This window comes from Ralstonia soli (assembly GCF_023955655.1).
Classification (GTDB): Bacteria; Pseudomonadota; Gammaproteobacteria; order Burkholderiales; family Burkholderiaceae; genus Ralstonia; species Ralstonia soli.
The window spans coordinates 54702-110033 of the sequence record NZ_JAMXHT010000011.1 but is presented as its reverse complement, the minus strand read 5'-3'; the positions used below and the strand labels follow the sequence as shown (position 1 = coordinate 110033).

Sequence of the window (55332 nt, the reverse complement as noted above, 5' to 3'; positions counted from 1 at the left end):
GCCGGTGGACTTCAAGCGGCTGGAAACGCTGCTGACCAGCTACCAGGCCGCGCGCGATGAGCGGACCTCCGGCGTGAGCGCCGGCTGAGCGCGCCAGAATGCCGCAGGGGCACGGTCAGGGGCACAGTCAGGGACACTCGGCCTAGCGGCGCAGCAGGCCCCAGGCGGCGGGCAGCAGCATGGCGCCCACCACTGCGGCCGTCCACGCCATGATCTGGCCGTCGGCATACAGGTGGAGGAACTGACCGCCGTAGTAGCCGATCAACGCCCCGATGGCGCCCGACAGCAGCGCTGCCAGCCAGCCCAGGCGCCCGCCCGCCGGATGCAGCCAACGCGCCGCCACACCCACCGCCAGCCCGATCCACAGCGGCCCGATCCACCCCATTGCCTGTTCTCCGTTGCCCGCGTTGCCGTGGGCGATGCCGATTCCGATTCAATTGGACGCGTACCTTAGCGCAGGACGGCGCGGAAGGCCACGCCCGGGACGCCGAGCCCCGACCGCCAGGTAGAAAGCGCCGGATGTCGAGCTCTGAACTCCGCCTTCCGAGCAGAAAGCACCGTGTGTCGAGCTCCGAGCTCGGCTTGCCGAGCAAAAAGCACCGTGTGTCGAGCTCCGAGCTCGGCCTGCCGAGCAAAAAGCGCCGTGTGTCGAGCTCCGAGCTCGGCTTGCCGAGCAAAAGGCTCCGTGTGTCGAGCTCCGAGCTCGGCTTGCCGAGCAAAAGGCTCCGTGTGTCGAGCTCCGAGCTCGGCCTGCCGAGCAAAAAGCGCCGTGTGTCGAGCTCCGAGCTCGGCCTGCCAAGCAAAAGGCTCCGCGTGTCGAGCTCCGAGCTCGGCCTGCCGAGCAAAAGGCTCCGCGTGTCGGGCTCCGAGCTCGGCCTGCCGAGCCAAAAGGTCCGCGTGCCGCGCTCCGAACTCGGGACGCGACCGTTTGGCGCTCGCGCATGGGCTCAAAAAGACGGCACAGCCGCCTGTTTTGCGTGACGCATACCGTACATTTGCGGGGCAAGCCGCGCAGGGGTTGCGCTGTGTCCTGCTGGCGTGGAGGCCGGGCGTTATAATTCGGGTTGATCAAAATTCGTGCCGATCCATCCCTAACCGGCCGCCCCACATGCAGTTGCTGACTCTCGGAATCAACCACCACACGGCGCCGCTTTCCCTGCGCGAGAAGGTGGCGTTTCCGCTCGAGCAAGTGGGGCCCGCGCTGGGCACGCTGCGCCAGCATCTGCCGCATCTCAAGAGCACGGCCGAAGCGGCCATTCTGTCCACCTGCAACCGCACCGAGATCTACTGCGCCACCGACGGCAACCTGCCCGAAGAGACCGCGCACGAGCACGCGATCCGCTGGCTGGCCCACCACCACAACATCGACCCGAGCGAACTCGCGCCCCATGTGTATTCGCTGGGCCAGTCGCTGGCCGTACGCCATGCGTTTCGCGTGGCCAGCGGGCTCGATTCGATGGTGCTGGGCGAAACGCAGATCCTCGGCCAGATGAAAGACGCCGTGCGCACCGCCACCGAAGCGGGCGCCCTGGGCACGTACCTGAATCAGCTGTTCCAGCGCACCTTTGCGGTCGCCAAGGAAGTGCGGGGCACGACTGAGATCGGCGCGCATTCCGTATCGATGGCCGCCGCCGCCGTGCGATTGGCGCAGCGCATCTTCGAATCGATCGCGCAGCAGCGAGTGCTGTTCATCGGCGCCGGCGAGATGATCGAGCTATGCGCCACGCACTTCGCCGCGCAAATGCCGCGTGAGGTCGTCATCGCCAACCGCACGCTCGAGCGCGGCGAGAAGCTCGCCGAGGCGCTGTCGAACCAGGGCCTGAACGCCCGCGCCGTGCGCTTGGCCGAACTGCCGACCAAGCTGGCCGAGTTCGACATCGTCGTCTCGTGCACGGCCAGCACGCTGCCCATCATCGGACTGGGTGCCGTGGAGCGCGCCATCAAGCAGCGCCGCCACCGCCCGATGTTCATGGTCGACCTGGCCGTGCCGCGTGATATCGAACCGGAAGTCGCACGCCTGTCCGACGTGTTCCTCTACACCGTGGACGACCTGGGCGCCATCGTGCGCGAGGGCAATGCACTGCGGCAGGCGGCCGTCGCGCAGGCCGAGGCCATCATCGAGACGCGCGTGCAGAACTTCATGCACTGGCTCGATGCGCGCAGCGTGGTTCCGGTGATCCGTGATCTGCACGCGCAGGCTGAAACGCTGCGCCAGGGCGAGCTGGAACGCGCCCAGCGCATGCTCGCGCGCGGCGATGATCCGGCACTGGTGCTCGAAGCACTGTCACAGGCGCTCACCAAGAAATTCCTCCACGGCCCGACGCACGCGCTGAACCATGCGCAGGGCGAAGGCCGCGAGCAGCTCATCGACCTGTTGCCGGCGCTGTTCCGCCAGTCCAGCCACTCCGAGCGCTAGCGGCGCTTCATCGCTTGCGCCCCTGCGCGGCGCATGTTCCGGCGCACCGTCTGCGCGCCGCTCTCGCTTTCAGCGTTTCCCTCTGCGGTCCCCCGAATGAAGCCCAGCATGCTGTCCAAGCTCGACCAACTGGCCGAGCGCCTCGTCGAAATCAACGCGCTGCTCGCACGCGAAGACGCCACCGCCAACCTCGACCAATACCGCAAGCTCACACGCGAACATGCCGAGCTGGAGCCCGTGGTCGCGCAATTTGCCGCGTGGAAGCAGGCGGAGGAAGACATCGCCACCGCGCAGGAACTGGCGGCCGATCCGGACATGAAGGCATTTGCCGAAGACGAACTCCGCGCCGCGCGCGAGCGCATGGAAGCGCTCGAAGGCGACCTGCAGCGCCTGCTGCTGCCGAAGGACCCCAACGACCATCGCAACATCTTCGTGGAAATCCGGGCCGGCACGGGCGGCGATGAATCGGCGCTCTTCGCGGGCGACCTGCTGCGCATGTACACGCGCTTTGCCGAGCGCCAGCGCTGGCAGGTGGAGATCGTGAGCGAGTCGCCGTCGGACCTGGGCGGCTATAAGGAAGTGATCGCGCGGCTGGTGGGCGAAGGTGCGTATTCGCGGCTGAAATTCGAATCGGGCGGCCACCGCGTGCAGCGCGTGCCGGCCACCGAGGCGCAGGGGCGCATCCATACGTCCGCCTGCACGGTGGCGATCATGCCCGAGGCCGATGCGCTGGCCGACATCCAGATCAACCCGGCGGATTTGCGCATCGATACGTTCCGGGCATCCGGCGCGGGCGGCCAGCACATCAACAAGACGGATTCGGCCGTGCGCATTACCCACCTGCCGACCGGCCTGGTGGTGGAATGCCAGGACGACCGCAGCCAGCACCGCAACAAGGACCGCGCCATGCAGGTCCTGGCCGCGCGCCTGAAAGACCGCCAGGAACGCGAAGCGCAGGCCAAGGAAGCCAGCGCGCGCAAGAGCCTGATCGGCTCGGGCGACCGCTCCGACCGCATCCGCACATACAACTTCCCGCAGGGCCGGGTGACCGATCACCGCATCAACCTGACGCTGTACAAGATCGACGCGATCATGGACGGCGATCTGGACGAGCTCGTGGGCGCGTTGGCTGCTGAGCATCAGGCGGAACAGCTCGCCGCGTTGGGCGACGACGTCTGATTGCGCCTGACGCCGCCCGATTGTTAAAAAGGGCCGGCCTCGTAACATCCGCTTGCGTTTGATACAGCTTTGCGCGGTGGCGCGTCGGCCTCCCGTTCCTATAATCGATTTCGATCGCGCCAAGTGCGCCGCTGGTCGCATCCGGTGGCACCCTATTCCAGACAGGCGCGGCAACCACCACGACGATTAGGAGAATCGCAATGCGTACCCAACTGCTGGCCATCACTGTCGCTACCACCCTCGCTCTTGGCCTGGCCGCCTGCGGCAAAAAGGACGAAGCCACCGACCAGGCCGCGAAGAGCGCGATGGAGCAATCGAAGGACGCCGCCAAGCAGGCTGTCGACAACGCCGGCACCGCCGTGAGCAAGGCCGCCGACGCCGCCAAGGTCGAACTCTCGCAGGCTGCATCGGATGCGCAGGTTTCCGCGTCGGGCGCACTCTCGCAGGCGAAGGATGCCGCCAAGCAAGCCGCCGACAAGACGGCCGATGCCGCCAAGGCCACCGCCGACAAGGTCAAGGACGCCGCCAACAAGCAATAAGCGCCCCCTGCTCCGACCCGCTCGCGGGCCCGTGCCACATCGGCCGGGCCCGTGTTATTTTGTGCGCCCGATCCTTGCCGCTGGTCTGTTGCCGTGTCGTCTGCCCCCGTCATTTCGCCCGAAACCCTGGCTCGCGTGGCCGACGCACTGGCGGCGCTCGCGCGCGCCGGCCTGCCCGCGCTCGAAGCACGCATGCTGGTCTCGCACGTGACTGGCCTGTCGCGCGTGCAACTCATCACGCAAGACACCTACGGCATCGACGAAGCCGCACGCGCGCAGATCAGCGACCTTGCCACGCGCCGCTTGGCTGGGGAACCGATGGCCTATCTGCTGGGCGAGCGCGAATTTTTCGGCCGCACGTTCAAGGTGACGCCGGCTGTGCTGATCCCGCGCCCGGACACCGAATTGCTGGTCGAACAGGTGCTGGATCGCCTCGAAGAGCGCGACGCGCCTACCGTGCTGGACATGGGCACCGGCAGCGGCATCATCGCCATCACCATCGCGCTGGCGCGCCCCGACGCACGCGTATGGGCCACCGATGCCTCCGCCGATGCGCTGGCGGTGGCCATGGAGAATGCCCAGACGCTGGGCGCCGCCAACCTGCATGCCGCGCTGGGCGACTGGTACGGCGCACTCGCGGAAGCCGATGTGCCGCCCGTCTTCGACCTGATCGCCAGCAACCCGCCGTACATCGCTGCGGCGGATGCGCATCTCGGCCAGGGCGATTTGCGGTTTGAGCCCGCCAGCGCCCTCACGGATCACGACGACGGCCTGCGCCATCTGCGCAGCATCGTTGCGGGTGCGTCCGCACGGCTGGCAGCGGGCGGTTGGCTGCTGCTCGAACATGGCTACGATCAGGGCGAAGCCGTACGCGCCCTGCTGGCGAATGCCGGTTTCGCCGACGTCTTCACCGCGCAGGATCTGGCCGGCAACGACCGCTGCAGCGGCGGGCAATGGCTGGTTCAAAACGCCGGCGAGCGTTCCTCGCTAAAATAGACAGGTTTTCCAATGTGGATGTCAGCTCGGGAACCCAGCTGCAGCCCTTCACCAAATCGAGTCTCCCCATGAGCACCACGCACGAAAAGATCGACCAGATCGTCAAAGGCCACCCCGTCGTCCTCTTCATGAAGGGTACGGCGCAATTCCCGATGTGCGGCTTTTCGGGCCGTGCCATCCAGATCCTGAAGGCCTGCGGTGTGGACAAGCCGCACACCGTCAACGTGCTGGAAGACGAGGAAATCCGCCAGGGCATCAAGGAATACGCCAACTGGCCGACCATTCCGCAGCTCTACGTCAAGGGCGAGTTCATCGGCGGCTCGGACATCATGATGGAGATGTACCAGAGCGGCGAACTGCAGCCGCTGCTGGCTGCCTGATTGCTGCGCGCCAAACGCGTTCTCATTTCAGCGTGACCTCCCCTTCGACCACCATGCCCGAATCGCAGCGTGTACGCCGCATCATTGTGGCGATCACGGGAGCATCGGGGGCGATCTATGGCGTGCGGCTGCTGCAGGTTCTGCAGGAGCTGCGTGAATCGGCGGGGGTGGAATCGCACCTGCTGATGTCGCCGGCAGGGCTGATGAACGTGCAGCACGAGCTGCACATGGCACGCGAAGAGGTGGAAGCGCTGGCGCACGTGGTGCACAACGTGCGCGACATCGGCGCGACCATTGCCAGCGGTTCATTTGCGGCCGAAGCCATGGTGGTGGCGCCGTGTTCGATGAAGACGCTGGCGGCCGTGGCGCACGGTCTGTCGGACAACCTCATCGCGCGCGCCGCCGACGTCACGCTCAAGGAGCGCCGCCGGCTCGTCCTGATGGTGCGTGAAACACCGCTGAATCTGGCGCACCTGCGCAACATGACGGCCGTTACGGAAATGGGCGGCATCGTCTTCCCGCCCGTGCCGGGCTTCTATCAGCGCCCCAAGACCATCGACGACCTGGTCGATCACACGGTCGGGCGCGTGCTCGACCTGCTGGGCCTGCCGCAGACGCTGGCGCCGGGCTGGCCAGGCCTACGTTCAGCGGATTAACGTCGGCAAGGGGCTGATCAGCGGCGTCCGCCGTGGTAGTTGAAGTACACCGACGGTCCCCAGTAGCCGTAACCACCGTAGTAAGCCGGATAGGCCGGTGCCGCATAAACCGGCGCAGGCGCGACCGCCACCGGTGCCGGATACACAGCACAACCCCCAAGCGTCGCGGCCGACAGTGCAAGAAGCGAGGCCAGAGCCACGATTTTCATGATTAGCGTCCTTCGGCCCCTCCAGTGAGGCCATGCGAACGTTATATGCCCCGGCGGGCGACGCCGGGGTCATGCGGGTGTAAGGGTTGTAACGGAAGGCTACGAACGGGTGTACGTAACCTCACTGGCGTGTCGTCGGCTTCGCTTGCGCAGCGCTCGCTGCCGCGGCAGGCGCAGAAGCCGCCACACCGGACGCCGGCTTGGGCGCATCCGGATCCACTTCCGCGCGCATCTCAGACATCACGGCACCGGCGCGCGGCGCCCAGAGAAATTCGACCGTGCCGTTCTGCGGCTCTTCGGGAATGGCGTACATCGTCACAATGGTCTGGTGGCCTGCCCAGCGCGCACGCAGCGAATCCACCGTCTTGCCGGACTTGAGCTTGAGCGGCGCCTTGCCCTCTTGCGCCGGCTTGCCGTAGCGGTCAGACAGCGCCTGGAAAATGCGCTGCTCCGTGTCGACGCCGCGCGTGGGCACAAAGAAGCCGGCGACATTGCCCTGGTCGATCAGCAGCACCGCCTGCGGGCCGTCCATCAATTGAGGCCGCTTGGCCGACGGCACCCCCAACGAGCGGGTGCGGCCGTGCGATTCGAGCGGGTCGGAGCAGTATTCAGAGACATCCTTGCCGCCGGCCGTGCGCACGTCTTCACACGAGGGCAGCTTGGGCAGCGGCTTGCCGAGCGGGAAGGCATCGAGCAGCACCGCCACATCCCCCGGGTCGCGCACGGTTTTCTCGGCAGCCGCCTTGGGCGCCTCCTTCTTGGCAGCAGGTGCGGCAAACGCCACCGGCGCCAGCAACGAGGTCGAAGAGGCAAAGGCAAGCATAGCGATCGTGGTAGCGCGTCGCGTCCAGCAGGTCATGCGAACTCCATGGAGGAAAGAGCCGAGAGTGTGCCATGCCCGAATGCCGGCACCCCGAAAGCGGTTCTGACCGGCCCGCAGCCGCGTGCGTTCCCCTCAACCGAACAGCTGAGGGGGCCAAAAATGACAACGTTACACGCCATTTGACGCAGTTATTTGCGCAAGGCGGCAGGAAACGTTATCAAAATGTTGCCGGTTTTGATCTCGCAAAGGTCGGGCGGGTAAAATCCCCGGCGGCACAGACGAATGACCGGCAGGCCCCTAAGCGTCACGTTCCTCGGGCCCGCCGCTAGACGCGATCTCATTTTGAACATTCCCTCCGCTGTTTCCCCCCGCTTTCCGGCAACCGCGCGTGCTGCACGCACCCGCTCGGTCGCCGGCTATGCACGGCTGGCCGTGGGCTTGCTGGCGCTGGCGTCGGCGCATGCTGCGCTGGCCTTCGGCTTCAACGACGTGGCCGCCCGCGCCAAGCAACTGGCCGCCAAGCCGTACCAGGCGCCCGCCAATACCCTGCCGCGCGAACTGCGCGAGTTGCGCTACGACCAGTACCGCGAAATCCGCTTCAAGTCTGATCAGGCTTACTGGCGTAAAGACAAGCTGCCGTTCGAGCTCGGCTTCTTCCACGAAGGCTCGTACTACGACCAGCCCGTGAAGATCAGCGAGGTGTCGCCCGCCGGCGTGCGCGAAATCCGCTTCGATCCGCGCCTGTTCGACTACGGCCCCGTCAAACTCGACCCGAAGCAGTTGCAGAAGCTCGGCTTTGCCGGCTTCCGCGTGCATTACCCAATGAACACGCCCAAGTACAAGGACGAGGTCATCGTCTTCCTGGGCGCGTCGTACTTCCGCGGCATCGGCAAGGGGCAGGTCTACGGCCTCTCCGCGCGCGGCTTGGCCATCGACACCGCGCTCAACTCGGGCGAGGAATTCCCCCGCTTCACCGATTTCTGGATCGAGCGCCCCGCCGCCAACGCGAAGGAGCTGACGATCTACGCGCTGCTCAACTCGCGCCGTGCCACGGGCGCCTATCGCTTCATCGTCAAGCCGGGCTCCGATACAGCGGTCGACGTGAAGGCGCAGCTCTACATGCGCGAGAACGTGAGCAAGCTGGCGTTCGCCCCGCTCACCAGCATGTTCTTCTTCGGCGAAAACCAGCCGGCGTCCGCGCTGGACTTCCGCCCCGAAGTGCATGACTCCGACGGCCTGTCGGTGCTTTCGGGCACGGGTGAATGGATCTGGCGTCCGCTGACGAACCCGAAACGCCTGCTGGTCAGCTCGTTTGCCACCACCAACCCGGGCGGCTTCGGCCTGATGCAGCGCGACCGCGCCTTCTCGAGCTACCAGGAGATCGGCGACCGCTACGAACAGCGCCCGAGCGCCTGGGTCGAGCCTGTCGGCAGATGGGGCGCGGGCCGCGTGGAGCTGGTACAGATCCCAACGCCCGACGAGACCAACGACAACGTGGTCGCCTACTGGGTGCCCGAGAACCCGCCCAAGCCGCAGCAGCCGTTCAACCTCGAATACCACCTGCTCTGGCAGAAGGACGGCGACAAGAAGCCGGCGCTGGCGTGGGTCACGCAGACGCGCCGCTCGCATGGCTGGACGACCAAGCGCCCCGACGAGCGCAAGCCTGACGACACGATCGCCTTCGTGGTCGACTTTGAAGGCCCGGCGCTGTCCAAGCTGCCGCCCAATGCACCGGTCGAGCCGGTGTTCTCGGCGGACGCCAACGGCAAGATCGAATCGATCTTCGGCCAACCCAACACCGCGACCGGCGGCTGGCGCGTGACCGTGCGCCTCAAGCGGGTCGACGACGACAAACCCGTCGAACTGCGCGGCTACCTGCGCAGCCGCGGCACCGGACTTTCTGAGACGTGGAGCTACCTGCTACCTCCGGGCTGAACGTGACGACGGCCCAGACCGGCGGCGCCGCAGGCGCTGCCATGGCGACGGCGCAGTCCGTCGCCGATCGTTATCTTGAAGCGCTGCCGCTGGCGGCCAACGCACGTGCCGCGCTGCTACGCGATGCGGGCATTGCGGCCGGCGACGACGATGCTGCGGCACTCGCGAAGCTGCATCGCGCGCTGGCCAAGCTCGACCCGGCACAGACGACTTCGCTCCAAGCCAACGCACCGGCCTACGCATCGGTCGGGTCGCGCCTGGATGCCGCCTACGGCACCACGCGCGCCGATGCCGCATCGACCGAGCCCGCCACCGAGCCGGCACCGCCGCTCGAACACGACAGCGAAGGCCGCATCCATCTGGATACCGGCCCCACGCCGGCACGTCGCTCGATGGTGCCGTGGCCGTGGGTGCTCGGGCCGATCTGGCGCGCGCGCAAGGCCATCGATCGCTGGATGCATGGCGGCAAGGCGCCGGTGCCATACGAAGCGCCCGACTCGCCCGATCCCAAAGGCATCTGGCGCTTTGTCGGCGCGCGCCGTCGCCTGACGCTGCTCGCGCTGATGATCGCCCAGACCGTCGCCGCCACCTGGGCGATGAGCACGGTGCTGCCGTACCACGGCGCCGACTGGCTCGAAGCCATCATCATCGTGCTGTTTGCGGTGCTGTTCTGCTGGGTGTCGGCGGGTTTCTGGACGGCCATCACCGGCTTCCTGCTGCTGGCCTTCCACGGGGACCGCTTCGTCATCTCGCGCCGCGCCGCGCCCGATGCGGTGATCCCCGACGATGCGCGCACCGCCATCGTCATGCCGATCTGCAATGAAGATGTGCAGCGCGTGTTCGCCGGGCTGCGCGCAACGTACGAGTCGCTGCAGCGCACGGGGCATCTGGAGCACTTCGATTTCTTCGTGCTTTCGGACTCCGGCGACCCCGACATCCGCACCGCAGAAGCCGATGCGTGGCTGCACATCTGCCGCGCGCTCGACGGGTTCGGCCGCATCTTCTACCGCTGGCGCCGTCACCGTGTGAAGCGCAAGAGCGGCAACATCGACGATTTCTGCCGGCGCTGGGGCGGCAAATACCGCTACATGATCGTGCTCGACGCCGACAGCGTGATGAGCGGCGATTGCCTGACGCGCCTGGTGCAGCTGATGGAGGGGGCACCTTCTGCCGGCATCATCCAGACCGCGCCGCGCGCCGCTGGCCGCGACACGCTGTATGCGCGCATCCAGCAGTTCGCCACGCGCGTGTATGGCCCGCTGTTCACCGCCGGCCTGCACTACTGGCAGCTGGGCGAATCGCACTATTGGGGCCACAACGCGATCATCCGGCTGGACCCGTTCATCAAGCACTGCGCGTTGGCGCCGATTCCGGGCAAGGGCTCGCTGTCGGGCGAAATCATGTCGCACGACTTTGTCGAAGCCGCGCTGATGCGCCGCGCCGGCTGGGCCGTGTGGATCGCCTACGACCTCGACGGCAGCTACGAAGAGATGCCGCCCAACCTGCTCGACGAGCTGGGCCGCGACCGCCGGTGGTGCCACGGCAACCTGATGAACTTCCGCCTGTTTGGCGCGCCGGGTTTCCATCGCGTGCACCGCGCGGTGTTCATCACGGGCGTAATGGCCTATCTGTCGGCGCCGCTGTGGTTCCTGTTCCTGTTGCTGTCGACGGCGCTGCTGGCCAAGCACACGCTGATCGCGCCCGAATACTTCACACAGCCGCACCAGATCTTCCCAATCTGGCCGGAGTGGCATCCGGAGAAGGCTGCCGCGCTGTTCTCGGCCACCGCCACCGTGCTGTTCCTGCCGAAGATCCTGAGCGTGCTCGTGCTGTGGGCGCAAGGGCCGAAGCGCTTTGGCGGGGCCATCCATCTGGCGCTGTCGATGGCGATCGAGGCGGCGTTCTCGGTGTTGGCCGCGCCGGTGCGCATGCTGTTCCACACGCGCTTCGTGACGGCCGCGTTCCTTGGCTGGAAGGTGCACTGGAAGTCGCCGCCGCGTGAAGATGCGCAGACGCATTGGGGCGATGCCGTGCGCCGTCATGGCCTGCATACCGTGATCGGCATCGTCTGGGCCGCGATCGTGTATTGGCTGAACCCGAGCTTCCTGTGGTGGCTCTCGCCGGTGGTGGGCGCGCTGATCGTGTCGATTCCACTGTCGGTGCTCTCTAGCCGCGTGAGTCTGGGCCGACGCACGCGTCGCCTGCGGCTGTTCATGATCCCCGAGGAAGTGCGCCCGCCGCGCGAGTTGCGTGCCACGCGCAAGCATCTGCGTAATGCGCCGCCGATGCCGGACTTCCGGCAGGCCGTGGTAGACCCCGTCACCAACGCGTTGATGTGCGCGATCGGCACAGCGCGCTTTCCGCACGACAAGCGTCTGCTGGCCGTGCGGGAGGCGCATGTACGTCACGCGCTCGAAGTCGGGCCCGACAAACTCACAGGCAAGCAAAAGCTGGTGCTGCTGTCGGATCCGTTCTCGTTGTCGGCGCTGCATCTGGCGGTGTGGTCGTCACCCGAGCAGCGTGCGGCCTGGGAGCCTGCGCAAGGCTGAGCAACGAGCTCACGCCGAATACCACGCCCCACCAGCATCTTGCCCGGTGGGGCGTTTTACTTTCCGTTACACCCGTAGGATTTGCGTATCACCTGACGCGCCCCATCGTTCATAGAATGGCTTCACGAACTTGATACACGAAGTCGACGGCATCCCGCCCCGGCCTCGCAACCGAAGGAGAAGCATCATGAAACGCACACTGCTCGCATTCGTTCTGGGTGGCGCCGCGCTGTGCGCCTCGACGGCGGCGCTGGCGCATGTGGATGTCGGCGTGTCGCTCGGCGTGCCTGCACCGGTGTACGTGGCCCCGGCGCCCGTTTATGCACCGCCCCCGGTGGTCTATCGCCCTGCACCGGTCTACGCCCCGGCGCCGGTGGTCTATGGTGGCTACTACCGTGACCGCGACGACTGGCGGGAGCGCGAATGGCGCCGTCACGAGTGGCGCGAACGTGAATGGCGCCACGACCGCGGCTGGCACCGCGGTTGGGATCGCTGATAGCAGCATCCGGCAAATCGCCTAGCCCACGCGGGCCGCTCACACGAGCGGCCCGTTGCTTTTGTACGCAACACCGTGCATGCGCCGCAAACCGACCTATCCTGACGTAGCGGCCATCGCAACTTCGCCGCCGGCCGCCAACCAACCGGGAGGACGCCATGTCGATTTCCAGCACCCTCGACGGCTGCCTGCGCAGCAAAGGCTGCCTGTACGAGGTGATCCGCCATCCGCATACCCACACCAGCACCGAAACCGCGCAATCCGCGCATGTCCCCGGCGACCGTCTGGCCAAGACGCTGTTGCTTGAAGACAAGTTCGGCTATGTCGCGGCCGTGCTGCCCTCGACGTATCACCTGCACCTATCCGAGCTGCAAAAGGAATCGGGCCGCATGGATCTCACGCTCGCCGACGAGTCGGAATTGCGCGAGGTCTTCAGGGACTGCGATGCAGGGGCCGTACCGCCCGTAGGCATGGCTTACGGCATGCCCACGTACATCGACAGCAGCCTCATGACCCACGGCGACGTCTACTTCGAAGCCGGCGACCACGAAAACGTGGTGCACATGGACATGGATCAGTTCATGGCCTTGATGCGCGACGCCAAGCCAGCCCACTTCGCCTATCGGATGCAGGGCATCCTGTTCTGAGCGGCGGCACGAAGGAGGCCACCATGGCCGACGACGTCATCATCACGGCCCGCAATAACGGGCCGTATCACATCAAGGGGAATTTCCGCATCGTCACCCAGAACGGGCGTGAGCTGCCTGTGGAGGAAGGCCAGGCATGGCTGTGCCGCTGCGGGCACTCGTTGAACAAGCCGTTCTGTGACGGCTCGCACAAGCGCGCCGAGTTCGACAGCAACCTCGACGCGCCACCGCCGGTGGAGGCGGACCGTTCGCCTTAAACGACAACACGGCGAAAAACGCGGGCCGAAAGACCCGCGTCTTGTCGCTTAACGCGTGACGGGCTTGTAGCGGATGCGCTTGGGCTTGGCGCCTTCTTCGCCCAGACGCTTCTTCTTGTCGGCTTCGTATTCCTGGTAGTTGCCCGGGAAGAATTCGACGTGCGAGTCGCCTTCGAAGGCGATGATGTGCGTGGCGATCCGGTCGAGGAACCAGCGATCGTGCGAGATCACCATCACGCAGCCGGCAAACTCCAGCAGCGCGTCTTCCAGCGCACGCAGCGTTTCCACGTCGAGGTCGTTCGACGGTTCGTCCAGCAGCAGCACGTTGCCGCCCGAGATGAGCGTCTTGGCCAGATGCAGGCGCCCGCGCTCACCGCCCGAGAGCGTGCCGACGTGCTTCTGCTGATCGCCGCCCTTGAAGTTGAAGCGGCCGATGTACGCACGCGACGGCGTTTCGTAACGGCCCACGGTCAGGATGTCGGAGCCGTTCGAGATTTCTTCAAAGACGGTCTTGTTACCATCCAGCGCATCGCGGCTCTGGTCCACGTAGGCCAGTTTGACGGTCGGGCCGATCTTGATGGTGCCCGAGTCCGGCTGCTCCTTGCCCGTGATCATGCGGAACAGCGTGGACTTACCCGCGCCGTTCGGGCCGATGATGCCGACAATCGCGCCGGGCGGAATCGTGAAGCTGAGATTGTCGATCAGCAGGCGATCGCCATAGCTCTTGCTCACGTTCTGGAATTCGATCACCTCGTTGCCCAGACGCTCGCCGGCCGGGATGAAGATTTCCTGCGTTTCGTTGCGCTTTTGATATTCCTGGCTGTTCAGCTCGTCAAAGCGGGCCAGACGCGCCTTCGACTTGGCCTGACGGCCCTTCGGGTTCTGGCGCACCCACTCCAGTTCCTTCTTCAGCGCCTTCTGGCGGGCCGATTCGCTCGACTCTTCCTGCTTCAGGCGCGTCTCTTTCTGATCGAGCCACGAGCTGTAGTTGCCCTTCCAGGGGATGCCGTGGCCGCGGTCGAGTTCGAGAATCCACTCGGCGGCGTTGTCGAGGAAGTAGCGATCGTGGGTGACGGCCACCACGGTGCCCGGGAAGCGCGTGAGGAACTGTTCGAGCCAGTCCACCGATTCGGCATCCAAGTGGTTGGTCGGCTCGTCGAGCAGCAGCATGTCGGGGCGCGAGAGCAGCAGCTTGCACAGCGCCACGCGGCGCTTTTCGCCGCCCGAGAGGTGTTCGATCTTGGCGTCCCACGGCGGCAGGCGCAGCGCGTCGGCGGCGATTTCCAGTTGCAGTTCGACGTTGTCACCCGACCCGGCGGCGATGATGGCTTCCAGGCGCGCCTGCTCTTCGGCCAGCTTGTCGAAGTCGGCATCGGGTTCGGCGTAGGCCGCATAGATGGTTTCGAGCTGCTTCTGTGCGTCCATCACCTCACCCAGGCCGCTTTCGACTTCCTCGCGCACGGTCTTGGCGGGGTCGAGCTGTGGCTCCTGCGGCAGGTAGCCGATGTTCAGGTTGGGCATCGGCGTGGCTTCGCCTTCGATGTCCTTGTCGAGGCCGGCCATGATCTTGAGCACGGTCGACTTGCCCGAGCCGTTCAGGCCCAGCACGCCGATCTTGGCGCCCGGGAAGAACGACAGCGAGATGTCCTTGAGGATCTGGCGCTTGGGCGGAACGATCTTGCCCACGCGGTTCATGGTGAAAACGTACTGTGACATAGGTAAAAGGCGGGCTTGGAAGCGGGGGAAAACGCAGAAAGAGGGAATCCGCGGAGTGTAGCAAAGCCAGGGGGCCAGGCCGCGCGGGTAAAAGAAAAGGCGCCCACCAGGGGCGCCCTTCCGAGGCAACGGAGGCCAAGCCTCGTTACATCGTCATCATGTTGGCGTTCATGTTGTGCATGACCCACAGCGAGCCAACAACGACGATCGCCAGAATCAGCAGCGTGAACAGGAAGGCCATCACGTTCCAGCGCTGGGCGGACGAGCCGTCCAAGTGCAGGAAATAAATCAGGTGCACGACGATCTGCACGACCGCCAGGGCCATCACCGTCACCAGCACGGTGCCGTGCGAGTAGCCGCCGTCCATCACCATCTTGAACGGGATGGCCGTCAGGATCACCGCCAGCACGAAGCCGATCAGGTAGCCCTTGATGGTGGCGTGGCCGGCGCCGCCAGCGGCGTGGCCGTGAGCGTCACCGTGGGCACCGCCCATCGAAACGTTGGTCTGTTCCATTTACATCGCTCCCAGCAGATACACGACGGTGAACACACCGATCCACACCACGTCCAAGAAGTGCCAGAACAGGCTCAGGCACGACAGGCGCGTCGTTTGGGTCGGGGTCAGGCCCTTGGCGGCGATCTGCCACATCATGACGATGATCCACAGCATGCCGCTTGCCACGTGCAGGCCGTGCGTGCCGACCAGCAGGAAGAACGACGACAGGAACGCGCTGCGGTTCGGGCCGGCGCCTTCAGCGATCAGGTGATGGAATTCGTTGATTTCCATGCCGACAAACGCGGCGCCCAGCAGCAAGGTAATGCCCAACCACAGCATCACGTGATCCTTGCGCCCATTCTGCACGCTGATCATCACCATGCCGTACGTGATGGACGACACCAGCAGGATGCCGGTTTCGATGGCCACGTACGACAGATCGAAGAGCTCCTTGCCCGTCGGGCCGCCCGCTGTCGCGCCGCGCAGCACGCAGAACGTAGCGAACAGCGACGCGAAGATGATCAAGTCGCTCATCAGGTACACCCAGAAGCCGAAGACCTTGGTGTCTGCGACGTCGTGGTGGTGCGCATGGTCATGCGCGTGGTCGTGGCCGTGCGCGTGAGCGTGCGCGGCGTGACCGTCTAGAACATTGGAAGCCATGGTTTAAGCCTGCGAACCGATACGTTGGAAGTAGGCCGACTCGGTCTCGTGAACCTCGTGAGCGGGCACGTAGTAATCGACGTCGTCGTCGTTGCTGCGGAGGATGAAGCTGCCGATCATGCCGACCAGACCCAGCACGGCCATCCACCAGATGTGCCAGATCAGCGCGAAGCCCATCACGATCGAGAACATGCCGATGAAGAAGCCGGCGCCGGTGTTCTTCGGCATGTGGATCTTCTCGTAGCTGGCGGCCACTTGCGTCGGCACTTCACCGCGCGCCTTCATGTCAGCGAAGGCGTCGATGTCGCGCACCACCGGCAGGACCGGGAAGTTGTAGTGCGCCGGCGGCGACGACGTCGCCCACTCCAGCGTACGGCCACCCCACGGATCACCCGTCAGGTCAGCCAGCGCATGACGGTTGCGGATGCTCACGAAGATCTGGATCAACTGCGAAGCGATACCGCAGGCGATGATTGCAGCGCCGATCACGGCAACGATCAGCCACGGCTGCCATGCCGGATTGTCGGTATGGTTCAGACGACGCGTCATGCCCATGAAGCCCAGCACGTACAGCGGCATGAACGCGGTGTAGAAGCCCACGAACCAGCACCAGAAAGCGCGCTTGCCCCACTTCTCGTCCAGCTTGAAGCCGAAGGCCTTCGGGAACCAGTACGTGATACCGGCCAGGTAACCGAACACCACGCCACCGATGATGGTGTTGTGGAAGTGAGCAATCAGGAACAGGCTGTTGTGCAGCAGGAAGTCCGCACCCGGCACGGCCAGCAGCACGCCGGTCATGCCGCCGATCACGAAGGTGATCATGAAGCCGATCGTCCACAGCATCATCGAGTTCAGCTCGACGCGGCCGCGGTACATCGTGAACAGCCAGTTGAAGATCTTCACGCCGGTCGGGATCGAGATGATCATCGTCGCGATACCGAAGAACGCGTTGACGTTCGCACCCGAACCCATGGTGAAGAAGTGGTGCAACCACACCAGGAACGACAGCACGGTGATGCCGGCGGTTGCCCACACCATCGACGTGTAGCCGAACAGCTTCTTGCGAGAGAACGTCGAGACGATTTCCGAGAACATGCCGAACGCCGGCAGGATCAGGATGTACACCTCGGGGTGGCCCCAGATCCAGATCAGGTTCACGTACAGCATGGCGTTACCGCCCAGCTCGTTCGTGAAGAAGTGCATGTCCAGGTAGCGGTCAGCACCCAGCAGTGCCAGCGCCACAGTCAGCACCGGGAAGGCGGCGACGACCAGGATCATCGAGCACAGCGACGTCCACGTGAAGATCGGCATGCGCATCAGCGTCATGCCCGGCGCGCGCATCTTGAAGATGGTCGCGACAAAGTTCACGCCGGTCAGCAAGGTCCCCAGGCCGGATATCTGCAGGGCCCAGATGTAGTAGTCGACCCCCACGCCCGGGCTGTAGGCCAGCTCCGACAGCGGCGGGTACGCCAGCCAGCCGGTGCGAGCAAACTCACCCACGCCCAGCGACACGTTGATCAGCACCACACCTGCAGCGGCCAGCCAGAACGACAGCGTGTTCAGGAACGGGAACGCCACGTCGCGCGCACCAATCTGCAGCGGCACGATCAGGTTGATCAGGCCCGTCATCAGCGGCATGGCCATGAAGAAGATCATGATCACGCCGTGCGCGGTAAAGATCTGGTCGTAGTGCTCAGGCGGCAGATAGCCGGCACCGCCGCCCGAGGCGACCGCCAGTTGCGAGCGCATCATGATGGCGTCGGCAAAGCCGCGCAGCAGCATCACGATGGCCAGAATGCAGTACATCACGCCGATCTTCTTGTGATCGACCGAGGTGATCCACTCATTCCAGAGGTAGGTCCACTTCTTGAAGTAGGTGATCAGGCCAAACAGGCCTGCGCCACCCAGCAGAATGGCCGACACCGTCACGACCACGATGGGCTCGTGCAGCGGGATGGCCTCCAGACTCAACTTGCCAAACATCGTCAACTCCTAGGAATTCTTGGGCGTGGCCGCAGTTGCTGCCTTCGGCGCCGGCAGGGCGGATTGCACCGGCAACTCGCGCGTGGCCGCTTCGGCCGTCGCGGTGGTGCAGTTGGCGCCTTGGAGCGCCTCGTCGAGCGTCAGGACCTTGTCCGAGTCACCCATGTATTTGTGCAGGATGCTGTGATACAGCGTCGGGTCCACCGAGGCGTACGCTGCCGGCGGCACCTTCTCGCTCGGCTTGGCCAGCTCCGCGTAGCCTTCCTTGGTCAGGTTCTGCGACGAGGCACGGACCTGCTTGACCCAGGCGTCGAACTCTTCGTTCGTCATGGCGGTGGCCTTGAACTTCATGCCCGTGAAGCCCTGGCCGCTGTAGTTCGACGACATGCCGTCAAACACGCCCGTCTCGTTGGCGATCAGGTGCAGCTTGGTCTGCATCCCCGCCATGGCGTACACCTGGCTGCCGAGCTGCGGGATGAAGAACGCGTTCATCACCGTGTCGGACGTAATCTTGAAGTTGACCGGCGTGTTGGCCGGGAACGCGAGCTGGTTGACCGTCGCGATCTTCAGTTCCGGATAGATGAACAGCCATTTCCAGTCGAGCGAGACGGCCTCGACGGTGATCGGCTTCACGTCCGACTCGATCGGCTTGTACGGATCCAGCGCGTGCGTGGACTTGTAGGTGATCACGCCCAGCACGATGATGATCAGGCACGGGATCAGCCACACCACCGCCTCGATGGCGTTGGAGTGCGACCAGTCCGGCTCGTAGCGAGCCTTGGTGTTGGTGGAGCGGTACTTCCACGCAAACACCAGCGTCAGCACGATCACCGGAATGACCACCAGCAGCATCAGGCCGGTCGCCACCAGGATCAGCGTCTTCTCTTCAGCCGCAATCATCCCCTTCGGGTCCAGGACCGTCAGGTTGCAGCCCGCCAGCAGGAGCGGGAGGCTTGCGGCCAGGAGCCGCTTCAGTTGTGGAACGAGTGTGTTCTTCATGTCTTGCACTTTGTGCCGGCGATGCTTTCCGGACATCACGGGTGCCAAACAGCCCAAACAGCAGGCCACAGGCGGAAAAACGCGGGAAATGAGAAGACCGAGCTACCGGCACCTTGGAAACGCCTGGTGCGACAGCGGGTCTTCGATCACATCGGGCGCCGATCAGGGAGAAGCTGAACCCAGCGCACCCCGCCGGTGAGGCGGACTTCGGCCATGACTGGCATGGACGAGGCTGAGCGCCGCCGCACTGCACAACACAGCGGACGACACATCGGGGGCGGAAGGATTCGATGCAGGCACTACGTCAGGCGCCCGTTGGGAGCGCGGTTGGGAGTGGAATGCGGGCGCGATCTTACCGCCAGACGGCGCTTGGGATCGCATCGCCTGCTCAGGCAATTAGATATCGCCGTCGATTGACAAGTGGCCCCCTCGCCGTGCGGCTAGGGTTTACGCGGCTTTGCGGGTAAGCAAATCGAAAGTGCGTGTTGTTGCACTGCGACAATCAGCCACAGTGGTGCGCACCCGACGCAGCCCCCAGATGTGCGCCCCGATACCGCAGCGCAAGCGCGAATCCATCTTGTTTCGGCGCCAAGACAAGGCCACCGAAGTGGCTTCTTGATCTCATTGCGTCAGCAATCCGGCAATCCGAACCAGCACCAGCCCCGCTGCCACCACGAGGTAGCCGCGCAGGACGAACATCCACGTGCGCTTGAGCGGCGTCCACCGTGCCGGCGTGAGCTGCTCCAGCGGCGGCATGGTCCAGCGGTCGCGGTCGAGCACGCTGACGCGCAGCGGGTGATGCGGCCGCTGCGTGCGTCGCGCAATGCGCCACAGCACCAGCGACATGACGATGGCGATGACCGAGCCGCCGATCAGGATCGCGCCGATCTCGAATTCGCCGATGCCAGGAAACAGCACCGCCGCCGTCAGGATGACGGAGAGCATCACCAGCACCGCCACCACGCCGCCGGTGAAGATGTTCATCGTGCGGCCGTTTGTCCACGGGCCCAGCACAGCCTTGTCGTTGCACAGCAGCAGCAGGAACACCGTCGCGCTCGGCAGCAGCACGCCAGCCAGCGACTGCACCGCGTTGGTCAGCAGCCCCAGCGGCACGCCCGGTGTCAGCACCAAACCCGCCGCCAACAGCGTCAGCCCGGCATACACGGCATAGAAGCCCTTGGCCTCCGTTGGCTTGCGATGCAGCGAATGCCGCACGGCAAACACATCGCCAATCGCATACGCCGTGGAGAGCGACACCGCGCACGCGCCGATGATGCTGGCGTCCAGCAGCGCGATCGCAAACAGCACGCCGGCCCAGCGGCCCGAATGGGCTTCCAACCCTTTCGCGGTGCCCAGCGCATCGGTGTAGTTGCCGAATTCAGGCGTGCCATGAAAGGCCTGCGCGCTGAAGGCAATCATCGCCACGGCACCGGCAATCACCAGCACGATGCCCAGCCACAAATCCGCACGCTCATAGCGAATGAAGCGTGCGGTGATGCGTTTGTCGATCACATAGCTCTGCTGGAAGAACAATTGCCACGGCGCGACCGTCGTCCCCACGATGGCGATGATCAGCAACATCACCTCCGCCAGCGGTGCGCCGGCCGGGAGTGCTGGCACGAAGAAGTCACGCGCCACCTGCCCCATCGGCGGATGCACCATCACGAACACGGGAATGAGCGTGAGGCTGCCGGCCACCAGCAGCAACGCAAAGCGCTCGAAGCGGCGGAAGTCTCCGGTGGACGAGGCCAGCATCACCAGCGCCGCCGCCGCGCACACGCCCCAATAGCGCGGGATGCCAAGGTACTCCAGCGCCAAGCTGATGCCGATGAACTCCGTCACCAGCGTCAGCGCGTTCACCAGAAACAGATCGATCACGGAGAAGCTGCCCCAGAACTTGCCGAAGCGCGCAAAGATCAGCCGCGCATGGCCGACACGCGTGACGGCGCCTAAGCGCAGCACCATCTCCTGGTTCACGTACAGCACGGGGATGAGCAGCAGCAACGTCCACAGCAGCGTGGTGCCGTAGTTCTGCCCGGCCTGCGTGTACGTGCCGAACGCGCCGGCATCGTTGTCGCCGACCATCACGATCAGGCCGGGCCCGAGGATGGCGAGCAGCGTGCGCAGACGCGCGCGCCAGCCGTCACGCGCGCCGGTATCGTGATGCGCGATGGTGCCGAGCGCACCGCGGATGTCGCCCACGTGGGCGTCGTCGAGCGCGGCATGACGTGGTGGTGCGTCGATGCCCGAAGCAAATTGGGTCATATCGACCTCCGATGGTTTTGATGTTGTTGGATGCCCCGCCGGTTACCAATAGGTGCGCGACAGCCGGATGGCCGCTGCGGCGTAGCCGTGGTTGGAGAGCGACTGACCGCTATCTCCGGCGCGCTGGTTGGTCGCGACAGACGTCGCACCGGCACGCTCTGGTGCACCGGTCCGGGCCTGTACAAAGGGCGAGCTGAACGGCAGCGCGATCACCGGGAAACGACGTGCGGGAATATTGAATTTGCGCATGGCACACTCCTCGCCGCGTGCGCACGACTCACGCGCGGCACGCAGCAATCGCCGCGCACGCGTGGATGCGGCGGCGGAATCAAACGATCAAGGAGCGATGCGAGACACCGCTGCCTTGCCAGGGCGGCAAGTCAGCAGCAGGGAACAACCGTGCGGCGGACTCGCCTAGTGGGAAAGAGAGATCGGATAAGGTCGACTCGGACTGTCCATATGGGTCCTCCGTGCGTCTTAGAACGCCGCGTGGGCGCGAACACCAAAGAACTTGGCGGGCCCGCGGTCCCGGTTGTAGCCGGGGTTCTGGATCAACTGAAAATCGGGGCTCAGGGTGATGCCCTTGACCGGTTGAAAGCTGTAGAACACTTCGAGTATGCGCTCCTGGCCGTAGTTCAATGCGCCGTCGCCCAGGAACGCGCCGCTGCCCCCTGCCGCCAGATAGGCGCGGTGATCGGGACCCAGCATGTTGAGCGAGAAGGCCGCACCCAGCACATCATTGGGCCGGCCCCACGACGTGCCATTGAGCAGGCCGCCGAACGACACATTGCGACCGGCCTCCGTAAAAGCATAGGTCTCCGTCCTGTCATCCGACCAGTTCAAACGGGTGAACAGGCCCAGGTTTTCACCCACCTTTTGCTCAAAGGACAAACCCACTCCCACCTTGGCATGCTCGCGGCGCACCAGGCTCAGATCAGGCGCGCTGCCCGTGGACTGGCCAAGCGCCATCGCATCGTCAAAGCGGCCCATGCGCGCAAAGTTGCGCCAGCCGAGCAGGCGCACCTTGCCCTCCTGGCCGAACAGCGTGTAGCTCTTTTCCAGCTCGAGCATGTCGCCGTAGTGTTTGAGAAAACGCGTGTCGAGCGGCAAACCATTGGACTCCACCGGTTGCAGGAAACGGCCGGCGCGGACAGCCCAGCCGAGTTCGCTGTCGATGTATTCGAGCGCCACGCCCCAGCTGTAGCCACGCGCATCGGCGGGATAGTCGAACGACGGATGCGTCATGAACGACCAGTTCAGAAACTGTGTGCGTGGGTCATGCGCATATTCCACGGCATCGAACACGTCGAGCACTGACAGGTTGCCCACGGTCAGTACCACGCGGCGCTTGTCCACCACGTCGGCAAACTGGTTGAAATCGGCGTCGATCTTTTCGGCATCACCGCCCAGGCCCCAGGTCTGGCGCAGGAAAACGCGGGCGCGATACAACGTCGGATCGACGCCTGTGACTTTGGCCAGCTCCCCGTTGGTTGGGCCGCCCAAACCATGCAGATCCGAGAAGGCCTTGCCCATCGCGACTTCCGGGTTGAAATGGAACTCTGCCCCCTTCCACAGCCGCATGCCCAAATCGAGCGTGGTGCTGAAGGAATAACTGGTGGCACGATCCGGCGTCAGGCTGTTGTCGCCGCTGTACGGCGCATTGAATGCGGGCTTGGCCTGCCAGATCCAGGTGGATTGGCCGTGAAAGCCGAAGCGGTCATCCAGCTCACCGCTGGCGATGGGCAGGGCATCGGCCGCCGGAGCGGAAGCGGGCGCGTCGTCTGCGCGTGCAAGTTGAGTGGAAGCAGACAGCAGAGCCATCAAGGTCAGCAGAGCCGGGCGGCGAAGCACAGCGGCGCGCACCAGAACCAGCGGACGCACGGAAACCCAAACGTATTGCAGCATCGAGAGAAACAGCATGAGACCTCCCCCATTCGTTTCTATGACGAACGTAGGCATGAGCCGACCACGGTGCTCCCAGGAAACCACGCGCGCAAACACGCACGCAGCCACATGGCCGTGTCGGTAAAACAATCGAATTGTGGGAAGGGACTTGTTGCGGAGAACCCGCACAAGCGCCACTACCCGCCGTGAAATACGGCTAGGCAGTGGTCAGGCGCGAAAACGATGCGCCGAGACTGTCTAGCCGTTCAATGTGCGATCGAAGATCGACTAGAACAACTGTCCATGGAGATGCACTCCGTAGCGATGACGGGGCGCAGAGTAACAAAGTGTTCTCGGACTCGGCAAGCCTTTTTGGGAGGGGGTGGAAGGCTCTTTGCACACCGGCAACATGAACGTGCCCGGCCGAACCCAAGGCCGGCGTGCAATTGGCTTGGTGGCGCCATGTACAGGCGTTTGGACCACACGGAAAATACTCCCCCAGGTACACGCACAATCACACAAACCACATGCCTACTCTTGATGCGCAGACCACAGGTCGTGGGCATTCGCTCCCCGCTGTTGCATCCGCTTAGCCAACCGGTTGGATACACTGCCTCCACGAATCGAATGCACCGCGCCGCGTGCACACAGCACTCGAACGCACATCACATCCAACACAAACGAGAGGTTGTATGACACGCCTAGCAACGATGCTCACGATGGCCGCAATCGCAGGCATGGCCGGATGCTCGATGGCCGGCACCGGGCCCACCAAGAATGGAGGCGAAACCCCCATGGCAAATCATGCTCAACCTGACGGCACGTGCCAGGCGGCGGCCGCCTCGGATGACGCGCTGATCGGCAAGACGGAACACGAAGCGACCGCGCTGCTGAACGGTTGCCTGTGGCGCATCAGCGAACGCGACGGCAAGGTGCTGCCCGGCACGATGGATTACCGGCAGGAACGGCGCAACCTCGGCCTCCAGAACGGCAAGGTGATCTGGGTGCGGCGCGGTTGAGCTGCTCACGCCAGGAGCGGAAAAGAAAACGGCCTCCGCAAGGGAGGCCGTTTTTGTGAAGCTGGTGCCGGCTGCAGGACTCGAACCCGCCACCTGATGATTACAAATCAACTGCTCTACCAGATGAGCTAAGCCGGCAAAGAAACGCGATTCTAACCTAACACGGCTTACTTGACGACTTTCAGCGCAGGTTTGCCACCAATGCGCGGCACATTAGGCGGCGTCGGCTCATCGTCGCCCCCCCCGTCCACTTCGGCGGTAACAGGTGCGGGGGCCGATTCGGAATCCACCGCGGCCAGCTTGGGCGGCGGGTTGCTCTCGCGCTCGGTGGCCGCCTGCGTGGTCGGCGTGCTGCGCTCGACCGGGAAGGCCATACCTTGCCCATTCTCGCGTGCATACACCGCAAGCACGTTCTCGACCGGGACTTCGATCTTGCGCGACACGCCCGAAAAACGCGCGTGGAACGTGATCCACTCGTTGCCCATGTCGAGCTGGCTGGTCGCGTCAAAGCTCACGTTCAGCACGATCTCGTCGTTCTTGACGAACTCGCGCGGCACGTTGGTGCTGTTGTCGACGAAGACAGCGATGTACGGCGTGAAGCCGTTGTCCGTGCACCATTCGTAGATGGCACGGATCAGGTAGGGCTTGGTGGAAGTTTCCGGCATGATGAAATCGGTGACCGTGGGTGCGGCCGCGCATGGATTCGACTCGAACGCGCGGTCCGCAACCCGGCGGCAATCAGCGGCGCATGACCTTTTCCGACGGCGTCAGCGCTTCAATATACGCCGGACGGCTGAAGATACGCTCCGCGTATTTCATCAGCGGGGCAGCGTTCTTCGAGACTTCAATGCCGTAGTGGTCCAGACGCCACAGCAGCGGCGCGATCGCCACGTCGAGCATCGAGAACTCTTCGCCCAGCATGTACTTGTTCTTCAGGAAGATCGGAGCGAGCTGCGTGAGACGGTCACGAATGGCAGCCCGCGCCTTCTCGTGATTCTTCTCGGCGGCCTTGCCCTTTTCGTTCTCGAGCACGGACACGTGCGTGAACAGTTCCTTTTCGAAGTTGAACAGGAACAGGCGGGCGCGGGCACGCTGCACCGGGTCGGCCGGCATCAGCTGCGGGTGCGGGAAGCGCTCGTCGATGTACTCGTTGATGATGTTCGACTCGTACAGGATCAGGTCGCGCTCGACCAGGATGGGCACCTGGCCGTACGGGTTCATCACCGCGATGTCTTCCGGCTTGTTGAAGAGATCGACGTCGCGGATCTCGAAATCCATGCCCTTTTCGAACAGGACGAGGCGGCAACGCTGCGAGAACGGGCAAGTGGTGCCCGAGTACAAGACCATCATGGTTGTAGTTCCTTGGCGCACGGGCCGGGGGCGGCCCGATGACGGTACAACCGGGCGGCAAATGGCGCCGCCACGGCACAAAAGCGAAAAGGCAAAGGGCTAGGACCAGTTCTCCACCGGCCTAGCCCTTGCCCGGAAAACACGGATTTTACTTGATGTCCTTCCAATAGGCCGCATTCAGGCGCCAGGCCAGCACGAAGAACACGCCGATGAACAACAAAACCCACACACCCAGGCGCTTGCGCAGGTTACCGGCAGGCTCGGCCATCCAGTCCAGATACGTGACGAGATCGGCCACCGCTTGGTCGTATTCCACGTTGTTCAGCTTGCCCGGGGTGACCTGCTCGAAGCCGACCAGCTTGTGCTCCGGCTCGCCGCCGTGCTCTGACTTGACCGTCTCGTACTTCGGCACGCGCTGGCCTTGCAGCTCCCACAGCACGTGCGGCATGCCGACCTTGTCGAACACCAGGTTGTTCCAGCCGGTCGGACGCGTGTCGTCGCGGTAGAACGTGCGCAGGTAGGTGTAGAGCCAGTCGCTGCCGCGCGCACGGGCGATCACCGAGAGGTCCGGCGGCACGGCGCCAAACCACTTCTTGGCGTCTTCGCGGTCCATGGCGATGTGCATCGTGTCGCCGACCTTGTCAGAGGTGAACAGCAGGTTCTGCTTGATCTGCTCCTCGGTCAGGCCGATGTCGCGCAGGCGGTTGTAGCGCATGGCGCTGGCGCCGTGGCAGTTCAGGCAGTAGTTGACGAACAGCTTCGCGCCGCGCTGCAGCGCGGAGGTGTCGCTGGATTGGTTGGGCGCCGTATCGAGCGGCACGCCGCCCTCATTGGCCATCACAGGCGCGGCAAACACGAGACCGGCCAAGGCGAAAATCGCAAGCAGCTTTTTCATTCTTGTGTCCTTCATGGGTCCTTGTGCTCGGTTCGAATCAGTGCGGCGTGAACGTGACGCGCTCAGGCACTGGCTTGAACGTCCCGATCTGGCTCCAGATCGGCATCGCGAGGAAGAACGCGAAGTACAGAATGGTGCCGATCTGCGAAATGATCGAACCGACCGGGCTCGGCGGCTGAATGCCCAGGTAGCCCAGCACCGCGAACGCAATCACGAAGAGGATCAGCAGCGTCTTGTGGAAGCCCGGGCGATAGCGGATCGACTTGACCGGCGAGTGGTCCAGCCACGGCAGGAAGAAGAAGATCACCACCGAGCCGCCCATCACCACCACGCCCCAGAACTTGGCGTCGATGAAGGCAAAGCCGAGCGCCAGAACCACGGCCACGGCCACCGCCACGCCCTTGATCATCATGCTCTTCGAGCGCACGAACAGCAGGCCCAGCATGATGGCGATGAAGCCCCACAGCCACGGCAGGAAGTCCGACGTGGTCGCACGCAGCATCGAGTAGAACGGCGTGAAGTACCACACCGGCGCGATGTGCGGCGGCGTCTTGAGCGAATCCGCCGGAATGAAGTTGTTGGCTTCCAGGAAGTAGCCGCCCATTTCCGGCGCGAAGAACACGATCGCGCTGAAGATGAACAGGAACACCGCCACGCCCACGATGTCGTGCACCGAGTAGTACGGGTGGAACGGAATGCCGTCGAGCGGAATACCGCGCGCGTCCTTCTTCGCCTTGATCTCCACGCCGTCCGGGTTGTTCGAGCCCACTTCGTGCAGCGCAATCACGTGCGCCACCACCAGGCCCAGAAGCACCAGCGGCACCGCAATCACGTGGAATGAGAAGAAGCGGTTCAGCGTCGCGTCCGACACCACGTAGTCACCGCGGATCCACAGCGACAGGTCCGGGCCGATCAGCGGGATGGCGGAGAACAGGTTCACGATCACCTGCGCGCCCCAGTACGACATCTGGCCCCACGGCAGCAGATAGCCCATGAAGGCTTCGGCCATCAGGCACAGAAAGATCAGGCAGCCGAAGATCCAGACCAGCTCGCGCGGCTTGCGGTACGAGCCGTACAGCATGCCGCGGAACATGTGCAGATACACGACGATGAAGAACGCCGACGCGCCGGTCGAGTGCATATAGCGCACCAGCCAGCCCCACGGCACCTCGCGCATGATGAACTCCACGCTCGCATAGGCGACGGGAATACCGGCGGCGTTGAGCGTGCCGTCCGGCTTGTAGTTCATCACCAGGAAGATGCCCGTGACGATCTGGATCACCAGCACCAACAGCGCCAGCGAACCAAAGAAATACCAGAAGTTGAAATTCTTCGGCGCGTAGTACTCCGACAGATGCGCCTTCCATGTCTCGGTCAACGGGAAGCGAGCATCGATCCAGCCCAGCAGCCCGGTTGTCTCCACCTTCTTCTCGGCCATGATCAAGCCTCTCCTTTCTCGTCTTTACCGATCAGCAGCTTCGTGTCCGACAGGAACATGTACGGCGGAACATCCAAGTTCTGCGGTGCGGGCTTGTTCTTGAATACGCGGCCAGCCAGGTCGAACGTCGAGCCATGGCACGGGCAGACGAAGCCCGGGTCGCCGGCCAGCTGCACGTTGGCGCCAGCGGGGAACGGGCCAGACGGGGAGCAACCGAGGTGGGAGCAGATACCGACCACGACCAGCAGATCTTTATGTTCGGCACGGGAACGGGTTTCGTTCTTGCAGTAGTCCGGCGTCTTCATGGTGAAGGGCACGTCGGACTTGGGGTCGGCGACTTCGGTGTCGGTCTTCTTGAGCGATTCCAGCATGTCGGGCGTGCGCTTGAGCAGCCAGACCGGCTTGCCGCGCCATTCCACCACCTTCATCTGGCCGGGGGCCAGGTCACTCACGTCCGCCTCTACGGGCGCGCCCGCTGCACGGGCTTTTTCAGATGGTGCGAATGTGCAAACGAAAGGGGCCGCAACTGCAACCCCTCCCACACCACCAGCCACGGACGTCGCAATCAATAGATTACGGCGACCCTTGTCCACGTTTTGCTGGTCACTCATTCAAGACCCCAGGGTGAGAAATCAAGATAGATTCGCGTCAACCAAAAATTATACCTGACCGTACCTTGCCAACAATAGCGGTCGCGGGGCATGCCGGTTGCAGATATAGTGGACACACCGATTGCCCGCCAGCCCAGTGCAGACAAGGCTTCGGCATGTCTCTTGCAACCTCGCTTTCTACAATTCAGGTCAACCAATCCGCAGCTTGACCGTTTGTCTCGAATCAAACAATCCGGAGAAAACCGATGGCACTGATGCAAGACTTCAAGAAATTCGCGATGCGCGGCAACGTGATGGACCTGGCGGTAGGTGTGATCATCGGCGCGGCGTTCGGCAAGATCGTCGATTCGCTCGTCAATGATCTGATCATGCCGGTGATCGGCCGCATCATTGGCAAGCTCGATTTCTCGAATCTGTTCATCCAGCTCGCCGAAGCTCCGGCGGGCGTGCCGCATACCCTGGCGGACCTGAAGAAGGCGGGCGTGCCGGTCTTCGCCTACGGCAACTTCATCACCGTGGCGGTCAATTTCGTCATCCTGGCGTTTATCGTGTTCCTGATGGTTCGCGCGATCACGCGCCTGACCGAAGCCAACCAGCCGCCGGCGGAAGCGCCCGCCACGCCGGAAGACATCGTATTGCTGCGCGAGATTCGCGACAGCCTGAAGAGCAAGTAACGAACGCAGTCAGCTCACACCGGATTCGGGATGTCGATGAAGGTGTGACGCACCCCGAAGCGCTCGGCGAGGTGGTTGCCGAGCGCCCGCACGCCACCGCGCTCGGTGGCGTGGTGGCCCGCCCCGATGTAGGCCACACCCGATTCGCGCGCCAGGTGCGTGGTCTGCTCAGATGCCTCGCCGCTCAGGTAGACGTCCACACCGGCCGCAATGGCGGCATCAAACCAGCCTTGCGCCCCACCCGTGCACCAGCCGACCGTGCGCACTAGGCGGTCACCCTCTCCGATCACCAGCGGCACCCGGCCCAACCTTGCCGACACTGTCTCGGCAAAAGCCCCCAGCGTGGTGGCCTCGGGCAGCACGCCAATCCAGCCAAGCTCGTCGTCGCCAAACCGGCCTTGCGGCTCGATATCGAGCAAGGCGCCCAATTGGGCGTTGTTACCCAGTTCGGGATGCGCATCCAGCGGCAGGTGATACGCGAACAGGTTCAGATCGTGCGCCAGAAGTTGCTTCAGGCGGGCATGCTTCTGGCCGACGACACGGCCATCCTCCCCTTTCCAGAAGTAGCCGTGGTGCACAAGAATGGCGTCGGCGTGCGCGTCGATAGCAGCCTCGATCAGCGCCAGGCTGGCAGTCACACCGGTCACGATATGGGTGATGGTTTCACGCCCCTGCACCTGCAGCCCATTGGGGCAATAGTCCCGAAAACGCGCCGCCTGCAACAGGTCGTTCAAGTACAATTCAAGTTCTTTTCGATCCATTTCGACTCAATTTCGCCCTATGTTGCGCCGCTTTTGGCTGTTTTTTGCGCAAGCCGTCACGGTCGTGCTGGCCGTCTGGTTTGTGATCGCCACGCTCAAGCCGGATTGGCTGCAGCGGGGCAAGGTGGCGGTGCAATCCGGCTCGCCCATCGTCGCGCTCAAGGAAGTCGCGCCAATTGGCCATGGCGGCACCTCCAGCAACTCCTACGCGGAAGCCGCCAAGGTGGCGATGCCGGCGGTGGTCAACATCTTCAGCAGCAAGAATGCGCCCAAGCGCAATAACAATCCGCAGGCCAGCGCGGATCCGTGGTTCCGCTTCTTCTTCGGCGACCGCGCCCCCGAACAACGCCAGGAACCCACGGCCAGCCTCGGCTCGGGCGTGATCGTCAGCTCGGAAGGCTACATTCTAACGAACCACCACGTGGTAGACGGGGCCGACGAGATCGAAGTCGCCCTCACGGATGGCCGCAAGAGCAACGCCAAGGTGGTTGGCTCCGACCCTGAAACAGACCTGGCCGTCTTGAAGATCGACCTGCCGAACCTGCCTGCCATCACGCTGGGTCGGCTCGAAAACGTACGTGTCGGCGACGTGGTGCTCGCCATCGGCAACCCGTTCGGCGTCGGCCAGACCGTGACGATGGGGATTGTGTCCGCACTGGGCCGCAGCCACCTGGGCATCAACACGTTCGAAAACTTCATCCAGACCGACGCGGCAATCAACCCAGGCAACTCGGGTGGCGCGCTGGTGGATGCGGACGGCAACCTGCTCGGCATCAACACAGCGATCTACTCGCGCTCGGGCGGCTCGCTGGGCATTGGTTTCGCGATTCCGGTGTCGCTGGCCAAGCAGGTGATGGAGTCGATCATTTCCACCGGCAGCGTGGTACGCGGCTGGATCGGCGTCGAGCCGCAGGATGTGACGCCGGAAATTGCCGAATCGTTCGGCCTGTCGCGCAAGGACGGCGCGCTGATCGCCGCGGTGGTTCAAGGCGGCCCGGCAGACCGCGCGGGTCTGCGCCCCGGCGATATCCTTACCAGCGTCAACGGCGAATCGATCCTGGATACGACAGCGCTGCTCAACAGCATCGCCCAGCTCAAACCGGGCGCGGAAGCCAAGGTGACGGTGTCGCGCAAGGGCAAAGCGGTGGAGTTGACGATCATCGTCGGCAAGCGCCCCCCGCCCACGCGCCGCAATGTACCAATGCCCTCGCCGGACGAGGAAGAGCAGTAAGCACGAGCGATCCATACAAAAAGAAGCGGCGGCCAATGTGCCGCCGTTTTTTTGTCCTTCCGACTTCGAAGGCCGCCGTCTTTTCTTCCTGCCTATCGTCGATGGCCCCACAGCCTTAGGTCTAGGAGCAACGCGGGCCTTGCCTCAAGGCATACGCCAAAGGCTGCGTTAGCGGCCCCTCCCCGGCAAGGCGCTGTTAAGCGTAGCCGCTCGACGCCTAGATTAGAGCCCTCGCCTTCGCCGAACCGCCGCCAATGCCCGCCATCAGATCCGCCGGCCACTTAGTCTGCTGGCGCTGCACACTGGCCACGCACAATATGGAAAACCATTCGTACAAAGAAAAACGCCGACCCCTTTCGGGATCGGCGTTTAACCGTTTAATTCGATGCGCCCTTACGAGCGCGTCAAATTAGAACTTGTGACGAATACCAACCGTAGCGCCGACTTGATTGCCGTTGCCGTTGGTCGTGTTCGAGAACACGTTGTCACCGCTAGCCAGGCTCGAGCCCGGATAGCCTGCGGCGTTCAGGTTCAGCACGCCCAGACCCGAGCCGCTCTTGTTCAGAGCGTACGCCACGTTGAAGTAGGCGTCGGTGCGCTTCGACAGAGCGTAGTCGGTACCGACCACGAACAGCCACGGGTTGCCGCCAGCTGCGTTCTTGAACTGTTGGTAGTAAGCCGTGCCGGTCAGCGACAGAGCCGGGGTAGCTTGGTAACCCAGGCCAGCCCAGTACAGGTTCGAACGCAGGTTACCGTTGCCAGCAACCGTTGCGAAGTTAGCGTGGTACCAACGGTAGCCAGCGTACAGCTTGGCCGGGCCGAAGGCGTACGTACCAGCGATCGCGGCGCGTTGTTCCTTGTTGTCAACCGTAGCAACGGTCGCGCTGTTCGTTTGGTCGTACACCACACCCAGACCGAACGGGCCGCCGGCGTAGGTTGCGCCCAGGCTCCACTCACGGCCCAGCTTGTTCAGACCAGCTTGCTCGTTACCGTTGTTGTTGAACGAGTACAGAGCTTGCACGCCCAGGCCACCGAACGTACCCAGGTACTTGATCGAGTTGTCAGCACGGCCCGAACCGATGAAGTTGTCTTGTGCGCCCAGCGAGTAACGACCAGCGATAGCCATCGGGTCGAAGTTCACGCCAAAGTCGTAGAACAGGTTCGTGTGGCGACCAACGGTCAGTTGACCCCACTGGCCTTGCAGACCAACGTAAGCCGAACGACCGAACAGACGGCCACCTTGAGCCGACGTGCCGTTGTCCAGGTTGAAGCCGCTTTCCAGGGTGAAGATACCCTTCAGGCCACCACCCAGGTCTTCCACGCCACGCAGGCCCCAACGCGAACCCGACAGGCCGCCCGAATCCAGGCCAACGCGCGAGCTACCGCCGCCGTTGCCGTTCGGCACCTTGTTTGCGTACGTCAGACCAGCGTCGACCACGCCGTACAGGGTCACGGAGGATTGTGCATAGGCGCCACCGGCGGCCAGAGCTGCAACAGCAGCTGCAAACAGTTTCATCTTCATATCGACACTTTCCTTGTCAACTGATTGGGAAATCTTGACTGTCCTTATGGACGACGCAGATACCTCACGTCTGACCGCATTATGTGCCAGCGGTGACGGATTCCGGAAACCCTTTCTGGCTCTGGGACGCGATTTGCGGCCAAGTTGTTGCTCATGGGCAACACGCGCAAGCCCCCCTTTGAAGGGGGTCGCGACCCGCTTTTGGCGCGATGGCACGGGGGTTGGCGGGCTGTTGCAGCCCCTCTTCCCCGCCACAAATTTGCCACCTTGTGACAGTTCTGAATTGTCGCCTTCGCGCCACGCCGCAGCGAAAAGTGCTGCTTTATTCTCTTTTTATTTGCCGAGGGCAGCGTGCCATCGCTTTAGGAAATCGGCACGGCGGAGCTGATCTTGATGGGCGAGTAAACCCGGGCCGACCGGAATCGGCCGATGGGTGTTGCCGAGCTCAGCGAGCAGACGCTTCGCGGTCAGCCCGGTTTCCACATCCTGGCGCAGCGAGAACAGGAACGCGCGGTCGGCCATCACGCTCTGGCCATCGCGCGAGAGCATGAAGTCGAGCCACAGCCGCGCGGCGTTCGGCCGAGCGGCGCGGCGGGCGATGAAGGCGACGCGCGTGGCGACCAGCGTGTAGTCGGTCGGCATCTTGATGGCGAGCGCCGGGTTGCGATCGGCGTAGCGTGCGGCGTACGAGCCGATCACGTCATAGGCGAGCAGGCTTTCGCCGGCGGCCACGCGCTCAAGCATCGCGGCCGTGGTGATGTACAGATTGACGTTGACGCCACCCAGTGCCTTGGCAACATCCCAGAACACGGGCGTGGTGCGTGCGTCTTCAGCGGCGAAGAGGAAGGCGGAGCCAGAATGTTCGATGTCGTACGAGGCGACGCGGCCGCGCAGCAAGTCGCGGTGGCTATTGAGAATGCGGGCGAAGTCGGCGTGGGTGGAAGGAATCAGCTCCGCGGGCAACTGGCGCGCGTTGTAGACGAAGACGACAGGCTCGTAGCTCGTGCCGTAGGCCTCGTTCTTCCAGATGGCCCACGACGGCAGGTACGGCCGCTCGGGCGACGCATACGAAAGCGCGTGGCCATCATTCACGAGCTTGAATTGCTCGGGCATGGCCGAGCTCCAGACGACGTCCGCGCTCGGTGATTTGGCGCTGAGCTCGGCGAGGAAGCGCCGGTAGATGTCGTCGCTGTTCTGCTCGCGGTAGTCGACGGTGATGCCGGGATAGCGCGCCTCGAAGGCGCGGATGAGCGGGTGGGCGGCGGAGAAATCGGTCGTCGAGTACACCGTGACGTGGCCCTCGCGACGGGCAGCGTCGATCATCGCGCCGTAGTCACGCGGGTAGTACGACGGCAGTTCCGGCGCCGCATGGGCCAGCCACTGCGCGCGCGCTCCAGGCGAAGCGACGCCGCTTGCGGCCAGCAATGCGGCAGTCTGACAAAGCCAGCGACGACGGGAATTCAGGATGGACGACATGCCGGGTGAACCACAACTGGGGCCGCATCAGGTGGACGATGTCATCAGCGATGTAATCGGGATGCGGGCGCCACGCATTATCATGAAAAAGCACACAGAACGATATTGAGAGACACCCGATGCGGATCTTGCTGGTGGAGGATGAGGACGAATTGGCCGCGTGGCTGGCGCGCGCGCTGGCGCAAAGCGGCTTTGTAATTGAGCGTGCGGCCGATGGCGTCTTGGCGGAAGCGTTTCTCGGCTCCGGCGAATTTGACGCGGTGGTGCTGGACCTGCGCTTGCCGCGCAAGGATGGCTTTGCCGTGCTGGCCGACATGCGCGCGCGCGACGATCGCACACCGGTGCTGATCCTCACGGCGCAAGGTGCGCTCGATGAACGCGTGCGCGGCCTGAATGCCGGCGCCGACGATTTCCTCACCAAGCCGTTCGCGCTGTCCGAGCTGGAAGCGCGGTTGATGGCGCTGATCCGCCGCAGCCGCGGCCGGGCGTTCCCGCGCCTGCGCTGCGGGCCGCTGGAGTTCGACACGGGGCGCAAGGCGTTCCTGCTGTCGGGCGAGCCGCTGTCTCTTACGCCGCGTGAGCACGCTGCGCTGTCGGCACTGCTGCACAAGACTGGCCAGCCGATTACCAAGGTGCATCTGTTCGACAAGGTCTTCAACCTGGACAGCGATTCAAGCCCCGACGCCGTGGAGGTAGTCGTGCACCGCCTGCGCAAGAAGCTGGCGGGCACGGGCGTGCAGATCGTCACCGTACGCGGGCTGGGCTACATGCTCGAAGCCGGCGCCGATGACGCCCACCCTGCCGCTGACAGCGGCGCATGATGCAACGGCCCGCCTGGCTCCGGCTGCCGCACAGCCTGAAACTCACGCTGCTCTGGTTGCTGCTGCCGGGGCTGGCGGGCGTGCTGGCCATCGACGTCGTCCCGACGTACCAGGCGCTGCGTGCCGCCACCGACCGCGCGTACGACCGCGCCCTGCTCGGCTCGGTGCGCGCGATCGAAAACGGCGTGACGATCGAGCGCGGGCAGGTGCAGGTCAACGTGCCGTATGTGGCGCTGTCGATGTTCGAATCGACGGCGCAGAGCAACGTCTATTACCGCGTCGCCTTTGAGCCTGCGCCGGGCAAGCCGCCCGGCGCCGCCCTCACCGGCTACGACGATCTGCCGCTGCCCGCCAAACGGCTCGAGAACGACACCCCCTTGTTCTACGACGCGACCTACCACGATGAAGCGGTGCGCGTGGCCGCCGTGGCCAAACCGCTGTATCAGCCGGGGCTGCCGGGGCGCATCGTGATCCAGGTGGCGGAGACCATCGAGACACGGCGCGCGCTGCAACAGGCGGTCTGGCGCGGCACGCTGCTGCGCGATGCGGCGCTGGTGGCGGTAAGCGCCGCGCTGTTGTGGCTCGGCGTGACTGTCGCGCTGCGCCCGCTCAATCGCCTGGCGCGCAGCATCGGCGTACGCGCCTCTGATGACCTGCGCCCACTCGATGCCGCCGACGTGCCCGCCGAAGTCCGCCCGCTCGTCGACGCGATCAACCACCACATCCACCGCTATGCCGAGTTGGCCGAGGCACAGAGCCAGTTTCTCGCCGATGCATCGCATCAGCTGCGCACGCCGCTGGCCGTGCTGCTCACGCAGGCCGAATACGCGCTGCGCGAAACCGACCCGGCCCGCGTACGCGAAAGCCTGTCGGCCATCATCGCGCGGCTGCAGTCCACCAACCGGCTGACCACGCAACTGCTCGCCCTTGCCCGCGCACGGCACGCCGGGCAGGATGCGCCGGCCGAAACCTTCGACGTGGCAGAGCTGGCACGCGACGTCGTCCTCGACGCCCTGCCGCTGGCGCGCGAAAAGCAGCAGGATCTTGGCTGGGACGACGGCGGCCTCGACAGGGTGCTGTCCGTCACAGGCTATCCGGCGTTTCTGCGCGAGGCGCTCTCCAACCTTGTGCACAACGCGATCCGCTACACACCTGCCGGGGGGCGCATCACCGTGCGCGCGACGGCCGATGGCGATACGGCGCTGCTCTGCGTGGACGACACCGGCCCCGGCATGAGCGCCGATGAGCGCGCGCACGCATTTCAGCGCTTTCGCCGCGCACACGAGGGCGGAAGTCGCACAGCCAAGTTGAAACATGCGCCCAAAGACACCCGGTATGCGGCCGAAGGGTCTGGCCTTGGCCTGGCCATCGCACGCGCCTATGCGGCACGCAGCGGCGGGCAGATCGAGCTGGCCGACGGCGAGCCGAACGGACACGGCGGCGTGGGGCTCTCGGCGCGAATCCGCGTGCCGTTGGCGACCGCAGCAGCCTCGGCCGAACATGCTGCGACGCAGCACACGCAATGAAAGCGTGGCGAAAGCGCGCGATTTCTATAATCCGCCGCACCTGGGGCCATCCGTCCGAGCTACACGCAACGCGCACTAAGTAGCCGGCCCCACACCATCACAAGCAAACAGGAGACAAACCCATGCTTCGTGGCCCCTTCGTGCCCCGCTTCGTGCCCGCGCACGCCGCGCTCGCTTCCATCGCAACTGCCGCACTGACCCTCAGCACCGCCGCATTCGCGCAAGTCCCGGCCGGCTATCCGGCCAACTACGCCGACACCGTCGCCGCCGCCAAGAAGGAAGGCAAGGTGGTGGTGTACGCCACGACCGACACCAAGGCCGCGGATCCGCTGATCAAGGATTTCGAGTCGCTCTACCCCGGCGTGAAGGTCGAGTACAACGACATGAACAGCAGCGAGCTGTACAACCGCTTCATCAGCGAGCAGGCTGCGGGCGGCGCCTCGGCCGACATGATGTGGAACTCGTCGATGGACTCGCAGCTCAAGCTGGCCCAGTCCTACGCGCTGAAGTACGACTCGCCCGAAGTGCCGAACCTGCCCAAGTGGGCCGTCTACAAGGGTCTGGCCTACGGCACGACGTACGAGCCGGCCGTGTTCCTGTACAACAAGCGCCTGGTGAAGGACAGCGAAGTCCCGCAAACGCACGCTGACCTCGCCAAGCTGGTCGGCAGCCAGGGCGATCGCTTCAAGAACAAGGTCACGACGTACGACATCGAGAAGTCCGCCGTGGGCTTCATGATGGCCGTGCAGGACAACCAGGATTCGCCGCAGTACTTCGACTTCATCAAGGCCGTCGGCCCGAACCTGGTGCTGCAGTCGTCCACCGGCACGATGATGGAACGCGTGGCCTCGGGTGAAAACCTGATCGCCTACAACATCCTCGGTTCGTATGCGATGGCGCGCGCCAAGAAGGATCCGTCGATCGGCATCGTGTATCCGAAGGACTACACGCTGGTGGTGTCGCGCGTGGCGATGATCGCCAAGAAGGCGCAGCACCCGAACGCCGCCAAGCTGTGGCTGGACTACATCCTGTCCAAGCGCGGCCAGGACATCCTCGCCAACAAGTCCGATCTGCACTCGCTGCGTGAAGACGTGACTGGCGAAGCGACCGCCGCCGGCCTGAAGAAGATTCTCGGCAACACCATCAAGCCGATTCCGGTGGACGACTCGATCCTGACGTTCCTGGAGCCGAAGAAACGCCTGGACTTCATCAAGCAATGGCGCACTGCCGCCGGCCGTTGATCTGCTGACTTGCCGATCACGACTCACTTCATCTGACCAAATTGCCGGCGCCGTCCGTATCAGGCGCCGGCCCCTCCTGGAGGCACCATGCGTTCCCTAGCGCAAGACCGTGCCGCCGCCAGCCAAGCCACTCCCAAACGCTCGCCCTGGACGCGTGTGGGACAGGCTTTGCCGCGCGGCGTGGTCATCCTGCTTACCGCGCTGGCGATTTTCACGCCGCTGGCGCTGATCTTCTACCAGAGCTTCCTGTCCGCGCCGTTCTTCATGCCGGACGCACTGGCGGGGCTCGATGCTTACCGCTTCATCTTCGATGATCCCGACTTCTGGCACGCGTTCGAAAAATCCGCCGCGCTGGCCCTCGGCCTGGCGGTGATCTCGGTGCCGCTGGGCGGCATCCTGGCGTTCCTGATGGTGCGCTCCGACCTGCCGGGCCGCCGCATCATCGAGCCGATGCTGATGATCCCGGTGTTCGTCTCGCCGATGGTGCTGGCGTTCGGCTATGTGGTGTCGGCCGGCCCGGTCGGCTTCTATACGATCTGGTTCAAGCAGGTCTTTGGTGGCGTGCCCTGGAACGTGTATTCGTTCACCAGCATCATCATCATCGCGGGTCTGACGCACGTGCCGCACGTGTATCTGTATGTCTCGTCTGCGCTGCGCAGCCTGGGCTCGGATGTGGAAGAAGCCGCGCGCATCTCGGGCGCCTCGCCGCTGTCGGTGGCGCTCAATGTGAGTCTGCCAATGGTGCGCCCCGCGCTGCTGTACGCAGCCGTACTGGTGATCTTCCTGGGCTTCGAGGTGTTCGGCCTGGTGCTCGTGCTGGGCGATCCGGAAGGACACCTGGTGCTGGCCACGTACCTGTACAAGCTGACCAACAAGCTCGGCACGCCGGCCTATCACCTGATGGCGGCCGTGGCGGTCTGCCTGGTGATGGTCACGTTCCCGCTGGTGCTGCTGCAGCGCTACATGCTGCGCTCGGCCAACCGCTTCGTCACCGTCAAGGGCAAGGTCACGCGCAGCCGCCCGCTGCCGCTGGGCTCGTGGCGCTGGCCGGCATGGGCAGTCGTGGTGCTGTGGTTCTTCATTTCGGTGGTGGTGCCGCTGTCGGGCATCGCGCTGCGTGCGTTCGTGTCGAACTGGGGTGAAGGCGTGTCGTTGACGGAGGCCGTGTCGCTCACTGCATTCCACCAGATCTTCGAGCAACCGCAGTTCCTGCGCGCGATCGTCAACACGGTGCTGATCGGTGTGATCGGCGGCGCCATCGCGGTGGCCTGCTACACCTTCATCGGGCTCGCCATGCACCGCAAGCCGGACGGCTGGACGCGCTTCCTCGACTACAGCGTGCTGGTGCCCCGCGCCATTCCGGGCCTGCTGGCCGGTCTGGCCTTCCTGTGGGTGTTCCTGTTTGTGCCGAACTGGATCGAGACCGGCCTGACCGACAGCAGCGTGCCCTTCGCCAACTGGATCATCGAGAACATCGTGCCGAGCCTGCGTAACCTGCGCAGCACGATCTTCAGCGTGTGGATCGCGTACACGGTGGTGTGGCTGGCCTACGGGCTGCGGTTGATCTCGGCCGCGCTGCTGCAGGTCGGCCCCGAGCTGGAAGAAGCCGCCCGTTCGGTGGGCGCCAGCCGTGCCCGCACCACGCGCGATGTGACCGTGCCGCTCACGCGCTACGGCCTGCTCGGCGCCTGGCTGCTGATCTTCCTGATTTTCGAGCGCGAGTACTCGACCGGTGTGTACCTGCTCTCGCCGGGCACCGAGACGATCGGCTCGATGCTGGTTTCCCTGTGGGCGGGCGGCGCCATCGATATCGTCGCCGCGCTGTCCTTCGTCAATATCGTGCTGGTGGCCGTCGGCCTCGGCATTGCACTGCGTTTCGGGGTAAAGCTCCATGATTGAACTCACCGTCAACAACCTGCACCTGCAATACGGCAACAACCCGGTCCTCAAGGGTGTCTCGATGCAGCTGCAGAAGGGCGAGGTTGTCTCGCTGCTGGGCCCGTCTGGTTCGGGCAAGACCACGCTGCTGCGCGCTGTCGCCGGCCTCGAGCAGGCGAGCCAGGGTACCGTCCAGATCGGCGACCGCGTCATGTTCGACGGCGCCAAGAAGCTCGACGTGCCCGCCGAAGGGCGCAACCTGGGCCTCGTGTTTCAATCGTACGCACTGTGGCCGCACAAGACCGTGGCCGAGAACGTCGCCTACCCGCTCAAGCTGCGCAAGACGCCATCCGCACAGATCAAGGAACGCGTGCAGGCGGTGCTGCAGCAACTGGGCCTGGGCCATCTGGGCGAGCGCTTCCCGAGCCAGCTCTCCGGCGGCCAGCAGCAGCGCGTGGCGATTGCCCGTGCGCTGGTCTACAACCCGCCCGTCATCCTGCTCGACGAGCCGCTCTCGAACCTCGATGCCAAGCTGCGCGAAGAAGCCCGCGCCTTCCTGCGCGAGCTGATCGTGCGCCTGGGCCTCTCTGCGCTGATGGTCACGCACGACCAGAGCGAAGCGATGGCCATGTCGGACCGCATCCTGCTGCTGAACAACGGCGTGATCGAACAGCAAGGCACGCCCGAAGAGATGTACGGCGCGCCGCAAACCCTCTTCACCGCCGAGTTCATGGGCAGCAACAACCGCGTCAACGGCAAGATCGCCGAAGTGCGTGATGGCATGGCACGGCTGGTCGATGAGGCTGGCGGCTGGTCGCTGTGGGGTGTAGCACGCGGGGATCTGAAGCCGGGCGCCGCCGCGCATGGCGTGATCCGCCTGGAGCAGGTGCGCGTGGGTGTGGACAACGCTGACAACACCATCCACCTGCCGCTGGCGACGCGCATGTACCTGGGCGACCGCTGGGAATGCCTGTTCCGCGCCAGCGGCGACAGCGGCGCCGCCGGCACAGGCCTGCGCGCATACTCCGCCAGCGCCCCGAGCGACGGCAAGTACGCCCTGACCTTCCCGCGCGAGCAATTCTGGTTGTATGCGGCGTAAGCCTCATCGCAAAAACGAGAAAGGCAGCCGAGGCTGCCTTTCTCTTTGGCGATCGTTGAATCGGCCCGTTAGTCCTTCACGACCGGCAAATGCTCCGGGTCCGCCTCTGGTGCGACCGTCTTGCGCAGGAAGATCGCCGCCAGGATCAGCCCCAGTTCGTACAGCAGCCACAGCGGCACCGCCAACAACAGCTGCGACATCACATCCGGCGGCGTCACAACGGCCGCGATGATGAACGCGCCCACCACCACGTACGGCCGCGCCTGGCGCAGCTTATCCAGGCTCACGATGCCAAAGCGCACCAGCACCATCACCACCACCGGCACCTCAAACGTGATGCCGAAGGCCAGGAAGGTGGTCATCGCAAAGCTGAGGTACTTGTCGATGTCGGTCGACATCTCCGCCCCCAGCGGCGCGTTGTAGTGCGCCATCACCTTGAACACCGTCGGGAAGACCAGGAAATACGCAAACGCCACGCCGCACAGGAACAGCAGATAGCTGCTCACCACCAGCGGCATGATCATGCGCTTCTCGTGCGAATACAGCCCCGGCGCCACGAAGCGCCAGACCTGATATAGCACCCACGGCAGCGCGATCAGGAAAGCCGCAAGCAGCGTCACCTTCATCGGCACGAAGAACGAGCCGGTGACATCGGTCACGATCATGTGGCCGTTCTTGGGCAGCGCCTGAATGAGCGGCCGCGAAAACAGGTTGAAGATGTCGGGCGCCCAGTAGACCAGGCCCAGGAAGATCAGCAGCACGCCCGCGCCGGCCTTGACGATGCGCTCGCGCAACTCGACCAGGTGCGAGATGAAGGTTTCCTGCGCGCCGTCCTCGGGCGACTCTTGCGGATCGGCACTCATGTCGACTGGAAAGGGGGAAAGTCAGGACGCGGCGCCGCACACACAACCGGCGCCTGGAAGATCATTCGAAGAAGGAACGCGCACGCGACTGCGCAGCGACGATGGGTGGGCGATGGCGCTTCACACGCGCGGCCCCCGATTGCGCCCACATGCGCACGCCCTGCTTCTGGCGGTACCACTTGGGCATCGAGAGCTGCTTGTTACGCCAACTGTTGCGGCCGTTGCGCGACTTGCCCGGTGCGGGGCGCCAGTCAGGCGCGGAGGTAGCCGTCTGCTGCAATGCCGGATCGCCGAGCGCCTCGTTCAGGCGTTCGTTGATCTCCGTCGTGTGCTTGCTGACCTCCTGATGGATGGTCTGCTCGACATTGCGCGCAGCCTGCTCGAACTCGGTGCGCATCTTGCGCAGCTCGTCGAGCTCGATCTCGCGGCCGACCTCGGCCTTCACATCGGCGATATAGCGCTGCGCACGGCCAAGCAAGGCGCCAGCGGTGCGCGCCACCTTGGGTAGGCGCTCCGGCCCGATGACGACAAGCGCCACCGCGCCGATCAGCGCCAGCTTGGAAATGCCGAGATCGATCATCGGTCAGCGTGCTGCGGCGCTCAGCCTTGCTTGGACTTGTCGCGCGCTTCGACGTCGATCGTCGTCGAGTCGTGCAGCTCGCGCGGCGGCTGGCCGGCAGTCTGCTGTGGTGCTGCGGGCTTGTCTTCCGACCCTTCCTTCATGCCGTCCTTGAAGCCCTTCACGGCACCACCGAGGTCCGAACCAATGTTGCGCAGCTTCTTCGTGCCGAACACCATCATGACGATCACCAGCACGATCAGCCAGTGCCAAATGCTAAAGGAACCCATGTCCTACTCCCACGTAAATACGGCGATTGGTGCGGCAACGGTGGCCGCGCCATTGGTTGATGTTACTGGTTCGCGTACATCGGCTTGCTGTCGTTCAGATACAGCCAACCTTTAACAATACGATACAGCATCCAGATGCCCAGAGCCCACAGCACGGCAAAGCCCACAAAGGCCAGGGGAATGAGCAGCACGCCGATCACACCCCACAATACGCACCACCAGAACGAACGGATCTGCCACCGGAAGTGCGACTCGTACAACGTGCCGCGCACATCGTCGCGCTTAACATACCCGACGATGATGGCAATCAATGCAGTGATGCCCCCTGTCAGCCAGAAAATGGCGTAGAGGGCATACAGAATATGCGTCAGGCGCCGCAGTCCAGCCAGGCGTTCTGCATCGTCCGTCACCACCATTGCCGGTCCGTATTTGTCCACGCTGCCTCCCTGCGACGATTCGTCACCGTTGGTCAGTCACCGGCAGCATCGCGCGCCTGCGACTTGCGCAATGCCTTCTCTTCCAGGCCTGAGAGCCCTTCGCGGCGCGCCAGCTCATTGACGACGTCGTCCGGCGTCAGGTTGAAGTGCGAGAGCAGCACCATGGTGTGGAACCACAGGTCGGCCACTTCGTAGACAACCTTGCTGCGTGCCTCGTCGGTCATGCCGGCGGCACGAGCGTCCTTGGCAGCCATGACCGTCTCGGTGGCCTCTTCGCCGATCTTCTTGAGGATGGCGTCGTCGCCCTTGTTGAACAGGCGTGCGATGTAGCTCTTGTCCGGGTCGCCGCCGTTGGCGAGCTTGCGGGATTCGAGCACCTCGCCCAGGCGGCGCAGGGTGTCACTCATGGTTGTGGCCGGGCTTGCCGGCGTAAATGTCGTCAGGGTTCTTGAGCACGGGCTCGACGGTGTGCCAGTCGCCGTCTTCCACGCTGCCTTCGAACTTCTGGAAGAAGCATGCGTGACGGCCGGTGTGACAGGCAATGCCGCCGATCTGCGTGACGCGGAGCAGAACCACGTCTTCGTCGCAGTCCAGGCGGATTTCGTGCACCTTCTGGATGTGGCCGGATTCCTCACCCTTGTGCCACAGACGCTTGCGCGAGCGCGACCAGAACACGGCCTCGCCGGTCTCCACGGTCTTCTGCAGCGCCTCGCGGTTCATGAAGGCGAACATCAGGACGTCGTTGCTGCCCTGCTCCTGCACGATCACCGGCACGAGGCCGTTGTCGTCCCAGTGGACCTTGTTCAGCCACTTCTTGCTCATAGTCCGATCCGTACTGGAATGCCTTGTTCTGCCATGAACTGCTTGGCTTGGCCCACGGTGTATTCACCGTAGTGGAAGATGCTGGCGGCCAGCACCGCATCGGCGTGGCCGAGCTTGATACCGTCGGCCAGATGCTGCAGATTACCGACGCCGCCCGATGCGATCACGGGCACCGGCACCGCATCGGACACCGCACGCGTGAGTTCCAGATCAAAGCCCGCCTTGGTGCCGTCGCGATCCATGCTGGTGAGCAGGATTTCGCCGGCGCCGCGCTGGGCCATCTCGCGCGCCCAGGCCACGACATCCAGGCCCGTGCCCTTGCGGCCGCCGTGTGTAAACACCTCCCAGCGTGGCGCTTCGCCTTCGGTCGACACCTTCTTGGCGTCGATCGCCACGACGATGCACTGCGCCCCATGGCGGGCACTGGCGTCCGACACGAGCTGCGGATTCGCCACCGCCGACGAGTTCATGCTGATCTTGTCTGCCCCGGCATTGAGCAGGCGGCGCACATCTTCCAGCGCGCGCACGCCGCCGCCCACGGTCAGCGGAATGAACACCTGCGACGCCACGGCTTCGATGATGCCCAGCATCAGGTCGCGCCCGTCCGATGTAGCGGTGATGTCGAGGAACGTGATTTCGTCCGCGCCCTGCTCGTCGTAGCGGCGCGCGATTTCAACGGGGTCGCCCGCGTCGCGTAACTCGACGAAGTTGACGCCCTTGACCACCCGGCCGTTGGTCACGTCCAGGCAGGGGATGATTCGTTTGGCTAGCATGATGAGTCGGGTGCCGCAGCACCCGTTGAGCGCGGCTTAGGCCGCGCCGAGTTTGTCCGCGAGGGCTTGCGCTTCCTTGAAGTTCAGGTCGCCCGAATAGATGGCGCGGCCGCAGATCACGCCTTCCACGCCATGCTCTTCGACGGCGCACAGGTTGTCGATGTCCTTGAGGTTCGACAAGCCACCGCTGGCGATCACCGGAATCTTTACCGACTGTGCCAGCTTGACGGTGGCATCGATGTTGATGCCCTGCAGCATGCCGTCGCGGCCGATGTCGGTGTAGATGATGCCTTCGACGCCGTAGTCTTCGTACTTCTTGGCGAGGTCCACGACTTCGTGGCCGGAGAGCTTGCTCCAGCCGTCGGTCGCCACCTTGCCGTCCTTGGCATCGAGCCCGACGATGATATGGCCGCCGAATGCCGTGCATGCGTCGCGCAGAAAGCCCGGATCCTTGACCGCCGCCGTACCGATGATGACGTACTCCAGGCCGTCGTCGAGCCAGCGCTCGATGGTGCCCAGATCGCGGATGCCGCCGCCGAGTTGCACAGGAATCTCATCGCCCACCTCGGCGAGGATCGCCTTGACGGCCGCCTCGTTACGCGGCTTGCCCGCGAAAGCGCCATTCAAGTCGACGAGGTGCAAGCGGCGCGCGCCCTGCTCGACCCAATGCCGCGCCATGGCAGCAGGGTCTTCCGAGAACACGGTGGCTTGATCCATATCGCCTTGTTTGAGGCGCACACACTGACCGTCCTTCAGGTCGATGGCGGGGATGAGCAGCATAGTCGTAACGACAAAGTTGAGGGGGTGGGGTTAAACGGGTTCCGTTGCAGCAACGGCGACAAGCAACGCCGGATTCACGGGTTCCAGTGCACGAAATTCCGGTAGATCTGCAAGCCGGCTTGCGCACTTTTTTCCGGGTGAAACTGTGTGGCAAAAATATTATCCCGGGCGATGGCACAGGTAAACCGCACGCCGTATTCGGTCTCTCCGACCGATTCTTCAGCGTTGGCGGGCCGCGCGTAGTAGCTGTGCACGAAATAGAAGTAGCTCTGGTCGGCCACGCCCTGCCAGAGTGCATGAGCGCGGCTCTGGTGCACGCGATTCCAGCCCATCTGGGGCACTTTGTACCGCGAACCGTCCGGCTGCAACTGGCCGTCCAGATCAAAACGGATGACCTCGCCCTTGATCAGGCCGAGGCCAGGGGTGTATTGGTGGCCGACGCGCGCCTCAGTACTGCGCTCGAGCATCATCTGCTCACCCACGCACACGCCAAGCATCGGCTTGGTGCGGGAGGCTTCCAGCACCGCTTCGCGCAGGCCGGATTGGTCAAAGGCGGCCATGCAGTCGGGCATGGCACCCTGCCCCGGCAGCACCACGCGGTCTGCCGCGCGAATCTCGTCGGCTTGCGCACTGATGCGCACATCGGCTTCCGGAGCGACGGCCATCAGGGCCTGCGCCACCGAGCGCAGATTGCCCATGCCGTAATCGACGATTGCGATCTTAGTCATGACTTCACTTATTAAGCCCGAAGGACGGGCAACAGGGTTTTCAGCCCGTCAACAATGAATTCCACGGCCAGCGCCGCCAGGATCAAACCCATCAACCGCGTGCCGACGTTGATGCCGGTGCGGCCGATCACACGGGCGATCGGCTCGGCGGCGCGCAGCACGATCCATACCACGAGCGCAATTGCCACACCCACGCCGGCCAGCAGGAACAGATCCCACCAGTGCTTGGTTTTGCCCGCGTAGACGATCACCGTGCTGATCGAGCCCGGGCCCGTGAGCAGCGGAATCGCCAGCGGCACGACGGCAATGCTCGCCTTGGCACCGGCCTCGTCCTCTTCTTCGGGCGTGGCCTTGGTGCGGCTGGTCTGCGCGTTCAACATGTTCAGCGCGATCATGATCATGATGATCCCGCCGCCCACCTGCAGCGACCCGACCGAGAATCCGAAAAATCCGATGATCTGCTCGCCCAGCAACGCGGACAAGCCAATCACGATCGCCACCGAAATCGACGCGACCTTGATGGTGCGGCGCTTCTCCTCATCCGTCTGGCTCTCGGTCAGGCTGATGAAGAACGGAATCGCGCCGATCGGGTTGATCAGCGCGAGCAGCGAGAAAAAGCTCTTGGTCAGATCCATCGGATCGGTGGCCGTTTTTGGGGTCGGGTAGGCGCGGCCAGGCCGACGCGTCGGATCAGAGCGCGCCCTTGGTCGACGGAATCGTGCCGGCAGCGCGCGGATCGATCTCGACCGCCATGCGCAATGCGCGGCCAAAGGCCTTGAACACGGTTTCGATCTGGTGATGCGCGTTGATGCCGCGCAGGTTGTCGATATGCAGCGTCACGCCGGCATGGTTGACGAACCCGCGGAAGAATTCGATGGACAGGTCCACGTCAAAGTTGCCCACGCGCGCCCGCGTGAACGGCACGTGGAACTCCAGGCCCGGACGGCCGGAGAAGTCGATCACCACGCGCGACAGGGCTTCGTCCAGCGGCACGTAGCTGTGGCCGTAGCGCACGATGCCCTTCTTGTCGCCAATGGCCTTGGCAACGGCCTGGCCGAGCGTGATGCCGACGTCTTCCACGGTGTGGTGATCATCGATATGGGTGTCGCCGGTGGCCGAAACGTCCAGGTCGACCATGCCATGGCGGGCGATCTGGTCGAGCATGTGGTCGAGGAACGGAACGCCGGTGTTCAGCGCCTGCTTGCCCGTGCCGTCCAAATCAAGGGCGACGCGGATCTGCGTTTCAGAGGTGTTGCGAGTGACCTCGGCACGACGGCTCATGGGGCTTCCTGCAGCGATGCGGCAATGGCATCGAGAAATTGCGCGTTTTCTTCGGGATTGCTGACCGTCACGCGCAGACAGTTGGCCAGCAATGGGTGCATTTTACTGACGTTTTTGATCAGAATCCGCCGATTGAGGAGTCGATCGAACAGCGCCGCTGCATCGGGTACGCGCACTAGGATGAAGTTGGCGGCGCTCGGGAAGACTTCAACACCCGGCAGCGCAGCCAGCGCGCCGATCAGCTTGGTGCGCTCGGCGCGCAGGTTCGCTGCCTGGGCATCGAGCACATCGACGTGTTCGAGCACGAACTGGGCGGTCGCCTCGGTCAGTACATTGATGTTGTACGGCGGGCGCACCTTGTCCAGCTCGGCAATCCACTTCGGGTGGCCGGCCACGTAACCGAGGCGGATACCGGCCAGGCCCAGCTTAGAGACCGTGCGCATCACCAGCAGGTGGTCGAAGTCACGCAGGCGCGGCATCCAGCTGTGCTGCGCGAACGGCTGATAGGCTTCATCGATCACAACCAGGCTTTGGCACACCGGGCCGCGCGCGGCGCGGACGATGGCATCCATGTCAGCCGCGTCGAACAGATTGCCGGTCGGGTTGTTCGGATAGGCCAGGTAGATGACGGCGGGCTGGTGTTCGGCCATGGCGGCCAGCATTGCTTCGCGGTCGAGCGTCAGGTCGGTCTTGAGCGGCACGCCGACGAACTTCAGCCCCAGCAACTGCGCCGACATCGCATACATCACAAAGCCCGGCACCGGCGCCAGCACCGTCGCACCAGGCTTGGCCGCGGTAATGGCGATCAGGCTGATGATCTCGTCCGAACCGTTGCCAAGTAGCACTTCGGCGCCGGCCGGCACGTGCATCACACGCTTGAGCTGCGCCTTGAGCGCGTCTGCGGTCGGCACCGGGTAGCGGTTGAGCGCGACATCGGCCAAGCGCTTGCCCAATGCATCGCGCAGCATGGCCGGCAGCGGGTACGGGTTCTCCATCGCGTCCAGCTTGACCATGCCGGTGGCGTCAGGCACGTGGTACGCGCCCATGGCACGCACGTCGTCGCGCACGATGCGGGCGAGCAGGTCATCAAGCGAAGGCTGGGCTGGAGCGGCGGTCATTGTGATGCGGCAGGCGTTATTCGGACTTGGGGGTCAGGCGGTACTCAGCGCTGCGGGCGTGGGCTTGCAGGCCTTCGCCGTAGGCCAGTTCGGCGGCGATCTCGCCCAGCATCTGGGCACCGGCTTCGCTCACTTCGATCAGGCTCGAGCGCTTGATGAAGTCGTACACGCCCAGCGGCGACGAGAAACGCGCCGTGCGCGAGGTCGGCAGCACGTGGTTGGGGCCCGCGCAGTAATCGCCCAGCGATTCGCTGGTGTACTTGCCGAGGAAGATCGCGCCGGCGTGGCGGATGCGCTCAGCCCATTGGCGCGGGTTCTCGGCGGAGATTTCCAGGTGCTCGGGCGCGATGTCGTTGGCGATCTCGCACGCCTCTTCCATGTCGCGCACCTTGACCAGCGCGCCACGGCCCGACAGCGATTCGGCGATCACGTTCCGGCGCGGCATCTCTTCGAGCTGGCGGTTGATGCTGGCTTCCACCTGCGCGATGAACGCGGCGTTCGGGCACAGCAGGATCGATTGGGCCAACTCGTCGTGCTCAGCTTGCGAGAACAGGTCCATCGCCACCCAGTCCGGGTCGGTGGTGCCATCACAGATGACAAGAATTTCCGACGGACCGGCAATCATGTCGATGCCGACCGTGCCGAATACGCGGCGCTTGGCGGCCGCCACATACGCGTTGCCCGGGCCGACGATCTTGTCGACGGCGGGGACGGTGTCCGTGCCATAAGCCAGCGCACCGACAGCTTGCGCGCCGCCGATGGTGAACACGCGGTCCACCCCAGCGATGCAAGCCGCGGCCAGCACCAGCTCGTTGCGCACGCCGCCCGGCGTGGGCACCACCATGATGATTTCCTTGACGCCGGCTACGCGCGCCGGAATCGCGTTCATCAGCACCGACGACGGGTACGCCGCCTTGCCGCCCGGCACGTAGATGCCCACGCGATCGAGCGGCGTGACCTTCTGGCCGAGCACCGTGCCGTCCGCTTCCGCGTATTCCCAGCTATGCGTGCCGCACTCGAGTTTCTGCTTCTCGTGGTACGCACGCACACGGGCGGCAGCGGCCTCCAGCGCGGCGCGGCGCTTGGGCTCCAGGCCGTCCAGCGCGGCCTGCAGCACGGTGGGCGACAGTTCCAGCGCGGCCACGCTTTCCGCTTCGATACGGTCGAAGCGCTGCGTGGCTTCCAGCACGGCAGCATCGCCGCGCGCTTTCACGTCGGCCAGGATCTGCGCGGCGGCGCGGTCGATGGCTTCGTCTTCGCTCGCCTCGAAAGCGAGCACCTGGCGCAGTTGCGCCGCGAATCCGGCTTCGGCCGAATCCAGCTTACGGATACTCAGGCTCATGCGGGTTCCCCAACGCGCTCATCCTTGGCGGAGGCGCGCTCGAAAGCGTCGAGGATCGGCGCCAACCGCTCGCGTTTCAACTTCAGCGCAGCCTGGTTGACGACCAGTCGGGACGAGATCTGCACGATCTCTTCCACCTCGACGAGGTTGTTCGCGCGCAGCGTGCCACCGGTGCTGACCAGGTCGACGATGGCATCGGCCAGGCCCACCAGCGGGCCCAGCTCCATCGAGCCGTACAGCTTGATCAGATCGACGTGCACGCCCTTCTTGGCGAAGTGCTCGCGCGCGGTGTTCAGATACTTCGTCGCCACCGACAGGCGCGCACCCTGGCGCACCGCGTTGGCGTAATCGAAGCCCTTGGGCACTGCCACCGACATGCGGCAGCGGGCGATGTTCAGGTCGATGGGCGCATACAGGCCCGCCATGCCGTGCTCCATCAGCACGTCGCGGCCGGCCACGCCGAAATCCGCCGCGCCGTATTGCACATAGGTCGGCACGTCGGAGGCGCGCACGATGATCACGCGCAGCGCCGGGTCCGACGTCGGCAGGATCAGCTTGCGGGAGGTTTCCGGATCCTCGGTCACCTCGATGCCGGCAGCCTTCAGGAGGGGCAGCGTCTCTTCAAAGATGCGCCCCTTGGAGAGCGCCAGCGTGAGCTGATCGGGAGCGGACTGGATTGCGTTCATGGCCTGCAGGTTCCTTACCTTACGCCTGGATGCGGCGGATCTTGGCGCCGACGGCGGAGAGCTTGTCTTCGATGCGGTCGTAGCCGCGGTCGAGGTGATAGATGCGATCAACCAGCGTTTCACCCTTGGCGATCAGCCCGGCGATCACCAAGCTGGCGGAGGCACGCAAGTCGGTCGCCATGACGGTCGCGCCCGACAGGTGCTCAACGCCCGTCACCACGGCCGTCTTGCCGTCGATCACGATGTTGGCGCCCAGGCGGTTGAGTTCCTGCACGTGCATGAAGCGGTTTTCGAAGATGGTCTCCGTCACCGTGGCAGAGCCTTCGGCGACGGCGTTGAGCATCATGAACTGCGCCTGCATGTCGGTCGGGAACGCCGGGTATTCGGACGTGCGGAAGCTCACGGCCTTCGGGCGGCCTGTCATCTGCACGCGGATCCAGTCGTCGCCCGTGGTGAGCGTGACACCGGCTTCGCGCAGCTTGTCGAGCACGGCATCGAGGATGCCCGGCGGTACGTCGCGCAGCGTCACGTCGCCGCCGGCCGCAGCCACGGCGCACAGGAAGGTACCGGCTTCGATGCGATCGGCAATCACCGTGTGCTCGGCGCCCTGCAGCGATTCGACACCCTGGATCACCAGGCGGTCGGTGCCGATGCCTTCGATGCGCGCACCCATCTTCACGAGCAGGTTCGCGAGGTCGGTCACCTCCGGCTCGCGTGCGGCGTTTTCCAGCACGGTTTCGCCATCGGCCAGCGCGGCGGCCATCAGCAGGTTTTCGGTGCCCGTGACGGTCACCATGTCGGTGACGATGCGCGCGCCGCGCAGGCGCTTGGCACCATCGGTGAGCTTGGCTTCGATGTAGCCGTGCTCGATGACGATCTCGGCACCCATCAGTTGCAGGCCCTTGATGTGCTGATCGACCGGGCGCGCGCCGATGCCGCAGCCGCCCGGCAGCGACACACGCGCATGACCGAAGCGCGCCAGCAGCGGACCCAGCACCAGGATCGACGCACGCATCGTCTTCACCAGGTCATACGAGGCTTCGGGCGAGTGGATGACGGCGGCGTCGAGCGTGACGTCGTGACCGTTCTGCGTACCTTCCACGCCCATCTGCCGCAGCAGCTTGAGCATGGTGCGCACGTCCTGCAGATTGGGCACGTTGTGCAGCACCAGCGGCTCGGGCGTCAGCAGCGCGGCGCACAGGATGGGCAGCGCGGCGTTCTTGGCACCAGACACGCGGATTTCGCCCGACAGCGGGCCATTGCCTTCGATCAGCAGTTTGTCCATGAGCGAGACGTCTCGTCGATCACTTTGGGAAGGGCGCTCGGCGAGCGCAAGGTCGGAATCGGATTCAGCGAAAACTTCAGCGGTCACAACAGCGGGATCAAGCTCGGCCATCAGGATTGCCACTCCGCCGGGGTGAGCGTCTTCATGGACAGCGCGTGGATCTCCGCACGCATCCGGTCACCCAATGCGGCATAGACGAGCTGGTGACGCTGGATCAACCGCTTGCCTTCAAACTGCGCGCTGACGATGGTGGCAAAAAAGTGCTGACCGTCGCCCTCGACTTCGAGGTGCTGGCACGGCAGGCCGGTTTCGATGTACTGCTTGACTTGTTCGGGTGTGGGCAACATGGCCTTCCCTCTCCTGCAAAACGTTAGGGTGGTGCGTCGTGTTGGTGTTATTGACGCATCAATGGCGCAGCTTGTAGCCCGTGCGCAGCATCTGCAGGGCAATCCCCCCCACCACGACCAGCGCGATCAGCATCACGCCGAGGCTCACCGCCACCGGCACATCGGACACGCCGAAGAAGCCGTAACGGAAGCCGTCGATCATGTAGAAGAACGGGTTGGCGTGGGACACCGCCTGCCAGAACGGCGGCAGCGAATGGATCGAATAAAACACGCCCGCCAGGAAGGTGGCCGGCACGATCAAAAAGTTCTGGAACGCCGCGAGCTGGTCGAACTTCTCGGCCCAGATGCCCGCGATCAACCCCAGCGTACCGAGCACCGCCGCACCCAGCACGGCAAACACGATGATCCACAGCGGTTGCGCAAAGTGCAGATGCGCGAACCACGTCGTCACCAGCAGCACGCCCGTCCCCACGGCCAAGCCGCGGATGACGGAGGCGCACACGTACGCGCCAAACATCTCCCAGTGCGACAGCGGCGGCAGCATGATGAACACCAGGTTACCGGTGATCTTCGATTGGATGAGCGACGACGAACTGTTCGCAAACGCGTTCTGCAGCACGCTCATCATCACCAGCCCGGGCACCAGGAAGGCGGTGTAGCTGAGTTGATCGAACACCTTCACGCGGTCTTCCAGCACGTGGCCGAAGATCAGCAGATACAGCAGTGCAGTGAGCACCGGCGCGGCCACGGTCTGGAAGCTCACCTTCCAGAAGCGCAGCACCTCCTTGTACAGCAGCGTACGGAAGCCGATCCAGCGGCCCGGCAGCGTCTCGGGAATGGCGTTCATGCGGCAGGCTCCAGCGCGGTCTCAGGTGTTTGCGGTACGGCGGAGATGCCGCCCTCGCGGCGCATGATCTGCACGAACACGTCTTCCAGGTCAGCCTTGGCGATTTCCATGTCGTCGATTTCGCAGCCGGCCTGGCGGCAGGTGGAAAGAATCTGCTCGACCTCGCCGTAGCCCGACAGGCGCAGGCGCACGCTGCGCTCACCGTGGTTCTCGGGCAGACGCAGGCTGTCGAGCGACGCCGGCAGCGTGCCGCGCGAGAAGCTCAGCACCAGTTGCAGCCCCGCAAACTGCGACAGCAGATTCGCCGTGCGATCGAGTGCCACCACCTCGCCAAACTTGAGCATGGCGATGCGGTCGCACAGGGATTCGGCCTCTTCCAGATAGTGCGTGGTCAGTACGACGGTGTGGCCCTCGCGGTTCAGGCGCGAAATGAATTTCCACAGCGTCTGCCGCAGCTCGACGTCCACGCCGGCGGTCGGCTCATCGAGCACGATCACCGGTGGGCGGTGTACCAACGCCTGCGCTACCAGCACGCGGCGCTTCATGCCGCCGGACAGCGCACGCATGTTGGCATCGGCCTTGTTGGTCAGGTCGAGGTTTGCCATGACCTCGTCGATCCAGTCGTCGTTCTTGGTCAGGCCGAAATAGCCCGACTGCAGGCGCAGCGTTTCGCGCACCGTGAAGAACGGATCGAACACCAGTTCCTGCGGCACCACGCCGAGCTTGCGGCGCGCCGTGCGGTAATCGGAGACGACATCGTGGCCGAGCACGCGCACGCTGCCGGAATCGGCACGATTCAGGCCCGCGAGGATGGAGATCAGCGTGGTCTTGCCCGCGCCGTTGGGGCCCAGCAGGCCGAAAAACTCGCCCTGCTCGACAGACAGGCTCACGCCCTTGAGCGCTTGCAACGACTTGTAGCGCTTGCGGACGTCAGCGATTTCGATGGCTTTCATGGCCGACAAAGTGAACTCCCCTGCGCATCTCGCGGTTGTAGATCGACACGATCCTCGCGGACGCAGACGTCGCACGTGGCGACGGCAGAGCGACAAACCCAGAATTATAGGGGAACTGCACCAACAGACATCGGCTCGGCTGACGGCGCCGTGCCAACGTCACTGTGAGCGCGGCATCGCGATGTGGGGCAAACAGCCCTGCACCGGACGCCGCCTCAATGTCGTGTGTGATGAGGGGCTGCAGAAGACGCCGGCGCAATGGCCAGCAGGGATTCCACGCCGTACAGCGTAGCCAAGTTGGACAGCGCCTGCGGGGCGCCCGCGATATCAAGCGCAATGCCGGCCGCCTGCGCCGTGCGCTGCCAGGACAGCAGCACCGCCAGCGCCGACGAATCGACCTGCGACAAACCCGCGCAATCAACGCGCAGTGTGGCAACGCCAGCCCCACGCGCCTGGCCGAGCTGCGCCTCGCCTTCGCGCAGAACGCGCGGCGCTTCGAGCTGAGTCAGCGGGCCGGACAAGGTCAGCATGGCGGGGGATGTGTCAGAAAAAGAAACAGCGGCCAAAGCTGACCGCCGTATCGATTCTACCGGAAGGCCGCTTACTTTGCCGGGCCCTTCTCGAGCTGCGCGTTGCGCTCGTTCAGGAAGCTAACCAGGCCGGCAACGCCGCCGCGCTTGCTGATGACGTCGGCAAACTGGTTCTTGTACGTTTCCGACAGCCACAGACCGCTGATGTTGATGTCGTACACCTTCCAGCCATTGGCGGTTTTTTCCAGGCGGTAATCCAGAGCCACCGGCTCGCCGTTGTTGTTCACGGTCGAACGCACCACCACGTCGGTGTCGTCCGCTGCGGCACGGAACGGCTTGTACGAGACGGTCTGATTCTTCACGTTCGACAGCGCGCCAGCGTAGGTACGGATCAGCAGCGTCTTGAAGCCTTCCTGGATCTGTTGCTGCTGCTCCGACGATGCCTGGCTCCAGAAGCGGCCCATGGCGATCTGCGTGGTGCGCTTGAAATCGGCGCGCGGCACGATCTTCTGATCGACCAGTTGGTACACCTTGGCCATGTTGCCGCCGCGCAGTTCCGGATCGCTCTTGATGGTGGTGAGCACGTCGTCCACCGCCGTCTTGACGGTCGATTGTGCGTCGGCTTCCTGGGCGTGAACCGGAACAGCGGCCACGGCGGCCGTCAGCGTGAGGCCGGCAAACAGCGAGCGGAGAAGTTTCTTCAACATATCGCGTCCTTATCGTGTGGTTTTTGGGTCGCTTGCAGCGCAACTGCCGCAATCTTTGTTGGCGATTAGAACAGAAGGCCCGCGTTCAAGTTCGCGCGGGCCCGTCAGTTTTACGCCTTGTCACCTTTGAGGCGACGTTGTTACGTGTACCGCATCAGCGGCGGAACACCGGCCAATTGGGCGTAAAACGCTGATAGGGCGAGACCGTCGCATCGCCCGTATCCGGCGCCGTCTTGCCATCCTGGTCTTCGGGCAGGTTGCCGTCGTAGATCAGGTAGCGGCGACGCTGCAGGTAGGCGTCGCGCAGGAAGGTGTACTTGTCGACGGCAGCCTGCTCCAGCACGTTGCTGGCGCCGA

60 protein-coding genes and 1 tRNA gene (2 of these 61 running past the window's edge) are annotated in these 55332 nt (G+C 64.2%); 20 read left to right on the top strand and 41 right to left on the bottom strand.

Features of this window, described 5'->3' with window-relative positions:
- Positions 1 to 88, top strand: the 3' portion of a protein-coding gene (locus tag NG900_RS25020) for a hybrid sensor histidine kinase/response regulator (RefSeq protein ID WP_252684828.1). The gene continues 1871 nt to the left of window position 1, outside the view; only the last 88 of its 1959 coding nucleotides appear in the window; its start codon lies off the left edge, out of view; its stop codon occupies positions 86 to 88.
- 54 nt (positions 89 to 142) lie between these two features.
- Here the strand turns inward: NG900_RS25020 and NG900_RS25015 are convergent, their stop codons facing one another.
- The gene (locus NG900_RS25015) at positions 143 to 385 is read right to left on the bottom strand and encodes a GlsB/YeaQ/YmgE family stress response membrane protein (protein ID WP_252684826.1); all 243 of its coding nucleotides are present in this window, start codon (positions 383 to 385) and stop codon (positions 143 to 145) included.
- A 723-nt stretch (positions 386 to 1108) separates the two neighbouring features.
- On the opposite strand from NG900_RS25015, the gene hemA reads away from it, so the two are divergent.
- From hemA to NG900_RS24985, 6 genes are all read left to right on the top strand, one after another.
- A complete protein-coding gene (hemA, locus tag NG900_RS25010) occupies positions 1109 to 2416 on the top strand; it encodes a glutamyl-tRNA reductase (RefSeq protein ID WP_252684824.1) in 1308 nt (435 codons plus the stop codon).
- A gap of 96 nt (positions 2417 to 2512) precedes the next feature.
- On the top strand, positions 2513 to 3595 hold the full coding sequence (prfA, locus tag NG900_RS25005; RefSeq protein ID WP_252684822.1) for a peptide chain release factor 1: 1083 nt from the start codon (positions 2513 to 2515) through the stop codon (positions 3593 to 3595).
- Positions 3596 to 3795: 200 nt separating this feature from the next.
- On the top strand, positions 3796 to 4134 hold the full coding sequence (locus NG900_RS25000) for a hypothetical protein (protein WP_252684820.1): 339 nt from the start codon (positions 3796 to 3798) through the stop codon (positions 4132 to 4134).
- Positions 4135 to 4227: 93 nt separating this feature from the next.
- Entirely contained in the window at positions 4228 to 5130 is a 903-nt protein-coding gene (gene prmC, locus NG900_RS24995) for a peptide chain release factor N(5)-glutamine methyltransferase (RefSeq protein WP_252684818.1), read from the top strand.
- Between the two features lie 68 nt (positions 5131 to 5198).
- Positions 5199 to 5510, top strand: coding sequence for a Grx4 family monothiol glutaredoxin (gene grxD / locus NG900_RS24990; protein ID WP_252684816.1), 312 nt, complete (start codon positions 5199 to 5201; stop codon positions 5508 to 5510).
- 53 nt (positions 5511 to 5563) lie between these two features.
- Entirely contained in the window at positions 5564 to 6166 is a 603-nt protein-coding gene (locus NG900_RS24985) for a UbiX family flavin prenyltransferase (protein ID WP_252684884.1), read from the top strand.
- Positions 6167 to 6183: 17 nt separating this feature from the next.
- Here NG900_RS24985 and NG900_RS24980 read toward each other — a convergent pair whose 3' ends face one another.
- Together NG900_RS24980 and NG900_RS24975 are read right to left on the bottom strand one after the other, a co-directional pair.
- Entirely contained in the window at positions 6184 to 6375 is a 192-nt protein-coding gene (locus NG900_RS24980) for a hypothetical protein (RefSeq protein ID WP_252684814.1), read from the bottom strand.
- 121 nt (positions 6376 to 6496) lie between these two features.
- Positions 6497 to 7234 carry a hypothetical protein gene (locus NG900_RS24975; RefSeq protein ID WP_252684812.1) on the bottom strand — a complete coding sequence of 246 codons (738 nt, stop codon included), beginning with the start codon at positions 7232 to 7234 and terminating at the stop codon, positions 6497 to 6499.
- A gap of 306 nt (positions 7235 to 7540) precedes the next feature.
- On the opposite strand from NG900_RS24975, the gene NG900_RS24970 reads away from it, so the two are divergent.
- The 5 genes from NG900_RS24970 (at position 7541) to NG900_RS24950 (ending at position 13082) form a co-directional block, all read left to right on the top strand.
- Positions 7541 to 9133, top strand: a complete 1593-nt coding sequence (locus NG900_RS24970) for a glucan biosynthesis protein G (RefSeq protein ID WP_420804183.1) — start codon at positions 7541 to 7543, stop codon at positions 9131 to 9133.
- On the top strand, positions 9106 to 11682 hold the full coding sequence (mdoH, locus tag NG900_RS24965) for a glucans biosynthesis glucosyltransferase MdoH (RefSeq protein ID WP_252684810.1): 2577 nt from the start codon (positions 9106 to 9108) through the stop codon (positions 11680 to 11682). Before NG900_RS24970 ends, mdoH begins: the two co-directional genes overlap by 28 nt.
- Before the next feature lie 187 nt (positions 11683 to 11869).
- A complete protein-coding gene (locus tag NG900_RS24960) occupies positions 11870 to 12178 on the top strand; it encodes a hypothetical protein (protein ID WP_252684808.1) in 309 nt (102 codons plus the stop codon).
- Positions 12179 to 12336: 158 nt separating this feature from the next.
- A complete protein-coding gene (locus NG900_RS24955) occupies positions 12337 to 12825 on the top strand; it encodes an aminoacyl-tRNA deacylase (RefSeq protein ID WP_252684806.1) in 489 nt (162 codons plus the stop codon).
- Positions 12826 to 12848: 23 nt separating this feature from the next.
- Positions 12849 to 13082 (top strand): CDGSH iron-sulfur domain-containing protein, encoded by a 234-nt coding sequence (locus NG900_RS24950; protein ID WP_252684804.1) that lies wholly within the window; start codon positions 12849 to 12851, stop codon positions 13080 to 13082.
- A 48-nt stretch (positions 13083 to 13130) separates the two neighbouring features.
- Here NG900_RS24950 and ettA read toward each other — a convergent pair whose 3' ends face one another.
- From ettA to NG900_RS24910, 8 genes are all read right to left on the bottom strand, one after another.
- Entirely contained in the window at positions 13131 to 14798 is a 1668-nt protein-coding gene (gene ettA, locus NG900_RS24945; protein ID WP_252684802.1) for an energy-dependent translational throttle protein EttA, read from the bottom strand.
- A gap of 145 nt (positions 14799 to 14943) precedes the next feature.
- Positions 14944 to 15312, bottom strand: coding sequence for a cytochrome o ubiquinol oxidase subunit IV (locus tag NG900_RS24940; protein WP_048935357.1), 369 nt, complete (start codon positions 15310 to 15312; stop codon positions 14944 to 14946).
- Positions 15313 to 15954: a cytochrome o ubiquinol oxidase subunit III gene (cyoC, locus tag NG900_RS24935; RefSeq protein ID WP_252684800.1), complete on the bottom strand. Its 642-nt coding sequence runs from the start codon at positions 15952 to 15954 to the stop codon at positions 15313 to 15315.
- Positions 15955 to 15957: 3 nt separating this feature from the next.
- Positions 15958 to 17937 carry a cytochrome o ubiquinol oxidase subunit I gene (gene cyoB, locus NG900_RS24930; protein ID WP_252684798.1) on the bottom strand — a complete coding sequence of 660 codons (1980 nt, stop codon included), beginning with the start codon at positions 17935 to 17937 and terminating at the stop codon, positions 15958 to 15960.
- A 9-nt stretch (positions 17938 to 17946) separates the two neighbouring features.
- Positions 17947 to 18936, bottom strand: a complete 990-nt coding sequence (cyoA, locus tag NG900_RS24925) for a ubiquinol oxidase subunit II (protein WP_252684796.1) — start codon at positions 18934 to 18936, stop codon at positions 17947 to 17949.
- Between the two features lie 621 nt (positions 18937 to 19557).
- Positions 19558 to 21201, bottom strand: coding sequence for an Nramp family divalent metal transporter (locus NG900_RS24920; RefSeq protein ID WP_252684794.1), 1644 nt, complete (start codon positions 21199 to 21201; stop codon positions 19558 to 19560).
- A gap of 42 nt (positions 21202 to 21243) precedes the next feature.
- The gene (locus NG900_RS24915; protein ID WP_252684792.1) at positions 21244 to 21450 is read right to left on the bottom strand and encodes a hypothetical protein; all 207 of its coding nucleotides are present in this window, start codon (positions 21448 to 21450) and stop codon (positions 21244 to 21246) included.
- Positions 21451 to 21678: 228 nt separating this feature from the next.
- Positions 21679 to 23121 (bottom strand): carbohydrate porin, encoded by a 1443-nt coding sequence (locus tag NG900_RS24910; RefSeq protein WP_252684790.1) that lies wholly within the window; start codon positions 23119 to 23121, stop codon positions 21679 to 21681.
- Between the two features lie 656 nt (positions 23122 to 23777).
- Between NG900_RS24910 and NG900_RS24905 the strand changes: the two genes are divergently transcribed.
- Positions 23778 to 24104, top strand: a complete 327-nt coding sequence (locus NG900_RS24905; RefSeq protein ID WP_252684788.1) for a hypothetical protein — start codon at positions 23778 to 23780, stop codon at positions 24102 to 24104.
- A gap of 62 nt (positions 24105 to 24166) precedes the next feature.
- Here the strand turns inward: NG900_RS24905 and NG900_RS24900 are convergent.
- The 6 genes from NG900_RS24900 to petA form a co-directional block, all read right to left on the bottom strand.
- Positions 24167 to 24242: transfer RNA gene (locus NG900_RS24900), tRNA-Thr, on the bottom strand.
- 29 nt (positions 24243 to 24271) lie between these two features.
- Positions 24272 to 24769 (bottom strand): ClpXP protease specificity-enhancing factor, encoded by a 498-nt coding sequence (locus tag NG900_RS24895; protein ID WP_252684786.1) that lies wholly within the window; start codon positions 24767 to 24769, stop codon positions 24272 to 24274.
- 73 nt (positions 24770 to 24842) lie between these two features.
- Positions 24843 to 25454, bottom strand: a complete 612-nt coding sequence (locus tag NG900_RS24890) for a glutathione S-transferase N-terminal domain-containing protein (protein ID WP_004634649.1) — start codon at positions 25452 to 25454, stop codon at positions 24843 to 24845.
- Positions 25455 to 25602: 148 nt separating this feature from the next.
- Positions 25603 to 26349, bottom strand: a complete 747-nt coding sequence (locus NG900_RS24885; protein ID WP_252684784.1) for a cytochrome c1 — start codon at positions 26347 to 26349, stop codon at positions 25603 to 25605.
- 37 nt (positions 26350 to 26386) lie between these two features.
- Positions 26387 to 27790: a cytochrome b gene (locus NG900_RS24880; RefSeq protein ID WP_252684880.1), complete on the bottom strand. Its 1404-nt coding sequence runs from the start codon at positions 27788 to 27790 to the stop codon at positions 26387 to 26389.
- Positions 27790 to 28398: a ubiquinol-cytochrome c reductase iron-sulfur subunit gene (gene petA, locus NG900_RS24875; protein ID WP_252684782.1), complete on the bottom strand. Its 609-nt coding sequence runs from the start codon at positions 28396 to 28398 to the stop codon at positions 27790 to 27792. Before petA ends, NG900_RS24880 begins: the two co-directional genes overlap by 1 nt.
- 245 nt (positions 28399 to 28643) lie before the next feature.
- Here petA and mscL point away from each other — a divergent pair, with 245 nt between their 5' ends.
- Positions 28644 to 29072: a large conductance mechanosensitive channel protein MscL gene (mscL, locus tag NG900_RS24870; protein ID WP_252684780.1), complete on the top strand. Its 429-nt coding sequence runs from the start codon at positions 28644 to 28646 to the stop codon at positions 29070 to 29072.
- Positions 29073 to 29086: 14 nt separating this feature from the next.
- Here mscL and NG900_RS24865 read toward each other — a convergent pair whose 3' ends face one another.
- Entirely contained in the window at positions 29087 to 29833 is a 747-nt protein-coding gene (locus NG900_RS24865; protein ID WP_252684777.1) for a Nif3-like dinuclear metal center hexameric protein, read from the bottom strand.
- Between the two features lie 19 nt (positions 29834 to 29852).
- Here NG900_RS24865 and NG900_RS24860 point away from each other — a divergent pair, with 19 nt between their 5' ends.
- Complete coding sequence (locus tag NG900_RS24860; RefSeq protein WP_252684775.1) at positions 29853 to 31064, top strand: Do family serine endopeptidase; 1212 nt, start codon at positions 29853 to 29855, stop codon at positions 31062 to 31064.
- A gap of 409 nt (positions 31065 to 31473) precedes the next feature.
- Here NG900_RS24860 and NG900_RS24855 read toward each other — a convergent pair whose 3' ends face one another.
- Together NG900_RS24855 and NG900_RS24850 are read right to left on the bottom strand one after the other, a co-directional pair.
- Positions 31474 to 32586, bottom strand: coding sequence for a porin (locus tag NG900_RS24855; RefSeq protein ID WP_252684773.1), 1113 nt, complete (start codon positions 32584 to 32586; stop codon positions 31474 to 31476).
- 333 nt (positions 32587 to 32919) lie between these two features.
- Entirely contained in the window at positions 32920 to 34062 is a 1143-nt protein-coding gene (locus NG900_RS24850; RefSeq protein ID WP_252684771.1) for an ABC transporter substrate-binding protein, read from the bottom strand.
- A gap of 119 nt (positions 34063 to 34181) precedes the next feature.
- On the opposite strand from NG900_RS24850, the gene NG900_RS24845 reads away from it, so the two are divergent.
- The 5 genes from NG900_RS24845 to NG900_RS24825 all read left to right on the top strand — a co-directional run bounded on the left by NG900_RS24845 (position 34182) and on the right by NG900_RS24825 (position 40627).
- The gene (locus NG900_RS24845; protein WP_252684769.1) at positions 34182 to 34883 is read left to right on the top strand and encodes a response regulator; all 702 of its coding nucleotides are present in this window, start codon (positions 34182 to 34184) and stop codon (positions 34881 to 34883) included.
- Positions 34880 to 36409 carry a sensor histidine kinase gene (locus tag NG900_RS24840; protein ID WP_252684767.1) on the top strand — a complete coding sequence of 510 codons (1530 nt, stop codon included), beginning with the start codon at positions 34880 to 34882 and terminating at the stop codon, positions 36407 to 36409. Before NG900_RS24845 ends, NG900_RS24840 begins: the two co-directional genes overlap by 4 nt.
- A gap of 122 nt (positions 36410 to 36531) precedes the next feature.
- Entirely contained in the window at positions 36532 to 37650 is a 1119-nt protein-coding gene (locus NG900_RS24835; protein WP_252684765.1) for an ABC transporter substrate-binding protein, read from the top strand.
- Positions 37651 to 37737: 87 nt separating this feature from the next.
- Positions 37738 to 39549, top strand: coding sequence for an ABC transporter permease (locus tag NG900_RS24830; protein ID WP_252684763.1), 1812 nt, complete (start codon positions 37738 to 37740; stop codon positions 39547 to 39549).
- Positions 39542 to 40627: an ABC transporter ATP-binding protein gene (locus NG900_RS24825; RefSeq protein ID WP_252684761.1), complete on the top strand. Its 1086-nt coding sequence runs from the start codon at positions 39542 to 39544 to the stop codon at positions 40625 to 40627. Before NG900_RS24830 ends, NG900_RS24825 begins: the two co-directional genes overlap by 8 nt.
- Positions 40628 to 40695: 68 nt before the next feature.
- On the opposite strand, the gene tatC is transcribed toward NG900_RS24825, so the two are convergent.
- The 21 genes from tatC to NG900_RS24720 all read right to left on the bottom strand — a co-directional run.
- A complete protein-coding gene (gene tatC / locus NG900_RS24820; protein ID WP_252684759.1) occupies positions 40696 to 41490 on the bottom strand; it encodes a twin-arginine translocase subunit TatC in 795 nt (264 codons plus the stop codon).
- Between the two features lie 61 nt (positions 41491 to 41551).
- On the bottom strand, positions 41552 to 42070 hold the full coding sequence (gene tatB, locus NG900_RS24815; protein WP_252684757.1) for a Sec-independent protein translocase protein TatB: 519 nt from the start codon (positions 42068 to 42070) through the stop codon (positions 41552 to 41554).
- 20 nt (positions 42071 to 42090) lie between these two features.
- Positions 42091 to 42339, bottom strand: coding sequence for a Sec-independent protein translocase subunit TatA (gene tatA, locus NG900_RS24810; protein ID WP_124383181.1), 249 nt, complete (start codon positions 42337 to 42339; stop codon positions 42091 to 42093).
- A gap of 62 nt (positions 42340 to 42401) precedes the next feature.
- A complete protein-coding gene (locus NG900_RS24805) occupies positions 42402 to 42776 on the bottom strand; it encodes a DUF4870 family protein (protein WP_252684755.1) in 375 nt (124 codons plus the stop codon).
- Positions 42777 to 42808: 32 nt separating this feature from the next.
- A complete protein-coding gene (locus NG900_RS24800) occupies positions 42809 to 43183 on the bottom strand; it encodes a phosphoribosyl-ATP diphosphatase (protein ID WP_252684753.1) in 375 nt (124 codons plus the stop codon).
- Positions 43176 to 43598 carry a phosphoribosyl-AMP cyclohydrolase gene (gene hisI / locus NG900_RS24795; RefSeq protein ID WP_252684751.1) on the bottom strand — a complete coding sequence of 141 codons (423 nt, stop codon included), beginning with the start codon at positions 43596 to 43598 and terminating at the stop codon, positions 43176 to 43178. The genes NG900_RS24800 and hisI overlap by 8 nt, the downstream gene beginning before the upstream one ends.
- Entirely contained in the window at positions 43595 to 44371 is a 777-nt protein-coding gene (gene hisF / locus NG900_RS24790) for an imidazole glycerol phosphate synthase subunit HisF (protein WP_252684749.1), read from the bottom strand. The genes hisI and hisF overlap by 4 nt, the downstream gene beginning before the upstream one ends.
- A gap of 36 nt (positions 44372 to 44407) precedes the next feature.
- Positions 44408 to 45151 (bottom strand): 1-(5-phosphoribosyl)-5-[(5-phosphoribosylamino)methylideneamino]imidazole-4-carboxamide isomerase, encoded by a 744-nt coding sequence (gene hisA / locus NG900_RS24785; RefSeq protein WP_252684747.1) that lies wholly within the window; start codon positions 45149 to 45151, stop codon positions 44408 to 44410.
- Between the two features lie 74 nt (positions 45152 to 45225).
- Positions 45226 to 45879 carry an imidazole glycerol phosphate synthase subunit HisH gene (hisH, locus tag NG900_RS24780; RefSeq protein ID WP_252684745.1) on the bottom strand — a complete coding sequence of 218 codons (654 nt, stop codon included), beginning with the start codon at positions 45877 to 45879 and terminating at the stop codon, positions 45226 to 45228.
- Positions 45880 to 45890: 11 nt separating this feature from the next.
- Positions 45891 to 46514, bottom strand: a complete 624-nt coding sequence (locus NG900_RS24775; RefSeq protein ID WP_252684743.1) for a MarC family protein — start codon at positions 46512 to 46514, stop codon at positions 45891 to 45893.
- A gap of 55 nt (positions 46515 to 46569) precedes the next feature.
- Positions 46570 to 47160, bottom strand: coding sequence for an imidazoleglycerol-phosphate dehydratase HisB (gene hisB / locus NG900_RS24770; RefSeq protein WP_252684741.1), 591 nt, complete (start codon positions 47158 to 47160; stop codon positions 46570 to 46572).
- Positions 47157 to 48278: a histidinol-phosphate transaminase gene (hisC, locus tag NG900_RS24765; protein WP_252684739.1), complete on the bottom strand. Its 1122-nt coding sequence runs from the start codon at positions 48276 to 48278 to the stop codon at positions 47157 to 47159. Before hisC ends, hisB begins: the two co-directional genes overlap by 4 nt.
- A gap of 16 nt (positions 48279 to 48294) precedes the next feature.
- Positions 48295 to 49620 (bottom strand): histidinol dehydrogenase, encoded by a 1326-nt coding sequence (hisD, locus tag NG900_RS24760; RefSeq protein WP_252684737.1) that lies wholly within the window; start codon positions 49618 to 49620, stop codon positions 48295 to 48297.
- Complete coding sequence (gene hisG / locus NG900_RS24755; protein WP_252684735.1) at positions 49617 to 50306, bottom strand: ATP phosphoribosyltransferase; 690 nt, start codon at positions 50304 to 50306, stop codon at positions 49617 to 49619. The genes hisD and hisG overlap by 4 nt, the downstream gene beginning before the upstream one ends.
- 19 nt (positions 50307 to 50325) lie before the next feature.
- Complete coding sequence (gene murA / locus NG900_RS24750) at positions 50326 to 51591, bottom strand: UDP-N-acetylglucosamine 1-carboxyvinyltransferase (protein ID WP_252684733.1); 1266 nt, start codon at positions 51589 to 51591, stop codon at positions 50326 to 50328.
- A 110-nt stretch (positions 51592 to 51701) separates the two neighbouring features.
- Complete coding sequence (locus tag NG900_RS24745) at positions 51702 to 51938, bottom strand: BolA family protein (protein WP_021197529.1); 237 nt, start codon at positions 51936 to 51938, stop codon at positions 51702 to 51704.
- Positions 51939 to 51996: 58 nt separating this feature from the next.
- Positions 51997 to 52785 (bottom strand): ABC transporter permease, encoded by a 789-nt coding sequence (locus tag NG900_RS24740; protein WP_252684731.1) that lies wholly within the window; start codon positions 52783 to 52785, stop codon positions 51997 to 51999.
- Positions 52782 to 53738 carry an ABC transporter ATP-binding protein gene (locus NG900_RS24735; protein ID WP_252684729.1) on the bottom strand — a complete coding sequence of 319 codons (957 nt, stop codon included), beginning with the start codon at positions 53736 to 53738 and terminating at the stop codon, positions 52782 to 52784. Before NG900_RS24735 ends, NG900_RS24740 begins: the two co-directional genes overlap by 4 nt.
- Positions 53739 to 53953: 215 nt before the next feature.
- Positions 53954 to 54268 (bottom strand): STAS domain-containing protein, encoded by a 315-nt coding sequence (locus tag NG900_RS24730; RefSeq protein WP_252684727.1) that lies wholly within the window; start codon positions 54266 to 54268, stop codon positions 53954 to 53956.
- A 71-nt stretch (positions 54269 to 54339) separates the two neighbouring features.
- Complete coding sequence (locus NG900_RS24725; protein WP_252684725.1) at positions 54340 to 54975, bottom strand: MlaC/ttg2D family ABC transporter substrate-binding protein; 636 nt, start codon at positions 54973 to 54975, stop codon at positions 54340 to 54342.
- A gap of 154 nt (positions 54976 to 55129) precedes the next feature.
- On the bottom strand, positions 55130 to 55332 hold the 3' portion of the coding sequence (locus tag NG900_RS24720; protein ID WP_252684723.1) for an MlaA family lipoprotein. Its footprint extends 601 nt past the window's final position; only the last 203 of its 804 coding nucleotides appear in the window; the start codon falls outside the window, past its right edge; it ends in the stop codon at positions 55130 to 55132.

Bases quoted from the DNA above. Each gene is read 5' to 3' on its own strand.
- NG900_RS25015 (WP_252684826.1), bottom strand. From the start codon at position 385: ATGGGGTGGATCGGGCCGCTGTGGATCGGGCTGGCGGTGGGTGTGGCG.
- hemA (WP_252684824.1), top strand. From the start codon at position 1,109: ATGCAGTTGCTGACTCTCGGAATCAACCACCACACGGCGCCGCTTTCC.
- prfA (WP_252684822.1), top strand. From the start codon at position 2,513: ATGAAGCCCAGCATGCTGTCCAAGCTCGACCAACTGGCCGAGCGCCTC.
- NG900_RS25000 (WP_252684820.1), top strand. From the start codon at position 3,796: ATGCGTACCCAACTGCTGGCCATCACTGTCGCTACCACCCTCGCTCTT.
- grxD (WP_252684816.1), top strand. From the start codon at position 5,199: ATGAGCACCACGCACGAAAAGATCGACCAGATCGTCAAAGGCCACCCC.
- NG900_RS24985 (WP_252684884.1), top strand. From the start codon at position 5,564: ATGCCCGAATCGCAGCGTGTACGCCGCATCATTGTGGCGATCACGGGA.
- NG900_RS24980 (WP_252684814.1), bottom strand. From the start codon at position 6,375: ATGAAAATCGTGGCTCTGGCCTCGCTTCTTGCACTGTCGGCCGCGACG.
- NG900_RS24975 (WP_252684812.1), bottom strand. From the start codon at position 7,234: ATGACCTGCTGGACGCGACGCGCTACCACGATCGCTATGCTTGCCTTT.
- NG900_RS24960 (WP_252684808.1), top strand. From the start codon at position 11,870: ATGAAACGCACACTGCTCGCATTCGTTCTGGGTGGCGCCGCGCTGTGC.
- NG900_RS24955 (WP_252684806.1), top strand. From the start codon at position 12,337: ATGTCGATTTCCAGCACCCTCGACGGCTGCCTGCGCAGCAAAGGCTGC.
- NG900_RS24950 (WP_252684804.1), top strand. From the start codon at position 12,849: ATGGCCGACGACGTCATCATCACGGCCCGCAATAACGGGCCGTATCAC.
- ettA (WP_252684802.1), bottom strand. From the start codon at position 14,798: ATGTCACAGTACGTTTTCACCATGAACCGCGTGGGCAAGATCGTTCCG.
- NG900_RS24940 (WP_048935357.1), bottom strand. From the start codon at position 15,312: ATGGAACAGACCAACGTTTCGATGGGCGGTGCCCACGGTGACGCTCAC.
- cyoC (WP_252684800.1), bottom strand. From the start codon at position 15,954: ATGGCTTCCAATGTTCTAGACGGTCACGCCGCGCACGCTCACGCGCAC.
- cyoB (WP_252684798.1), bottom strand. From the start codon at position 17,937: ATGTTTGGCAAGTTGAGTCTGGAGGCCATCCCGCTGCACGAGCCCATC.
- cyoA (WP_252684796.1), bottom strand. From the start codon at position 18,936: ATGAAGAACACACTCGTTCCACAACTGAAGCGGCTCCTGGCCGCAAGC.
- NG900_RS24920 (WP_252684794.1), bottom strand. From the start codon at position 21,201: ATGACCCAATTTGCTTCGGGCATCGACGCACCACCACGTCATGCCGCG.
- NG900_RS24915 (WP_252684792.1), bottom strand. From the start codon at position 21,450: ATGCGCAAATTCAATATTCCCGCACGTCGTTTCCCGGTGATCGCGCTG.
- NG900_RS24910 (WP_252684790.1), bottom strand. From the start codon at position 23,121: ATGCTGTTTCTCTCGATGCTGCAATACGTTTGGGTTTCCGTGCGTCCG.
- NG900_RS24905 (WP_252684788.1), top strand. From the start codon at position 23,778: ATGACACGCCTAGCAACGATGCTCACGATGGCCGCAATCGCAGGCATG.
- NG900_RS24895 (WP_252684786.1), bottom strand. From the start codon at position 24,769: ATGCCGGAAACTTCCACCAAGCCCTACCTGATCCGTGCCATCTACGAA.
- NG900_RS24890 (WP_004634649.1), bottom strand. From the start codon at position 25,454: ATGATGGTCTTGTACTCGGGCACCACTTGCCCGTTCTCGCAGCGTTGC.
- NG900_RS24885 (WP_252684784.1), bottom strand. From the start codon at position 26,349: ATGAAAAAGCTGCTTGCGATTTTCGCCTTGGCCGGTCTCGTGTTTGCC.
- petA (WP_252684782.1), bottom strand. From the start codon at position 28,398: ATGAGTGACCAGCAAAACGTGGACAAGGGTCGCCGTAATCTATTGATT.
- mscL (WP_252684780.1), top strand. From the start codon at position 28,644: ATGGCACTGATGCAAGACTTCAAGAAATTCGCGATGCGCGGCAACGTG.
- NG900_RS24865 (WP_252684777.1), bottom strand. From the start codon at position 29,833: ATGGATCGAAAAGAACTTGAATTGTACTTGAACGACCTGTTGCAGGCG.
- NG900_RS24860 (WP_252684775.1), top strand. From the start codon at position 29,853: ATGTTGCGCCGCTTTTGGCTGTTTTTTGCGCAAGCCGTCACGGTCGTG.
- NG900_RS24855 (WP_252684773.1), bottom strand. From the start codon at position 32,586: ATGAAGATGAAACTGTTTGCAGCTGCTGTTGCAGCTCTGGCCGCCGGT.
- NG900_RS24850 (WP_252684771.1), bottom strand. From the start codon at position 34,062: ATGTCGTCCATCCTGAATTCCCGTCGTCGCTGGCTTTGTCAGACTGCC.
- NG900_RS24845 (WP_252684769.1), top strand. From the start codon at position 34,182: ATGCGGATCTTGCTGGTGGAGGATGAGGACGAATTGGCCGCGTGGCTG.
- NG900_RS24840 (WP_252684767.1), top strand. From the start codon at position 34,880: ATGATGCAACGGCCCGCCTGGCTCCGGCTGCCGCACAGCCTGAAACTC.
- NG900_RS24835 (WP_252684765.1), top strand. From the start codon at position 36,532: ATGCTTCGTGGCCCCTTCGTGCCCCGCTTCGTGCCCGCGCACGCCGCG.
- NG900_RS24830 (WP_252684763.1), top strand. From the start codon at position 37,738: ATGCGTTCCCTAGCGCAAGACCGTGCCGCCGCCAGCCAAGCCACTCCC.
- NG900_RS24825 (WP_252684761.1), top strand. From the start codon at position 39,542: ATGATTGAACTCACCGTCAACAACCTGCACCTGCAATACGGCAACAAC.
- tatC (WP_252684759.1), bottom strand. From the start codon at position 41,490: ATGAGTGCCGATCCGCAAGAGTCGCCCGAGGACGGCGCGCAGGAAACC.
- tatB (WP_252684757.1), bottom strand. From the start codon at position 42,070: ATGATCGATCTCGGCATTTCCAAGCTGGCGCTGATCGGCGCGGTGGCG.
- tatA (WP_124383181.1), bottom strand. From the start codon at position 42,339: ATGGGTTCCTTTAGCATTTGGCACTGGCTGATCGTGCTGGTGATCGTC.
- NG900_RS24800 (WP_252684753.1), bottom strand. From the start codon at position 43,183: ATGAGTGACACCCTGCGCCGCCTGGGCGAGGTGCTCGAATCCCGCAAG.
- hisI (WP_252684751.1), bottom strand. From the start codon at position 43,598: ATGAGCAAGAAGTGGCTGAACAAGGTCCACTGGGACGACAACGGCCTC.
- hisF (WP_252684749.1), bottom strand. From the start codon at position 44,371: ATGCTAGCCAAACGAATCATCCCCTGCCTGGACGTGACCAACGGCCGG.
- hisA (WP_252684747.1), bottom strand. From the start codon at position 45,151: ATGCTGCTCATCCCCGCCATCGACCTGAAGGACGGTCAGTGTGTGCGC.
- hisH (WP_252684745.1), bottom strand. From the start codon at position 45,879: ATGACTAAGATCGCAATCGTCGATTACGGCATGGGCAATCTGCGCTCG.
- NG900_RS24775 (WP_252684743.1), bottom strand. From the start codon at position 46,514: ATGGATCTGACCAAGAGCTTTTTCTCGCTGCTCGCGCTGATCAACCCG.
- hisB (WP_252684741.1), bottom strand. From the start codon at position 47,160: ATGAGCCGTCGTGCCGAGGTCACTCGCAACACCTCTGAAACGCAGATC.
- hisC (WP_252684739.1), bottom strand. From the start codon at position 48,278: ATGACCGCCGCTCCAGCCCAGCCTTCGCTTGATGACCTGCTCGCCCGC.
- hisD (WP_252684737.1), bottom strand. From the start codon at position 49,620: ATGAGCCTGAGTATCCGTAAGCTGGATTCGGCCGAAGCCGGATTCGCG.
- hisG (WP_252684735.1), bottom strand. From the start codon at position 50,306: ATGAACGCAATCCAGTCCGCTCCCGATCAGCTCACGCTGGCGCTCTCC.
- murA (WP_252684733.1), bottom strand. From the start codon at position 51,591: ATGGACAAACTGCTGATCGAAGGCAATGGCCCGCTGTCGGGCGAAATC.
- NG900_RS24745 (WP_021197529.1), bottom strand. From the start codon at position 51,938: ATGTTGCCCACACCCGAACAAGTCAAGCAGTACATCGAAACCGGCCTG.
- NG900_RS24740 (WP_252684731.1), bottom strand. From the start codon at position 52,785: ATGAACGCCATTCCCGAGACGCTGCCGGGCCGCTGGATCGGCTTCCGT.
- NG900_RS24735 (WP_252684729.1), bottom strand. From the start codon at position 53,738: ATGAAAGCCATCGAAATCGCTGACGTCCGCAAGCGCTACAAGTCGTTG.
- NG900_RS24730 (WP_252684727.1), bottom strand. From the start codon at position 54,268: ATGCTGACCTTGTCCGGCCCGCTGACTCAGCTCGAAGCGCCGCGCGTT.
- NG900_RS24725 (WP_252684725.1), bottom strand. From the start codon at position 54,975: ATGTTGAAGAAACTTCTCCGCTCGCTGTTTGCCGGCCTCACGCTGACG.